This is a genomic window from Tolypothrix tenuis PCC 7101, assembly GCF_963874875.1.
Classification (GTDB): domain Bacteria; phylum Cyanobacteriota; class Cyanobacteriia; order Cyanobacteriales; family Nostocaceae; genus Aulosira; species Aulosira tenue.
In genome coordinates, this window is record NZ_CAWNJS010000001.1 from 955,820 (window position 1) to 1,013,490 (window position 57,671).

General features: G+C 41.7%; 47 protein-coding genes and 1 pseudogene (2 of these 48 running past the window's edge). 25 read left to right on the plus strand and 23 right to left on the minus strand.

Annotation, left to right across the window (positions count from 1 at the left end; all coding sequences use genetic code 11):
• Positions 1-1,600, plus strand: partial view of a magnesium-protoporphyrin IX monomethyl ester anaerobic oxidative cyclase gene (bchE, locus tag AACU25_RS03855; RefSeq protein ID WP_096573986.1) — the 3' portion only. The gene continues 47 nt to the left of window position 1, outside the view; 1,600 of the gene's 1,647 nt are visible here — the last part of the coding sequence; the start codon falls outside the window, past its left edge; its stop codon occupies positions 1,598-1,600.
• A 289-nt stretch (positions 1,601-1,889) separates the two neighbouring features.
• Here bchE and AACU25_RS03860 read toward each other — a convergent pair whose 3' ends face one another.
• Positions 1,890-2,150: a hypothetical protein gene (locus AACU25_RS03860; protein WP_096573987.1), complete on the minus strand. Its 261-nt coding sequence runs from the start codon at positions 2,148-2,150 to the stop codon at positions 1,890-1,892.
• 408 nt (positions 2,151-2,558) lie between these two features.
• Between AACU25_RS03860 and AACU25_RS03865 the strand changes: the two genes are divergently transcribed.
• Positions 2,559-2,912 carry a hypothetical protein gene (locus tag AACU25_RS03865; RefSeq protein ID WP_096573989.1) on the plus strand — a complete coding sequence of 118 codons (354 nt, stop codon included), beginning with the start codon at positions 2,559-2,561 and terminating at the stop codon, positions 2,910-2,912.
• A gap of 479 nt (positions 2,913-3,391) precedes the next feature.
• Here AACU25_RS03865 and AACU25_RS03870 read toward each other — a convergent pair whose 3' ends face one another.
• The 3 genes from AACU25_RS03870 to AACU25_RS03880 all read right to left on the minus strand — a co-directional run bounded on the left by AACU25_RS03870 (position 3,392) and on the right by AACU25_RS03880 (position 5,237).
• Positions 3,392-3,628, minus strand: coding sequence for a DUF4327 family protein (locus AACU25_RS03870; RefSeq protein WP_045872662.1), 237 nt, complete (start codon positions 3,626-3,628; stop codon positions 3,392-3,394).
• Between the two features lie 849 nt (positions 3,629-4,477).
• Positions 4,478-4,900, minus strand: coding sequence for a 30S ribosome-binding factor RbfA (rbfA, locus tag AACU25_RS03875; RefSeq protein ID WP_096573990.1), 423 nt, complete (start codon positions 4,898-4,900; stop codon positions 4,478-4,480).
• 130 nt (positions 4,901-5,030) lie between these two features.
• Positions 5,031-5,237 carry a DUF751 family protein gene (locus AACU25_RS03880; RefSeq protein WP_096573991.1) on the minus strand — a complete coding sequence of 69 codons (207 nt, stop codon included), beginning with the start codon at positions 5,235-5,237 and terminating at the stop codon, positions 5,031-5,033.
• A 152-nt stretch (positions 5,238-5,389) separates the two neighbouring features.
• Here AACU25_RS03880 and AACU25_RS03885 point away from each other — a divergent pair, with 152 nt between their 5' ends.
• The gene (locus tag AACU25_RS03885) at positions 5,390-6,223 is read left to right on the plus strand and encodes a DNA adenine methylase (RefSeq protein ID WP_096573992.1); all 834 of its coding nucleotides are present in this window, start codon (positions 5,390-5,392) and stop codon (positions 6,221-6,223) included.
• 73 nt (positions 6,224-6,296) lie between these two features.
• Here the strand turns inward: AACU25_RS03885 and AACU25_RS03890 are convergent, their stop codons facing one another.
• Together AACU25_RS03890 and AACU25_RS03895 are read right to left on the minus strand one after the other, a co-directional pair.
• Entirely contained in the window at positions 6,297-6,773 is a 477-nt protein-coding gene (locus AACU25_RS03890; RefSeq protein WP_096573993.1) for a PD-(D/E)XK nuclease superfamily protein, read from the minus strand.
• Between the two features lie 377 nt (positions 6,774-7,150).
• Positions 7,151-8,488 (minus strand): RNA-guided endonuclease InsQ/TnpB family protein, encoded by a 1,338-nt coding sequence (locus tag AACU25_RS03895; RefSeq protein WP_096573611.1) that lies wholly within the window; start codon positions 8,486-8,488, stop codon positions 7,151-7,153.
• 79 nt (positions 8,489-8,567) lie between these two features.
• Between AACU25_RS03895 and tnpA the strand changes: the two genes are divergently transcribed.
• Positions 8,568-8,975 (plus strand): IS200/IS605 family transposase, encoded by a 408-nt coding sequence (tnpA, locus tag AACU25_RS03900; RefSeq protein WP_096573610.1) that lies wholly within the window; start codon positions 8,568-8,570, stop codon positions 8,973-8,975.
• Positions 8,976-9,129: 154 nt separating this feature from the next.
• Here tnpA and AACU25_RS03905 read toward each other — a convergent pair whose 3' ends face one another.
• Complete coding sequence (locus AACU25_RS03905; RefSeq protein ID WP_096573994.1) at positions 9,130-10,584, minus strand: GTP-binding protein; 1,455 nt, start codon at positions 10,582-10,584, stop codon at positions 9,130-9,132.
• Between the two features lie 54 nt (positions 10,585-10,638).
• Positions 10,639-11,241, minus strand: coding sequence for a hypothetical protein (locus AACU25_RS03910; protein ID WP_096573995.1), 603 nt, complete (start codon positions 11,239-11,241; stop codon positions 10,639-10,641).
• A 212-nt stretch (positions 11,242-11,453) separates the two neighbouring features.
• Here AACU25_RS03910 and tpiA point away from each other — a divergent pair, with 212 nt between their 5' ends.
• Both tpiA and folP read left to right on the plus strand, forming a co-directional pair.
• Positions 11,454-12,179: a triose-phosphate isomerase gene (tpiA, locus tag AACU25_RS03915; protein ID WP_096573996.1), complete on the plus strand. Its 726-nt coding sequence runs from the start codon at positions 11,454-11,456 to the stop codon at positions 12,177-12,179.
• Between the two features lie 156 nt (positions 12,180-12,335).
• Entirely contained in the window at positions 12,336-13,190 is an 855-nt protein-coding gene (folP, locus tag AACU25_RS03920) for a dihydropteroate synthase (protein ID WP_096583469.1), read from the plus strand.
• A gap of 78 nt (positions 13,191-13,268) precedes the next feature.
• Here folP and AACU25_RS03925 read toward each other — a convergent pair whose 3' ends face one another.
• A complete protein-coding gene (locus AACU25_RS03925) occupies positions 13,269-14,111 on the minus strand; it encodes an SPFH domain-containing protein (protein WP_096573997.1) in 843 nt (280 codons plus the stop codon).
• Positions 14,112-14,478: 367 nt separating this feature from the next.
• Entirely contained in the window at positions 14,479-14,709 is a 231-nt protein-coding gene (locus tag AACU25_RS03930; protein ID WP_096573998.1) for a hypothetical protein, read from the minus strand.
• A gap of 182 nt (positions 14,710-14,891) precedes the next feature.
• Between AACU25_RS03930 and AACU25_RS03935 the strand changes: the two genes are divergently transcribed.
• From AACU25_RS03935 to AACU25_RS03950, 4 genes are all read left to right on the plus strand, one after another.
• Entirely contained in the window at positions 14,892-16,466 is a 1,575-nt protein-coding gene (locus AACU25_RS03935; RefSeq protein WP_096573999.1) for a CPBP family glutamic-type intramembrane protease, read from the plus strand.
• Between the two features lie 1,219 nt (positions 16,467-17,685).
• On the plus strand, positions 17,686-17,961 hold the full coding sequence (locus tag AACU25_RS03940; protein WP_096574000.1) for a TM2 domain-containing protein: 276 nt from the start codon (positions 17,686-17,688) through the stop codon (positions 17,959-17,961).
• A gap of 742 nt (positions 17,962-18,703) precedes the next feature.
• Positions 18,704-21,169, plus strand: a complete 2,466-nt coding sequence (locus AACU25_RS03945; protein ID WP_096574001.1) for a heavy metal translocating P-type ATPase — start codon at positions 18,704-18,706, stop codon at positions 21,167-21,169.
• 212 nt (positions 21,170-21,381) lie between these two features.
• Complete coding sequence (locus AACU25_RS03950) at positions 21,382-21,885, plus strand: FHA domain-containing protein (RefSeq protein WP_096574002.1); 504 nt, start codon at positions 21,382-21,384, stop codon at positions 21,883-21,885.
• A 285-nt stretch (positions 21,886-22,170) separates the two neighbouring features.
• On the opposite strand, the gene AACU25_RS03955 is transcribed toward AACU25_RS03950, so the two are convergent.
• Positions 22,171-22,518, minus strand: a complete 348-nt coding sequence (locus tag AACU25_RS03955) for a hypothetical protein (protein ID WP_096574003.1) — start codon at positions 22,516-22,518, stop codon at positions 22,171-22,173.
• 192 nt (positions 22,519-22,710) lie between these two features.
• Here AACU25_RS03955 and thyD point away from each other — a divergent pair, with 192 nt between their 5' ends.
• A complete protein-coding gene (thyD, locus tag AACU25_RS03960) occupies positions 22,711-23,631 on the plus strand; it encodes a thylakoid membrane protein ThyD (RefSeq protein WP_096574004.1) in 921 nt (306 codons plus the stop codon).
• 20 nt (positions 23,632-23,651) lie between these two features.
• Here thyD and AACU25_RS03965 read toward each other — a convergent pair whose 3' ends face one another.
• The 3 genes from AACU25_RS03965 to AACU25_RS03975 form a co-directional block, all read right to left on the minus strand.
• Positions 23,652-23,894, minus strand: a complete 243-nt coding sequence (locus AACU25_RS03965) for a hypothetical protein (protein ID WP_096574005.1) — start codon at positions 23,892-23,894, stop codon at positions 23,652-23,654.
• Positions 23,895-24,008: 114 nt separating this feature from the next.
• Positions 24,009-24,431: a tetratricopeptide repeat protein gene (locus AACU25_RS03970; protein WP_096574006.1), complete on the minus strand. Its 423-nt coding sequence runs from the start codon at positions 24,429-24,431 to the stop codon at positions 24,009-24,011.
• A gap of 94 nt (positions 24,432-24,525) precedes the next feature.
• The gene (locus tag AACU25_RS03975; protein WP_096574007.1) at positions 24,526-24,882 is read right to left on the minus strand and encodes an iron-sulfur cluster assembly accessory protein; all 357 of its coding nucleotides are present in this window, start codon (positions 24,880-24,882) and stop codon (positions 24,526-24,528) included.
• A gap of 308 nt (positions 24,883-25,190) precedes the next feature.
• Here AACU25_RS03975 and AACU25_RS03980 point away from each other — a divergent pair, with 308 nt between their 5' ends.
• The 5 genes from AACU25_RS03980 to AACU25_RS04000 all read left to right on the plus strand — a co-directional run bounded on the left by AACU25_RS03980 (position 25,191) and on the right by AACU25_RS04000 (position 31,796).
• Complete coding sequence (locus AACU25_RS03980; RefSeq protein WP_096574008.1) at positions 25,191-26,819, plus strand: DUF6930 domain-containing protein; 1,629 nt, start codon at positions 25,191-25,193, stop codon at positions 26,817-26,819.
• Positions 26,820-28,843: 2,024 nt separating this feature from the next.
• Complete coding sequence (locus tag AACU25_RS03985) at positions 28,844-29,020, plus strand: ribbon-helix-helix domain-containing protein (RefSeq protein ID WP_190445986.1); 177 nt, start codon at positions 28,844-28,846, stop codon at positions 29,018-29,020.
• Between the two features lie 691 nt (positions 29,021-29,711).
• Complete coding sequence (gene zds / locus AACU25_RS03990) at positions 29,712-31,151, plus strand: 9,9'-di-cis-zeta-carotene desaturase (RefSeq protein WP_096574010.1); 1,440 nt, start codon at positions 29,712-29,714, stop codon at positions 31,149-31,151.
• A 37-nt stretch (positions 31,152-31,188) separates the two neighbouring features.
• Entirely contained in the window at positions 31,189-31,632 is a 444-nt protein-coding gene (locus AACU25_RS03995; RefSeq protein WP_096574011.1) for an SRPBCC family protein, read from the plus strand.
• Positions 31,633-31,664: 32 nt separating this feature from the next.
• A complete protein-coding gene (locus AACU25_RS04000) occupies positions 31,665-31,796 on the plus strand; it encodes a hypothetical protein (protein WP_321206856.1) in 132 nt (43 codons plus the stop codon).
• Between the two features lie 206 nt (positions 31,797-32,002).
• On the opposite strand, the gene AACU25_RS04005 is transcribed toward AACU25_RS04000, so the two are convergent.
• From AACU25_RS04005 to AACU25_RS04015, 3 genes are all read right to left on the minus strand, one after another.
• Positions 32,003-32,242 (minus strand): 2Fe-2S iron-sulfur cluster-binding protein, encoded by a 240-nt coding sequence (locus AACU25_RS04005; protein WP_045870038.1) that lies wholly within the window; start codon positions 32,240-32,242, stop codon positions 32,003-32,005.
• Positions 32,243-32,257: 15 nt separating this feature from the next.
• A complete protein-coding gene (gene cobQ, locus AACU25_RS04010; RefSeq protein ID WP_096574012.1) occupies positions 32,258-33,733 on the minus strand; it encodes a cobyric acid synthase CobQ in 1,476 nt (491 codons plus the stop codon).
• Between the two features lie 264 nt (positions 33,734-33,997).
• Positions 33,998-34,402, minus strand: coding sequence for an Npun_F0494 family protein (locus tag AACU25_RS04015; RefSeq protein WP_096574013.1), 405 nt, complete (start codon positions 34,400-34,402; stop codon positions 33,998-34,000).
• A 235-nt stretch (positions 34,403-34,637) separates the two neighbouring features.
• On the opposite strand from AACU25_RS04015, the gene AACU25_RS04020 reads away from it, so the two are divergent.
• Positions 34,638-35,075: a peroxiredoxin gene (locus AACU25_RS04020; RefSeq protein ID WP_096574014.1), complete on the plus strand. Its 438-nt coding sequence runs from the start codon at positions 34,638-34,640 to the stop codon at positions 35,073-35,075.
• Positions 35,076-35,171: 96 nt separating this feature from the next.
• Here AACU25_RS04020 and AACU25_RS04025 read toward each other — a convergent pair whose 3' ends face one another.
• The 3 genes from AACU25_RS04025 to AACU25_RS04035 all read right to left on the minus strand — a co-directional run bounded on the left by AACU25_RS04025 (position 35,172) and on the right by AACU25_RS04035 (position 37,723).
• Positions 35,172-35,570: a hypothetical protein gene (locus tag AACU25_RS04025; protein ID WP_096574015.1), complete on the minus strand. Its 399-nt coding sequence runs from the start codon at positions 35,568-35,570 to the stop codon at positions 35,172-35,174.
• A gap of 43 nt (positions 35,571-35,613) precedes the next feature.
• On the minus strand, positions 35,614-36,501 hold the full coding sequence (locus AACU25_RS04030; protein ID WP_096574016.1) for an ABC transporter permease: 888 nt from the start codon (positions 36,499-36,501) through the stop codon (positions 35,614-35,616).
• Positions 36,502-36,703: 202 nt separating this feature from the next.
• Entirely contained in the window at positions 36,704-37,723 is a 1,020-nt protein-coding gene (locus AACU25_RS04035; RefSeq protein ID WP_096574017.1) for an ABC transporter ATP-binding protein, read from the minus strand.
• Positions 37,724-38,156: 433 nt separating this feature from the next.
• On the opposite strand from AACU25_RS04035, the gene AACU25_RS04040 reads away from it, so the two are divergent.
• Positions 38,157-38,900 carry a 3-oxoacyl-ACP reductase family protein gene (locus tag AACU25_RS04040; protein WP_096574018.1) on the plus strand — a complete coding sequence of 248 codons (744 nt, stop codon included), beginning with the start codon at positions 38,157-38,159 and terminating at the stop codon, positions 38,898-38,900.
• A 319-nt stretch (positions 38,901-39,219) separates the two neighbouring features.
• Here the strand turns inward: AACU25_RS04040 and AACU25_RS04045 are convergent, their stop codons facing one another.
• Both AACU25_RS04045 and AACU25_RS04050 read right to left on the minus strand, forming a co-directional pair.
• The gene (locus tag AACU25_RS04045) at positions 39,220-40,947 is read right to left on the minus strand and encodes a S8 family peptidase (protein ID WP_096574019.1); all 1,728 of its coding nucleotides are present in this window, start codon (positions 40,945-40,947) and stop codon (positions 39,220-39,222) included.
• A gap of 286 nt (positions 40,948-41,233) precedes the next feature.
• Positions 41,234-41,530, minus strand: coding sequence for a DUF3288 family protein (locus AACU25_RS04050; RefSeq protein ID WP_096574020.1), 297 nt, complete (start codon positions 41,528-41,530; stop codon positions 41,234-41,236).
• Between the two features lie 290 nt (positions 41,531-41,820).
• Here AACU25_RS04050 and AACU25_RS04055 point away from each other — a divergent pair, with 290 nt between their 5' ends.
• The 6 genes and pseudogenes from AACU25_RS04055 to AACU25_RS04080 all read left to right on the plus strand — a co-directional run bounded on the left by AACU25_RS04055 (position 41,821) and on the right by AACU25_RS04080 (position 51,344).
• Complete coding sequence (locus AACU25_RS04055; RefSeq protein ID WP_096574021.1) at positions 41,821-44,274, plus strand: ATP-dependent Clp protease ATP-binding subunit; 2,454 nt, start codon at positions 41,821-41,823, stop codon at positions 44,272-44,274.
• Positions 44,275-44,798: 524 nt separating this feature from the next.
• Positions 44,799-46,610: a serine/threonine protein kinase gene (locus AACU25_RS04060; RefSeq protein ID WP_096574022.1), complete on the plus strand. Its 1,812-nt coding sequence runs from the start codon at positions 44,799-44,801 to the stop codon at positions 46,608-46,610.
• Positions 46,611-46,920: 310 nt separating this feature from the next.
• On the plus strand, positions 46,921-47,328 hold the full coding sequence (locus AACU25_RS04065) for a hypothetical protein (protein ID WP_096574023.1): 408 nt from the start codon (positions 46,921-46,923) through the stop codon (positions 47,326-47,328).
• Between the two features lie 71 nt (positions 47,329-47,399).
• A complete protein-coding gene (locus AACU25_RS04070) occupies positions 47,400-49,766 on the plus strand; it encodes a tetratricopeptide repeat protein (RefSeq protein ID WP_321206857.1) in 2,367 nt (788 codons plus the stop codon).
• Positions 49,767-49,811: 45 nt separating this feature from the next.
• Complete coding sequence (locus AACU25_RS04075) at positions 49,812-50,090, plus strand: hypothetical protein (RefSeq protein WP_096574025.1); 279 nt, start codon at positions 49,812-49,814, stop codon at positions 50,088-50,090.
• A 186-nt stretch (positions 50,091-50,276) separates the two neighbouring features.
• Positions 50,277-51,344 (plus strand): annotated as a pseudogene (locus AACU25_RS04080) (ISAs1 family transposase).
• A 444-nt stretch (positions 51,345-51,788) separates the two neighbouring features.
• On the opposite strand, the gene AACU25_RS04085 reads toward AACU25_RS04080, so the two are convergent.
• On the minus strand, positions 51,789-52,151 hold the full coding sequence (locus AACU25_RS04085) for a hypothetical protein (RefSeq protein ID WP_096574027.1): 363 nt from the start codon (positions 52,149-52,151) through the stop codon (positions 51,789-51,791).
• Between the two features lie 1,110 nt (positions 52,152-53,261).
• On the opposite strand from AACU25_RS04085, the gene AACU25_RS04090 reads away from it, so the two are divergent.
• Positions 53,262-57,671: the 5' portion of a translocation/assembly module TamB domain-containing protein gene (locus tag AACU25_RS04090; RefSeq protein ID WP_096574028.1), read on the plus strand. It continues 831 nt past the right edge of the window; only the first 4,410 of its 5,241 coding nucleotides appear in the window; its start codon is at positions 53,262-53,264; its stop codon lies off the right edge, out of view.

Below are 57,671 nucleotides of genomic sequence, written 5' to 3' on the forward strand. Positions count from 1 at the left end.
AATTGCTGGTAATTGGCCACCGAGTTGGGTTCCCTATGTTGGTGGAGCATTAAAACAAGCTGGCTTTACCGATATCCGCTTTGTTGATGCGATGACAGACTATATTCCGGATGATGTTTTAGCAGAAATTATCGCTAAATATCAACCGGATGTGGTACTAGCAACGGCAATTACGCCGATGATTTACCAATCGCAAATCACCCTAAAAATTGTTAAAGAAGTTTGCCCTAATGCAAAAACAATTATGGGCGGGGTTCACCCTACCTATATGTATACTGAAGTTCTCGGTGAAGCACCTTGGGTAGATTATATTATCCGTGGTGAAGGTGAAGAGATTACAGTTAATTTACTGCGTGCGATCGCCAATGGTACAGATGTGAGCGATCGCCGTAATATTTTAGGTATCGCCTTTTTAGAAGATGGTCAAGTAGTTGCGACACCAGCGCATCCGCCAATTGCTGATTTAGATACTCTAACTCCCGATTGGGATCTTTTAGATTGGGAGAAATATATTTACACTCCTCTGAACGTGCGGGTAGCTGTACCCAACTATGCGAGAGGATGTCCATTTACCTGTCGTTTTTGCTCTCAGTGGAAATTCTGGCGCAAATACCGTTCCGGTTCTCCCAAGCGCTTTGTTGATGAAATTGAAATCTTGGTGAAAAAGCACAAGGTAGGCTTTTTCATTTTGGCGGACGAAGAACCGACAATCAACAAACCCAAATTTATTGCGTTATGTAACGAGTTAATCGAGCGTAATTTGGGCGTGTATTGGGGAATTAATACCCGAGTCACAGATATTTTGCGCGATGAAAATGAATTACCTTTATATCGCAAAGCTGGACTAGTTCACGTTTCTTTAGGAACAGAAGCAGCCGCTCAATTAAAGTTGAATTTGTTCCGCAAAGAAACGACAATTGAACAAAATAAGCGGGCAATCCAACTGTTAAAACAAAATGGTATGGTTGCCGAAGCGCAATTCATTATGGGTTTAGAGAACGAAACCCCAGACACAATCGAACAAACCTATCACATGGCGCTGGATTGGAAACCAGACATGGTGAACTGGAATATGTTTACCCCTTGGCCATTTTCCGAATTATTCCAAGAATTAGGCGATCGCGTCGAAGTGCGAGATTATTCGCAATATAACTTTGTTACGCCGATCATGAAGCCAAACGCAATGGAACGGGAAGAGGTTCTCAAAGGCGTGTTGCGGAACTATGCGCGGTTCTATATGCGTAAAACTCTAGAGTATTGGTTTGTTAAAGATCCCTTTAAGCGGAAATATCTCTTAGGCTGCTTAAAGGCTTTTGCTCAAACTACTCTCAACAAACGCTTCTACAACCTGAAGCGGGTGAAATATAAAGGACTACATACAGAAATCGAGTTAGGTTTTGACGAGTCCAAAATTCTCACTCCCGAACAAATTGCTGAACGCAAGCAACAACATCCTGAATTAAAAGCAGATGTCGATTTTACCGGCAATATTTCTGCTTGTGGCGCACCTAACGACATTGAGGTTTCCGCTTGTGGCGCACCGAATGATCTTCCGGAATATCAAGGTGAAGAACAAGATGTGCCCAGCATGAAAATTTAAAACCTTCAGGCGATCGCTCAACAGCTTACTTAGCTAATCACAACAAGAGCGATCGTCTACTCTTTTGTCCATAGATAAAATATTTGTACAGCGTAGCAGAAGCCTGTGTTTAAGTAGAGCAGTGCAATTAAATATAATTGGTCTACCCCTTTGGTTAAGCTAGCTAATCGTAGTGTTTTCGACAAGAGAACGCTATCATTTGCCATTGGGAAGGGTTTCAAGATTATTTATATTTCGTAACATAGTCTGCTGCAATTACTAATTTACTTACGTTAAAAATTGCCAGCTTTTATAGTTCTGATAAAACTACATTTGACCCTAAAGGCATAATCGCGGTAGCAAAATGAGTTCTTTGTGTCTCCGAGTTATACCATTCTTTTATCAGTACAAACTCAGTCTCTGGGTCATAAAATAACACCGCCAAGGATATCTGTCCTTCCCAGCAATAACGCACATTGCCATCCTTAGAGAAGTACACAGCACCTCTACCATGTGCAGAAAAACCATTTACAGCCGCTCTGGTTAAAGTATTCCAAGACACATATTTCATAATACAACCTCCGGGAGTTAGATTTTATTCCTTCCATCCCAGATATACGTGCCAAAACATCACCCATCAGTATAAAAACTGATAATTTTTCCAATTTTTTATTGCCAATCAGAGATTGAAGTCATAGCCATTACAGCTTGTATCTCATCCTTGTCCCATAGAATCAATTTTTGGGTGAATCATTTAGATACATTAAATTGGTGTTTGGTAATGGGTAATGGGTCATTGGTAATTGGTCATTGGTCATTGGTAATTGATAATTTCCCCTTGTCCCCTCTACTTCCTCATCCCCAATCCCCAATCCCCAGTCCCCAATCCCCAGTTCCCAATCCCCAATCCCCAACCCCCAGTCCCCAACCCCTCTTCCTGTACCATGAGTAAATATCAATAACCTTTAATAAACAGCCTATGTCTTCGGCTCCGCTCACATTAAACTTGGTTGAAGGTTCTGTTTCTTTCAGCTTTTCCGCCCAAGCAGCACGGGAATTAAAAGCCGCTTTGGATGAATTAATGGTTCGCCTCAAAAATGTCGCTGCTAAAGCCACTCCAGGGGGCGGTAAAGTCACTCCCCAGCCTCCTGTCGAGTATCGCTACACTGGCGAAGTGTTCTTAGAAATTTTTTGTAACCCTAATATTTGGCCTACACCCTTCGCTGCTAAAGTCTTACTCACAGTCCGCGATGTCACTATTCGTTTAACAACAGAAGCAGAACTGACTCGTGTGATTGAAGATGTTAATCAGTACTTGGAACAAGTTGGATGAGAGTGCTGAGTTAAAAGACCCCACACAAGAGAAGAGACTAGCATCAAGGGAGTTTACCCATAAACAACCGTCGTGTGGGGCATTTACCAAGTGCGAGCATTACTGAGTACTATTGTTGCTACTCAACACTCAGTAATGAGTAGAGTAACACTCTGTCAGCTAAGGTTTATTAATCTCTATCTTTCCTGAAAAATTACCGGAGCAGTTCAATGGGATAACTGCCCCGGTTAGGGAATGCACACACTATATTCAGGGCGACATCGGATGTAAACAAGGATAGATTCCCGATGCGATCGCTACTGGTAAAGTTGTATAAATTAGACTCTAATGCTTCGTCTTAATCAGAAATTAAAGATTCTGGATGGGAAATTTTCATTAAAAACAGAGATGATCCCAAAAATTTTTCACTTGAATTATTTGTTGTCAGGCTCAATATGCAACACCAAGTCCCCTATCCAAAATCTGGAACTAAGGTTTGATTAGTCGTTGTCCCATTCTTCGCGACCAATCAAATCGCCAATGCGATCGCGTAACAAAAAGTCACATTTTTCTAATTCACATTCAACGCAAACCCACTCTCTCGCAGGGATGTATTGACAGAGTGTATATATTGGCTGTTGTCGGCTGACCATTCCCTTTTGCACCAGTCGGCGTGCTTCATCTTGAATTACATCTAAAGAATAGTAACTGATAGAGGGCACCGTATTCACACTCATGATTTTTACTCACAAATTACACGTAGATAGTGTTCCCGATATTTACTTGGAACAAACATTACAAGGATTAGGCTTGTGGCTAAGGTTTTGTAGTTTGCTATACGGAACTAATTCCATTTTGACGCTACATACCCTCAAATTATCTAAAGAAATGTAAACAAAGTCAACATTTTCTGACATTTATGTTGAATGGGCTTCATATAAGAATATCAGGGTAGTCAACATCACCTGTTCAAGAAATTTTAGGTTTGCGATTTAAAAGGGTAAAGGCTTGCTGTTAAAGGTTTAAAGCTTAATTGGGTCATTAGGAATAGTACAGAAGAAGGATTTCTGCACCATAAAACCTTATCTAGCTTTGCGGCTATTTGTATATAAATAATAGCTAGGAATCTCTAGCAGCAGAGATTAGGGTATAAAGTGTTGCCTAATATAAGCGTCTACCCTACACCAGAAAAGCTTGTAGCATCTCATCTGTTAATGATTTCTTAAAGAATTTCTCACTTACTGTGTTAACTGCGGCACAAAAGATAACAGCAAAATTTGTCATTTAGTTGTGATGTTTGGTGTTGGTTATTTTCCCCTAGCTTGAAAGTGCTGAGTGCTGAGTTCTGAGTAAAAGTCCATTGAGACTTTCATGGAAAGCTTTTGAAATTTTTTTCATTGGGACTACTTCTTCATCCCCCATTACCCATTACCCATTACCCATTACCCATTACCCATTACCCATTACCCATTACCCATTACCCATTACCCACATTAAAACAGACGCTATTTAGTTACGTCTGTAAACAGTTTGGCGAATTTCCTGGGATGAGATTGTTTGCGAAGTTACTTTGTTGTTTAAATTACTTATTCCGCAAAATCATCATCATAGTCGTCCGAATTGTTGTCATTCTCTCCTGACAATTCTTCGGATGGGCGGTCAGATTTGAGTTGGTTCAATAACGTCAGTACTCTTGTACCGCGTTCTAGAGAACGGTCTTCGATAAATATTACTTCTGGTGTGCGACGCAGCCTTACCCTAGCACCCAGTTCGCTGCGGACGTAACCTGTTGCTGACTTTAAGCCAGCCATTGTTTCTGCTTTAGCTTCTTCTGTGCCATAGATACTGACGTAAATTTTGGCGTGTTGTAAATCGCCAGAGACATCAACATCGGTAACACTTACCATTCCTGTACCCACACGGTCATCCTTAATCCCGTTAAGTAGCATTTGGCTAACTTCCCGTTTGATCAATTCAGCAACGCGGGAAACGCGGCGATTTGTAGCCATAAAAATTACGCCTCCTCACAGAGGTTGAACAACATCAATAAAAATATAAATGCAATTTTGGGAGGACAGTGCTTGACATTGACAATGCTGCAAGCAATTTTCTGTAGGGTAACCTCCCTAGAACCCTTGTTTAAATTGTACTTAAGCCCAGCATTGCACGCAGGGTGAAAGTAATAAAGGCTAGCCCACCAATAAAGAAACCTAAAAGAGCAATCAAAGTAACTGGACGTTTTAACAATGGAAACAAAGGCTCAAACGTGTTCAAAAAAATACCTAAGATGAGCGAAATTAAGTAGCGGGGGTAGCGCAGGACGTTCTCCCAAAATCCATCAAACATTTATTTAGACTGCCTTGTTATCGACTATAAGTTTGTTTTCATCTGCTTGTTTAACTTAATTGTAATCGATACCGTATGAAAATTAATAAATTCCGATAAAATATGATTCTCAGTTATATTAGTTAGATTTAGTAAATTTAAGTTCTAATGAAATGGTAAGTCAAATTCCCCAAGAAATTTGCCCGCGTCCGTTTTTGAAGTGGGCAGGTGGTAAAAGTCGGTTAATTCAGCAATATATCCCTTATTTACCAAAAAAATATAAGACTTACTATGAGCCATTTATTGGTGGGGGTGCAGTTTTTTTCTACCTAAAACCTCAGACAGCAGTTTTAACTGATATTAACGCAGAATTAATTACTACTTATCGTTGTGTTCGCGACAGAGTTGAGGAATTAATCTCCCTTTTAAAAGAGCATAAAAATCAACATAGTAGAGAATATTACTATACTGTAAGAAGTAATCCTCAAGGTACAGATTTAGAAAAAGCTGCTCGTTTGATTTATCTTAATAAAACTTGTTTTAACGGACTATATCGAGTTAACTCCAAAGGTCAGTTTAATGTACCTATAGGCAGATACAAAAATCCTAATATCTGTGATGAAGGTTTACTGAGAACAGCTTCAGCAGCCTTGGCACACACTAAAATTAAACAAGCAGATTTCTTGGAAGTCTTAAATTACGAGACCAACAGCGATGATTTTGTTTTTTGCGATCCGCCTTATTACCCAATAAGTAGCACCAGCTATTTTACAAGTTACAGCCAAAGCTCTTTTGATAAAGAAGACCAAGAAAGGTTAAGAGATACTTGTGCTAAATTAGCCGATCGCGGCGTTAAAGTTATGATTTGTAATTCCGATTGTGATTTTATCAGGAAACTCTATAAAGAAATTAATTTTAACATTTACCCTATAGAAGCATCTCGTTCTATTAATTCTAATACAAAAAAAAGAGGAATGATTTACGAAGTATTAATTACCTCATATTAATTAAGTAGATTGAAATTCGCAGCCAAAAAATAAATTTACAATTTACTAGTAAGTTTATTGAGTAGCTAATTAATTAGCAATATTTATTTGACCATGCGATAAATCTATCTAATGTATAAACTGCTAATAAATTACGATTATATGTAACTTGTTGTCTCAACCAATTAATTGCACCTTCCCTCATCCCTTCTCCACCAATCACTACTATAGTTGGTGCAGTATAAGACTCTTTAATATTCAAATTTAAATAAGGAAACTTTTCATCAACAGAACCACCACTTTCTTGCCATTTACACTCAATAATTAATCCTGATGGACTGGTTGACGCGCCTACAACAAAAAAGTCAACCTTTAAAGCAGTTTGATAAATTCCTGCGCCGATATAAACCTGCTTCGCATAACGCTTGGGTAATAAAGTGGCTGTGAGAAGAAACTCTGTGGACACATGATTTCCTACTTGGAAATAATTATGTCCATTCAAAATTGCTTCTACATTTCCTTCGAGGATATTGCCAGATTTATTTGCCCGTGCGCCTTGAGTCATAGCCATACCGAATTACTCTGCCAAAGTTTCCTAAATTCTAGGATTTCATGGAAGTAGCCACTATTGGTATGTTACTTCATATGTATTTTCAATTTTTATATAGCAATCAGGTTATGAGCAATTTAATCTGACTAGAAAGCACGCTAGGCGTAGCATTTGGTAGTAAACAGTAGGTTAAGCAGTAGCTATCATCAGGGTTTGAACAAAAGATATAGTATCGCTTACCCAACAAAATACTTGTGTTCGATAAAGGAATCAGTGTTCTAAATTGATAACCGGATTAATCGAGAAAAACTCAATTTTTTAGTACCTTTGTACCAAGATGTTTTATTAATTGATGGTAAATGCAATAGAAGCAGCGACAATGATTAATTCCTAATGAACTACCCACAGTTGGCTCCGCCTGAACTGTGGGTTTCTACATCCCTCAGTTCGTTATTAGCGGAGACTTCCACAGATTTTTGACGCTTCTTCGCCCCTAGTTGCTTCATACTTCCAGCTTGCTGACGCGCCTTGGTGCATGAAGTAGAGCCAGACGACTCTGCGTCTACGAGGCTAGTTCCTAACCCCGGTAGAGTGCCTTTTGCCCAGTAAAGCATTACTTCAGCAGCAGCAATATCACGGTCTTGTTGATATCCGCAAACAGCACAATTATGGACTCTAATATCAAGAGTCTTTTTGTGCTGATGACCGCATTTTGGGCAAGTTTGACTAGGTTTTACTTTCTTGGTAGGAACTTCTACAAACACACCACCAATTTGCTCAACTTTATACTTGATGGTACTCCGAAGCATTCCAAAACCAACGTCAAGTATTGACTTATTCAAACCAGCTTTTTGCTTTTTGCGCTTGCCTTTCTTTGCTTTACTAGCCATGTTCTTGACTTCTAGTTTTTCAGTTGCAACGAAGCTATTACTGCTGACTATTTCTGATGCAACCTGATGTACCCAATTTTGACGCTGGTTAGCAACTTTACGAGTTATCTTGCTAACCTTAGATTGGGCTTTTTTCCATCTTCTAGAAGCTTTGATTTTTTTATTTCTATTTGGCGCTTGCTTCCGTCTTTTACTCTTAGAAGCTTTTTTGATTAGGTGTTCAGCGTTCCTCAAGAATAATGGTGCTTCAATTTGTTGATGATTTTCACCATCGGTAATTGATAATGCTGAATTACAACCTAAGTCTATACCAATTGCGCCAACTGGTAAAATATTTGGTTTTAGAACTTGGTCTAGCAAATCAACGGTAATAGATGCGTACCATTTACCATTTCTGTGAACAATGGTGCAAGTAGTAGGAGTTCCCCAAAACTTAGCCTGACCTCGCATCTGAATACGTCCAATCATAGAGAGATTGAGGTATCCATTCTCCCCATTAGATTCAACAGAGTACCCGCTTTTGGCTGGATATGTCCAACCAGAATAATGACGAATAGACTTAAATCTAGGGCGCTTACCTAAACTTTTAAACCATCTTTCAAAAGCAAAATCAACTCGTTTTAGAGTTGCTTGTAAAGCTTGAGAGTTAATTTCCTTGTACTCTGTCCAAACATCTTTAAATGCAGGTAAACAATTCTGTTGCTCGAAATAGCTAACAGAATGATTGAATTTTTGATATTGAGTAAATCTGTTATAAACAGCAGCGTTGTACAAGTCTTTGTGTAACTTTCGGTGATACCTCAAAGACTGTTCTATTTGCTTGTTTGGGTATAACCGAAAAGTCATTCGCCTTGTAGCCACTGATTTATTTGCCTCCTTTTTTGATTTGTTTTATGATATTACGGTTGACGTATAGGCTTGTCAAGTGGTTCCTAGAAAAGGTTCTCATTCAGTTTTTTCTATTCACCTACATCTTGTATTTGTGACCAAGTACAGACGCAAAACAATAACCGCGCCAATTTTGGAACGGTTGCATGAAATATTTGCTAATGTCTGTATCAAAACCAAGTGCAGACTAATCGAGTTTTCTGGTGAAATAGACCATGTTCATTTACTAATAGACTTTCATCCTGATAACAATCTATCTGCTCTTGTGGGTAGTTTAAAATCAGCGTCTAGTAGAGTTATCCAAAAAGAATTTTCAGAACATTTATCTACTTTTTATAGAAAACCTGTATTTTGGTCTGGTTCATATTATGTTGCTTCTACTGGTGGCGCACCAATCGAGAGAATCAAGCAATATATACAATCTCAAGAAACACCAGAAGATTGATCGGTTACTCCTCATACATACCATTCCCTTATCAACCTTGCGGTTGATTTTGGTCAGGTATGCAATCGTCGTAACCCGCTATTCATCCCTACCTTGCTTCGCTGAAGGTAGGGACTTTCGCGTTAAGTTAAAAATGAGGCGTACTTTCAGTAGTCTAATTCCTCAACTTGACTTTTGTGAGTAATTCTTCTTTAATGCGGTTGAGAATAGAAGCCTCATCCAAAGTTGCCAAAATTTTACTAATTACTGCTTTTGGCCCATCAGGCCCCCATGTTGCGCCATTTGCTAAATAAGCTTTAGTAACTTGACCAATTCCGTAAGAAGAAACACCCGCTACCCCGGCTTGAGTTACTGCTACTGAAATATAAGGGCCAATAGCAGCACCAGCTGTCGCTGACGCAGAGATCCCCAGTAAGGTTTTTAATCCACTCAAACCTAAATTTGCCAATAGTTCGCTAGCGCCAATACCGCCCATACTCAGAGCAATTTTTTGCAGCAATTGCACAGCACCAGCTTCCGTCATGGGAATACCGTAGAGTTTCGATAAGCCCACAATCAGCGAAATATCAATGACAATACTGCTGAGTATATCTACTACAGTAACTGGATTGAGAGCGATCGCTAATGCTTTAGTCATGACAGCTTTCCAAATTAGCGCATTGGCGTTCTGTTCTCGAATCATCAGTTTACGCTGTACTAGTTGCTCGTTGACAACATCTGCATACAGCATCGTATTTAAAGCCACTAAAGCTTTACCTTCACGCTGCAAAATCTCTAAGATTTTTAACTTCAATTCGTCAACTTGAGCATTACCTGTACGCAACTGCACACCTCTGCTACCATCAGGACGACGAACTGCTGTTTTGACTAATGGTGATGCTGCAGCCATGACAATTTCTAGAGGCGAGAGTAACTCTTTAACTCGCTCATCGCGAATTTTATGATAAATTGCCATCCGGTCTGCTTCCGGATACTGGTCTACTTTGTTAAACACCAGAATTATCGGTTTACCAGCTTCTCGCAGCTGCGAAAGGGCCTGGTGTTCTAACTTGGTCATGTCGCCAGCAATAACAAACAAAATTAAATCTGCTTGTTTTGCTATTTGTTCGGCTAATACAGCGCGAGTTTCACCATCAATCTCATCTAATCCAGGCGTATCAATTAATTCCACCTGAGATTTGCCCACGGCTGGTAAAGTGACTCTTAAAGCACGTTCAGTTTCTCCGATTGCTTCCTCGTTGATACTCCAATTTACACGCTGTGCATCACGAGTCACGCCATGTAGGGGCCCTGTTTCAAATACACTTTGCCCAACTAAAGCATTGAGTAAAGAAGATTTACCACGCCCCACCATACCAAAAGCAGCAATCTGTACCACCATGCGTTCTAACTTCCCCAGCATGGTATCTAAATCATTAATTTCCGCCTCTAAGCCCTGTTTTTCTTGGGGAGACAGGTCAAGATTAGCTACCAAATTTTGTAACGCCGTTTGTGCCCTTTTATAGTTGAGTTCCGTTTGAATATCTTCAAAACTAAAAATGGCACTATCTAGTTCTTCCTCCCAGTTGGGTGAGTCGCTGTGATGAGGTTCGGGCAATATCGAAGTCATGTGAATTTTAGATGTGAGATTTGGGATTTACCTCAGATCTGATCCTAGTTATTTTTAACCGTCTTTCACCATCCACAGGAGAAAACTCAAAATAGTTTCAATCGGTGGTAGGGGATAATCTGTGAAATCAATTGTCACCGTTTGCCCTTCCAGTTTGAGAAATCGCCATTGCGTACCACTGCTGACAGTACCGTAAACTGCGGTGATAGATTGTCCTTTGGCTTCATTGAATTTTTGGGCAGCTACCATTTCTGCAATACATTGTCCCAGTCCGGATTTTAAATCTGATTTTTTCGCTTCAACAATGACAATTGCAGGTGCTTCCACTGTTAATTGTTCTGGAGAACGGCTGATTAAAAAATCACAAATGCCATTGAGTCCAATACTGGGATCAACGTTAAATTCTTCCCCAGAAAAGACGCTAATTGAGGAATTGAGGATGCGGCGTATTTCCAACAGTACCGGATTAATAATTACTTCGGAACGGGCTTTTTCTGTATCGACAGCGATCGCCCAAGGTAAATCCTCTAAAATAGCTTGCAGTCTAGGGGAAGGATGTACAAGTTCAATCGATTCGGGAAAAAAGCGCACTCCCTCTACAGTGTTTAGGTGAAAATCTTGTTTCACTTTTTCAATGGTAAATTGACTGTAGGGCATAAATACTCATTTTCTCAATTTACTGGATAGCCTGAGTTTATCTTCATTATTAGGCGATGAGGGCTGGCGGATGGAAAATAAAATTTTTGTGATAAATACCCTGGTTTAGCCCTTCTTGTGCCCAATACTGCACTCCTACAGAAAGGAGTGTCCGAAAAAGTAGTAAATTGAAAAATGCATCTAGTAGCGTTAGGAACTTGACTAAATCACCTGTGCGGAAAATAGTTATTGCCGGTAACTGGAAAATGTTCAAAACTCAGGCAGAGTCCGAAGAGTTTTTACGCGGATTTCTGCCTCACTTAGAGGAAACACCCGAAGAACGTGAAGTACTACTATGTCCTCCTTTCACTGACTTAAGTGTTTTGTCTAAGTATTTACATGGTAGCCGTATCCAATTAGGCGCGCAAAATGTCCACTGGGAAGAAAATGGAGCCTACACTGGCGAAATTTCCGGCCCCATGTTGACAGAAATTGGTGTGCGCTTTGTAATTGTCGGTCATAGCGAAAGAAGACAATATTTTGGCGAAACAGACGAAACTGTTAATTTGCGGCTGAAAGCTGCTCAAAAGAGCGGTCTTACCCCCATTCTCTGTGTAGGCGAAACTAAAGAACAACGAGATGCTGGTCAAACAGAATCGTTGATTATCGGTCAGCTAGAGAAGGGCTTGGTCAATGTCGATCAAGATAATTTGGTGATAGCTTATGAACCAATTTGGGCAATTGGTACAGGCGACACTTGTGAAGTCACAGAAGCAAATCGGGTAATTGGCTTAATTCGTAGCCAGTTGACTAATGCGAATGTTTCGATTCAATATGGTGGCTCAGTTAAGCCCAATAATATTGATGAGATTATGGCTCAACCTGAAATCGATGGTGTTCTGGTAGGAGGCGCAAGCTTAGAAGCTGAAAGTTTCGCCAGAATTGTCAACTACAAGTAGTTTCCATTTTGCGGTTGTCAAGAGCCGCAGAGACGCGATTAATCGCGTCTGTACTCAAAAGTCAAATAGAATTTGAATTTTGAATTATTTGTCTCTCTAGTCCCCAGTCCCCAATCCCCAGCCCCCAATCCCTATTTCCTCACCCCTAATTTGTCTATGTCAACTAACTTAATGATTCGGGGACGCTGTTTCCAATGGGGACAGCAGACTTATCTCATGGGTGTCTTAAATGTAACGCCTGATAGCTTTAGTGATGGTGGTGAATTTCACTCTACTGCTGCAGCTGTAGCACAAGCCCAAGCACTAGTAGCTGCTGGCGCTGATATTATTGATGTCGGTGGTCAGTCTACCAGACCAGGAGCAGAGCAAATAACTGTTGTAGAAGAATTGGAGCGAGTGGTACCAGTTGTCAAAGCCCTGCGTTCCGGAATTAATATCCCGATTTCTGTAGATACAACTAGGGCAGATGTAGCTAGAGCATCTGTAGCTGCTGGCGCTGACATCATTAATGATATTTCTGGCGGCACTTTTGACTCAGAAATGTTGTCAACGGTAGCTAGTTTAGGCGTGCCTATTGTGTTGATGCACATCCGGGGAAACCCGCAGACGATGCAACAACAGACTGATTATAAAGATTTAATGGCAGACATTTATAATTTTCTTGCAAAACAAATAGCTGCTGCAATAGCTGTAGGCATTGACCAGCAGAAAATAATTATTGATCCTGGTATTGGTTTTGCGAAAAACTATGAGCAAAATTTAGAAATTTTTCGCCGCTTGCGGTCATTGAGAGCGCTTAATTGCCCTATTTTAGTAGGGCCTTCTCGTAAAAGTTTCATCGGTCGGATTCTCAATCAAGCAGATCCCAAAGCACGAGTCTGGGGAACAGCTGCGGCTTGTTGTGCAGCTATCTTTAATGGTGCTGATATCCTCCGAGTTCACGATGTGCAAGAAATGCGAGATGTTTCACTTGTAGCCGATGCTTTGTTTCGGCAAACAACACAAGATTAGTGAATATGTTGTAAATAAATATACCGATTGACTAGAAACCTAGCGATCGCAAAACCACCTAAATTCTACGCCACATATCTAGGTATTCCCATTACCATTGGGTGTGCCATTACCTTCTATATTTGTACTCTCAGCAATCATCTCTTTCATCAAATCACCTGATTTGCCAGGATCTACAAAGACAACTTTAGCGTTTTGGCTTTCACCTAGCCTGTAACTAGCATTGATGTAATCTTGAGCCACCAGATAACGCAAAATTTCCTTACTTTCAGGATTTGTGCGTAAAGCTTCAGCAATTATTTGCATAGAAGTCATAGTTCCTTCTGCTTTCTTAATCGCGGCTTGACGTTCTCCTTCAGCCTCGGAAATTAGCGCCCGTTTTTTGATTTCGGCGGCTCTTTCCTCTTCCATTGACTTCCGCACGCTTTCAGGTGGCGTAATGCGTTGAATATCTAAGCGGATAATCTCAACACCCCAACCAGATGTTGTATCATTCAACTGGTCTAAAATGGCTCTGTCCATCTCTGAGCGAGAGACATTGGTTTCTTCTACCGTATTCTGAGCGATAATTTCCCGGAGAGTGGTGTGAGCTAGCTGTACCAGTGCGCCTTGGAGATCATCAATAGCGTAAAAGCTCTTTTCTATATCTTTGATGCGCCAGTAAAGAATAGCATCAACTTCTAGGTAGATATTATCTCTGGTGATGACATTCTGGGGCTTAATGTCTATATACTGCTCCCGTGTAGTATCTTCCATGACGATCTGATCCACCAAGGGAACAATAAAGTTCAGCCCTGGACTTAATTTACGATGATATCGCCCCAATCGCTCTACTAAAGCGACATTCCCTTGATTAATCAGTTTCGCAGATCCTAAGGCATAACCTATAAGCGCTAAGACTATAGCAATAATTGGCTCCATATCTGCTCCTAATTTAGCTTTTGGAGAAATTTTAGTTTAAAGGACATGGTACTATCTTGTCCTAAATCTCAGTCTAATGTTTTAAGTTTGTAATTTTCCGAACACGAGCCGTAACATTGCGATCGCAAGTCTCAACTCGTCTTGTGCAGATAGGGCATTTTGCCTCAATGCAATCGCTATTAAAGCACCTTGATTACATACTGGCAAGGTCTAGGCCTCTCATAACAACGGTTTTCAACTCCACCATTGTATTGTTTGCTGAGTGTGGTTGCGATCGCATATTGACCAAGCCACGAAAGGCTTGACTCTTTAAGTTGACGCACAAGCAGTCATCAAAACCAGAATAACGTTGATTGATAAGTTTTACTTAAGCTGTGGTGACGACAACATAAGCATTGGTCACCAACATGACGACATTGGTCACCAACATGACGACATTGGTCACCAACATGACGACATTGGTCACCAACATGACGACATTGGTCACCAACATGGCGACATTGGTCACCAACATGACGACATTGGTCACCAACATGGCGACATTGGTCACCAACATCACGACATTAGTCACCAACATCACGACATTGGTCACCAACATCACGACACGTCAGTACCCCTACTACTCAGAAAAAAACAATTACCCAATCCCCAATCCCCAATCCCCAATCCCCAATCCCCAATCCCCATTCCCCAATCCCCAATCCCCATTCCCCAATCCCCCTTTTTCTTGCGATAATTCCAAGGGGTACGCGCTTTAAACAGGTTAGTCAAGGGGAGATCATGACTATCAAACGGTTGGGTTTAATTGGATTAACGCTGATTTCCTTGGTGTTGTCTGGCTTGTCTTTATTTGGCAGTTGGCAGGAACCTCAGTTTCAAAGCCGCTTGGAGTTGTACCAAACAAATTTGGCGCTGCAAGCACAAGCTTGGCAACCAGAAGAAAGCAGCAAAGAAAATTTACAAGTGGTTCGCGAAACCATACTGGGTGAGGAACCTCTGGAAAATGCTGCCAAGCAATATCAAGATGCGCGGAAATCGGTACAAACCAATTTGGAGAAGGCTAAAACTCAACTGGAAAAATTGCGTTCTCCTGCAGTTGACACTCCCGCACCGTCTAAACCTTTACCAGAAACTCGTCCCGGAGAAAATCCGGCTAATCCACAAGAGCAACAGTTGCAGCAGTCTATCAAGCAACTGCAAAAGTTATCGGCGGAATTAGATTTACGTCTGGGAATTTTACAAGCACAGCAGGGAAAAACTGAGACAGCAATTAAGACTTGGGATGATCTCCAGCAACGCTCAGATATTAATCCAGAATTTCCCGAAACCTCTGCTGTGTTAACCGGGCTGTGGAGTAATCCTCCCCGTTTGCTCCCCAATGCTCAACAGTTGATTCAAAAAAATTTAGATGGTTGGTTTCGTGCTACTGCGTTAGTGCAACTATACCAACTTCAGCAACGTCCTGATGCACTGGCGACAGTTAAAGCAGCACAACAAGAAGCTGCTACTCAAGCTGTAGTGAAATTAGCGGTGATTGGGATCATCCCCACCTTGGCAGCTGTAATTGGGATAGTACTGCTAATTGCAGTATTAGTGCAATATTTGGTGAAGGGAAAAGCCGCTTTACTAGCTCAAAATGCTGATGTAGCTTGGTCAACTCCTTGGGGTGGTGAAACGATTCTCCAAGTTTTTGTCATCGGCTTTTTCTTGATGGGGCAAGTTTTTGTGCCATTGATATTATCCCTGCTCCCCTTCTCTTTGAGTGGTGGTGATGTGCGCTTTCAGGCTTTCTCGGTTTTGCTGCGTTATATTATCGTCGCATCAGGCGCGCTAGCAGTACTATATTTATCGATTAAGCGCTTTTTCCCACTACCAGAATACTGGTTTCGCTTCAATCTTCGCAGTAATTGGTTTTTGTGGGGGCTGGGTGGCTATTGCGCCGCTTTACCGATAGTAGTGGTTGTGTCTTTGATTAATCAACAGTTATGGCAAGGACAAGGTGGTAGTAATCCCTTGTTACAACTAGCATTAGAAAGTCAAGATACTGTCGCACTAGGAATATTTTTTATCACAGCTGCGATCGCAGCTCCTGTTTTTGAAGAAATTCTGTTTCGCGGCTTCTTGTTACCTTCCCTGACTCGTTACCTTCCCGTGTGGGGATCAATTCTGCTCAGTAGCTTGCTATTTGCTGCTGCTCACCTCAGCTTATCGGAAATTCTCCCTCTCACTGCCTTGGGGATCGTCTTAGGTGTAGTCTACACGCGATCGCGTAATCTCCTCGCACCGATGCTTCTTCACAGTCTTTGGAATAGTGGCACTCTACTCAGTTTGTTTATTCTAGGTAGCGGTAATTAATTATACGTAAATTTACGGTTGCCGAAGCAGAAAAATATTTGCTTTCATCTCCATATATGGCAATAATATATGACAATCATTGCGGCTATAAAGCCAGCTACAGACTAGTACCGCAAGGCGGAAGTCAAAAGTCAAAAGTCAAAAGTCAAAAGTCAAAAGGTTTATATATCTGGGCTTTTGACTGTTTGAAACGGTAGCTTTATTTACGCCGTGTTGTACTAGATGTTAGAGACTATGTACTAGTATTTTTTAATCATTACTTAGTACTCAGCATTTTTTCCAGTCAGTACTTACCATCAATAAATGCTATTTTTAGGGTCAATATTGCTGATGGTAAGCTAAACCACATTTAGTTTGCATAATCTAAAATTGTATATTTATTGTGGGGTGGGCATCTTGCCCGCCCAATATATGCAAGTTAAATATGGAACAGCTTATAAACCACTTCAGCAATACCAAAAAATACATAGTAGATTTCTAGAGTGACATTGAGTTACCTCTAAGCCATATCAGCCCTTGTAGAGATGGGGATTAGCTTACCAAGAATTCTGTTTCAGAATGTTTGGCAAAGTAGCTAGCAATGATTGATGAGTTTTTGCACAATCTACTTCCATATATTTTGGTAGCGGAAAAATTGTTTCTTTTATGTGGAAAGATGCCTATACTGGTACTTTCCATAAAGTTTCCGTTAAATATATCCTCATCATTGCAGCCATATCCAAAAAATTCCGGACATAAAACTGATGAACTTGTAAATAGGGGTATTCCAACATAGGGGTATTTGCTGATAATTGAAAGTGAATTCTCCTCAAGAGAAAAATTCACCTAAGATTTGGCAAAACTCATCTGTTGAAATTTGTTACCTAAAGATACAAAAGTCAATCAGGTATCGAAGCACGATATAGTTCCAGACAATATCAAATAACCTCTGTTTCAAAAGTACCCGATTCAACATTTTGAACAGAAAGTTTAATTTGGGTAAAAAATTTAAGGGTGATAGTTAAAGGTTTTACTTTTCCTTTTTATCCTTATCTTTAACCCTTAACCATTATGCTGACGATTCCTCAGGTATCGTAACAATTTGGTTATGCTTATTTATCTAAATTAGAGCTTTTTCGTTAGGGAAAGTAAAAATATATTTCCTCAGTGAATATATTTACTACTTTTCTGAAAGAATCATTTAAAATTACCCCCTATTTCTCCAGGAGCAGCAGTCAATATGGCAAATCTCAACTCCAGCCAAGCGAACAAACAACTGATCGCTGGTTACTGTGGCATTATTTTCGGTGGTTTTGGAGTACATAAGTTTATTCTCGGTTATGCTCCAGAAGGCTTTATTATGCTAGTTATCACAGTAATTGGCGGTACTTTTACCTACGGCTTTACTTTGTTAATTATGCAACTTATAGGTTTGATTGAAGGCATGATTTACTTAAACAAGTCTCAAGAAGAATTTGTAGATACTTATTTTGTAAATAAGCAGGGCTGGTTTTAGATTTATAGCTCACAATCTCACTGATATTTCAGGCTATGTAAGCTAAATGCATATACAAATCCTAAATCATGCATAAATATTGAGATAACCGACTTTTATAAAAAGTCGGTTATCTGCAAACAATCGATATCATTAATAAAATAAATTTTCTGCAAACAACTCTATATATAGGAATCCGATTTGATTTCTGAAAAAATCTAAGTATATGTAGGGTGCGTTATCACGAAGTGTAACGCACCGTGTTCTAGGCTTTGGTGCGTTGCGCTGCGCGACAACACACCCTACGTATTTGTTCAAAAATCAAATATGAATCCTATATTTACATTTTATATCTACTACTATGCTCAACATCAAACATCAAAAACTTTCCTTAGCCTTTTTCTTGCTAGTTGGTGCGGCGTATTTCATCACTATGTCGAATCTAGAAATCAACTATTTTTTAAAAAGCCTAATTGCTTTTCTGCCTATCCAAATTGCAGCATTAGTCTATGTATCTTATAAGAATTGGTAATTGGTAATTGGTAATTGGTAATTTATAAATTCATTTATTATCCCCCTCATCTCCCCAGTCCCTAATCCCCGATCCCCAATCCCCAGTCCCCAGTCCCTAATCCCTAATCCCCAATCCCTTGTTTAAATTTATCTGCGACAAGCAGTCTTAGTTCCAGATTTCGCCTACCCTCAAATTAGGACGCTCATTACAAGCGTCCTAATTTGCAGCGAATTTAACTAAACTCTTGCCATGCAACTTGTTCCCAAAACGAATCTCACCCCAGAAATGATGCCCATTACAGAGAAAATAATTCTGGATGTTGGGGGCATGAAGTGTGCTGGGTGTGTGAAAGCAGTAGAAAGGCAGCTAACTCAACATCCAGGAGTCAAGAGTGCCTGTGTAAACCTGGCGACTGAGGTCGCAGTTGTAGAGTCAGAAGTGGGTGTAGTGGATGCTGAACAATTGGCAAAGCATTTGAGTGCCAATGGCTTCCCTACCCAGCCTCGAACAGCCGCCAGCGCATCAAATAGAGAAGATCCAGAAGCACGTCAGCGCCGAGAAATGCACTCTGCACTCAAGCAATTAGTGGTTGCTGGCTTGCTATTAGTTTTTTCAGGAATTGGGCATTTTAGTACGATTAGCGGCTCAAATCTGCCAATTTTAAATAACATCTGGTTCCATTGTGGACTGGCAACAGTGGCGATACTATTTCCTGGTCGCCCAATTTTAGTTGATGGCTGGCTAGGCTGGCGGCGAAATGCGCCCAACATGAATACTTTGATCGGCTTGGGAACCTTAACAGCCTATACAGCTAGTTTGGTGGCGTTACTCTTCCCACAAATGGGTTGGGAGTGCTTCTTTGATGAACCAGTGATGATGTTAGGCTTCATTCTTTTGGGGCGGACATTAGAACAACAAGCCAGAGGTCGTGCTGCGGCAGCATTTCGGCAATTGCTAGCATTACAGCCACAAGTAGCGCGGTTAATTGCTAACCCGGAGAAAATTGGGCAAGATGGTGCAGGTCGAGATGCCGTTATCGGTTCTGCTAGCATCGAGATTCCTGCCGAACAGGTACGGGTAGGGGAATGGTTACAGATATTGCCTGGTGATAAAATCCCCGTTGACGGTGAGGTGCGGTGGGGACAAACCACAGTGGATGAATCCATGCTGACAGGGGAAGCTGTACCAGTAATTAAGCAACCTGGAGATTTTGTTACAGCAGGTACGATTAACCAATCAGGCGCGATCGCAATTCAAGCCACCCGTACAGGTAGCGATACCACATTAGCCCACATTGTCGCCTTGGTGGAAGATGCCCAAACTCGGAAAGCACCTGTTCAGAAATTAGCTGATACGGTAGCTGGTTACTTTACCTACGGTGTATTAGCAGCCGCTTCATTAACCTTTGTCTTTTGGTACTTCTTAGGTGTTCACATCTGGCCAGATATTGCCATGTCCACCAGCATGGAAATGGCCCACCACTCCCCACTCCCCACTCAGCACTCAGCACTCAGCACTCATTATTCTCCACTCCTGATCAGCTTAAAATTAGCGATCGCAGTTATGGTGGTGGCTTGTCCTTGTGCTTTGGGTTTGGCTACACCTACAGCCATTTTGGTTGGGACTGGCTTAGGTGCAGAACGTGGTTTGTTAATTAAAGGTGGTGACGTTTTGGAACGCGTTCACCAGCTAGATACAGTAGTCTTTGATAAAACAGGCACGTTGACTACAGGTAATCCCACTGTTACAGATTGTCTGCTAATTGAAGAATTAGCCTCTGAGGGCGAATCTTCCTTAGTAACTGATCCCCAATCCCTCCTGCAATTTGCTGCAGCTGTAGAAAGCGGCACATACCATCCTCTTGCTAAAGCCATTCAGCAGGAAGCACAGCAACAAGAATTAACTATCCCTGAGGCTGTAGATTTTCACACAGAACCAGGACTAGGTGTATCGGCTGTAGTCCAAGGTAAAAATGTCTTATTGGGAAATTGGGAATGGTTGAGTTGGCACGGAATTGCCATTAGTGAGACTGCACAACAGTTAAGCCAAAAATTAGCCGCAGAGGGTAAAACAGTTGTTTGTGTGGCAGTTGGCGGGATTTTAACCGGAATTATTGGCGTTGCTGATACCCTGAGACCAGATGCGAAAGCTACAGTCGATAAATTACGCCAGATGGGTTTACGGGTGATGTTACTCAGTGGCGATCGCCAAGAAGCGGCGAGTGCGATCGGTAAACAACTGGGACTAAGTAGCGATGATGTGATTGCTGGTGTTCCCCCCAGCAAAAAAGCCGCTGCAATCCAATCCCTGCAGACTGGCGAGATGACGCACAACTCCAAACCAAAATCTATTGTGGCAATGGTGGGAGACGGAATTAATGATGCACCTGCTTTATCACAAGCAGATGTGGGAATTGCTTTATATTCAGGTTCCGATGTGGCGATGGAAACTGCTGCTATTGTATTAATGCGCGATCGCCTCAGCGATGTTGTGGAATCAATTCACCTCAGCCGTGCCACATTCAACAAAATCCGTCAGAATTTATTCTGGGCTTTTGCATATAATACAATTGGTATTCCCTTAGCAGCAGGTGTTTTGTTACCAAGCTTGGGTTTTCTCCTTAGCCCATCTGGTGCCGCCGCATTAATGGCATTCAGCTCAGTTAGTGTTGTTAGTAACTCAGTTTTATTACGGCGTTTGGCTCATCGACCGTAAATTTCTTTTAGGAGATAATACTCTCAACTCAATCGTAATTCTGCCTTTCCCGACAGATTGAAACAATTATCAGGATTGATGCATCTACCACATCTGTTGAGAATCTTCCTAAAATGAAAGTAACAGGAGTAGAAGAGTAATATTCTACTCTATCGAGTCAAAATGCACTTAAATGCTTATTAAAGCAGTACCACAGACTGTAATGCGTAATAATGGCAGGAAACTATATTAAACACATCTTCAGCAATCAAATTTCAAGCGATTTTAGCAACGACGCATCAATGGCCGCAGAAACCAACGAAAGCCATCTTCTGATTCTGGAGGACGATCAAGGTCGTAAGGAATTTTCGCTAGAAAATCCCATCTACTCTATTGGTAGAGACCGTGATTGCAATATCCGGTTAGTGTCGCAGTTTGTCTCTCGCCGCCATGCCACATTGGTCAGATTACCGCGTGAACAAAATGGCCAAAGCTATTATTACCGAATTGTTGATGGCGATGCTAAAGGCAAACTCAGTTCTAACGGTCTCATGATTAATGGACGAAAGACACCATCCCACGATCTACGAAATGAAGACGAGATTGTTTTTGGCCCGCAAGTACGTGCCATTTATTACTTGTTAAGAAATACTCATCGCTCAGGTATGACGGATGCTAGTGAGTATGATATTACACTAATCAATCCGGGTATGACTGATGATTTAGAGGAAATCTAAAACCCATAAAATTATCAAATTAGAGGCGCTTGCTCAAAGAATTTCAAGCAGCCAATGTCTTCATAGGCTGCTTACAGATACAGAAGCTGTAAGCTACCGTTTGTCATGATGAGTTGGACATGACAACATCTATTAAACAGAGTTGACTCGAAAAGCCTAGAGTCAGTACTTTTGAGCTAAATTCACCATTTAAAATTGGTATGAGTATAATTTTTGGCGCGTTGCTTGAGCTAGCTTTGCCTGAAGCTAGCCGCAGCCGATGCCTAAAATGAGATGTAGCAAAAATTACCCTGCTAAACTTTCAATCAAATGCCAATGGCGACTGTGTTCAATCGCCTGCTTGAGAAATTCAAACATTTGTCGGCAGTGATTATCTAGTTGGAGTGGCAGTTCCTCATTTTTAACCACAATACTCATGCGGGTTTCTGTTTCGGTGGCTGTCGATTTATCAATCAGTACTTCCACTTTAACCATTTTAGAAAATGAAACAGTCCCAGGTATCTCTCGAGCCATAATGTAATCGCCTGTGTAGTATTGAATATCCAATTCACAGTCTTGTAGCAAATCTACAAGCAACGGCTGGAGATGCTCAACAGGAACAGAAACAATAAATGAACAGGTATAGCGAGCCATAATAGCCCCACGCCTTGCAACACTCCGTCCATCCTATAATATCGAAGCATGTAAACAGCAAGTGATTACAGATTCATTAAAGAAATCTCATCCAAAATCTCAAACCAAGTCTTTTTACCCAAAAAGAAGAGAACTGGAAGCTGAAAATTTGATAAAAAACTTTAAAATAGGTTTTGGCGGAGGTAGAGGATTATGAAAATAGCAATTGCGGGAGCATCAGGATTTATCGGTAGTCGTTTGGTAGAACGACTCCATCAAGAAGGTAATAGGGTGTTAGTGTTAACTCGTAATACAACCTTTGCCAGAAAAGTTTTTCCTTCTCAAGCGTTCCCTAATGTAGAGATTATTGCTTATACACCCACTGTATCTGGCTCTTGGCAGGATGCGATCGCAGGTTGTGATGCTGTGGTGAACTTAGCCGGGGAACCCATCGCTGAAGAACGCTGGACACCAGAACACAAAAAAGAAATTCTGAATAGCCGTCAGCTAGGAACACAAAAAATTGTGGAAGCAATAGCTAAAGCTAACCCTAAACCACAGGTGTTAGTCAACGCCTCAGCTATTGGGTTCTACGGTACTAGCGAAACTTCTACCTTTGAAGAAACCAGCCAATCTGGAAATGATTTCCTCTCGGAAGTCTGTCTCGCCTGGGAAGCAGAAGCAAACAAGGCAAAAGATGCTAGCGTACGCTTAGTCATTCTCCGGTTTGGTATTGTCCTAGGAATGGGTGGCGCTTTGGGTAAAATGATTACTCCCTTCAAACTTTTTGCCGGTGGCCCTATTGGTAGTGGTAGGCAATGGTTTTCTTGGATTCATCTAGACGACGCAGTTAATCTGATTCTCCAAGCGATCGCTAAACCAGAAATGGAAGGCGTATATAATGCTACTGCTCCTAACCCTGTTCGCATGACAGAGTTAAGCCAAACTCTAGGACAAGTAATGCATCGTCCTTCTTGGTTACCTGTACCAGCTTTGGCCTTAGAAGCGCTTTTAGGAGATGGTGCAAAAGTTGTTTTGGAAGGTCAACAAGTGCTACCTAAGCGCACTATGGCATCAGGTTTCCAGTATCAGTATCCTGAATTACCACCAGCGCTTAGACAAATTTTGCAGTAAGTCAACAATCAACAATTAAACTAATCAGCCTGGAATTTGCGCGAAACCCAATTGATTAAACCACTCAGAAGTGCGCCTCCCATGAGAATCCCAATCGCGGGGTTAAATAAAGGTTGCCAGAGTTGATGCCACAAATCTAGCCCTAAATTGATACCAGAAGCGTCTCCAATAACTGCGATCGCAAACCAGGCAAAGCCAAACAAAACCAGAAATACATCTGCGACTAAAACAAAGTTTAGCCAGCTTAACAATTTATCTTTCATACAGGACTAGTGATTGAGGGTTAGGGACTAGGAGCTAAGGATGAAAAACTCAGCTTGATTTTGATAGTCTCAATCATTTTACTATCTAGACCTTAGCCCCTAGCCTCAGCACCTCTAATTATCAAACAGCCAGCCTTTGACTTTTGCCAAACTCTGCCAATCTGGTTTTCTAGTTAAACCATCTTCAATGCTGTTTCTGACTTCCTGTTCCCACTCTTGATTTACAAAAATTAACTGTTGGGCGAAATCAATATGTTGCCGCAAACCTTTTTGACCGGTTTCTAACATAGCTACGGCGAGATTAATTCTGGCTTGTGGGTCTTGGGGATTGAGCTTAACTGCCTTGAGTGCAGCTTTGTAAGCTAAGTTGGCTTTGTTGTCCAGCATATATAACCAAGCCAAACAAGTCCAAGCAGAACTACTTTTAGGAGAGCGATCGCAAACTTCTTTAAAAACAGGAATTAAAGAAGCAGCGCTTTCTCCTGCTTTATAGCGTTCTAAACCTGTATCAAACAGGGATTCAACAGTATTAGTCATTGGTCAGTTGTCAAGGGTCAAGGGTCAATAGTAAAGGATCATATAGTGAAGGATCAATAATTAAGACTGTTGACTGTTGACTGTTGACTGTGAACTACACACCAAATGACTTACCGCAACCACAAGTTTGGTTGGCATTGGGGTTAGTAAATTGGAAGCCGCCACCAATCATGGCATCGCTGTAATCCAGCATTAAGCCATAGAGGTATAATAAGCTTTTGCGATCGCAAACAATTTTGAAGCCATCATAGTCAAAAATCTCATCCTGGGGGGTAATCTTGCTGGCATCTTCAAAGTCCATCATGTAGGACATCCCAGAACAGCCGCCTTGTCTCACACCTACCCGTAAGCATAAATCTTGACCTTGCTTGTCACGGAGAGATTTTACTTGACGTAATGCGGTTTCGCTTAACTGAATTCCACGTTGTTGTGGCTGAGTGGCTTGTGTCATATGCTGTTGTAACTCCTAAATTGCTGTCACCAGTATGCTGGGGTTGTAGTTAGTGTTTTTGTATCCATTCTAGCGACATTGATGTCCCTGATTGGTAAATTGTAAAGACTGCGTCAAAAGCTGCTAAATATTTTTATTCTAGAATTGAGAGATTCGGTGCGTTTTAAGATTCGCTATTTTTGGAGATTTAGCCTTGTGGTAGCCTAAATTGCCAGTAAATATTCAGGTAAAGGCTAGGAAAATTGTATCTGAGGCTAACCACTCACAAAAATTGACGGATAAATTGCTTCTTTTAATTAACTTACTCTATGACAAGTTTTAATCGCTCTACCAGTCGTCGGTTGAAGAAATTAACCCAAATTCCTTCTGTATGGGAGGGCGATCGCCGTCCGTTGTCATCTTCCCAAACCCAACCCAGAGATCCAGAAGGAAAGGGCGATTGTATTCTTTGGGTGGACGGTTCCCAAGGTATTGTCAGAGGAATGGATGTAGTTGCTACAGAAACAGGGCCGGAGGCGGTTGTTCGGACTTTAATGCGGGCGATGGAACATCCCCATAGTCCAGCAAAACCAGCTCGTCCCCAAAGAATTGTCGTGCGCGATCGCGAAATCCAATTTTATCTGCGTGGAGTATTACAAGATTTAGACATCGCCATTGACTACGCACCAGAATTGCCTTTAATTGATGAACTATTTCGCTCTTTTGGGGAAATTCTTGATAGTCAAATCCCTGATTTACCTCCTCAGTATGCCCAAGCTTTGCAAGAAAAGGCTTTCGCGATTTGGCAAGCATCTCCTTGGCAATTCTTGGAAGAACAGCAAATTTTATCCATAGAAATCAATAGATGGGATGTAGGTAAACTCTATGCCTCTGTAATGGGGATGCTGGGGATGGAATATGGCATTTTGTTCTACCGTTCCGAAGATTCCCTCAAGCAATTTCGTGCCGCTGTTTTACAAGATGAAGAATCACAAGGACGTTTGGAAGAAGCTTTTCTCAAGCAAGATTGCCTGTTTCTTACCTTTGAACGTAATGATGAAGATGAAGAAGATGATGGCGATTTAGGAGATCTACCGTTATCAGAAGTTGACCCTACCTTCGGTAATATCCACCCTTTAGAAGGATTGCGGTCTGTTTTGTATGACGAAGAAGCATTAGTTGTCTTTGTCGCTTTAGAAAGCCTTAACCGCTTTATCCGCGATCACCGTCGCCAACTATACGCAGATTCCTTCCCCAGCCTCAGCCATCGCTATCGGATTACACTTCCTCATGCCGATGAAGCAACGAAAACTGTATCTGTGACTGTCTCTACCATGCCAGAATTGACGGCGGAATTGGAGGAAATGGCAGGCTTAGATATTGATGATGAAATGGCAGACTCCTCCATGATGTTTCATTCATTACGAGATGATTTGATCCCCGAAGACTCGTTCTTAAGTTTAGGAGTAGTCTCTTGGGAAATGCTGGAGTATTTGCGCCAAGGCGTTACCTATCATCCTGTGGGTGAAATTGCCAAGGTAGGTGATGGTTTGCCGGTAATTTTAATTCAAACTTCTCGCCCCAGAGCAAAGACGGTAATTGAAAATCTAGAAGCCGCTGGGGGATTAAAAGCTATTTGCTTTAATCCTGGCGCAGATCCCTTTGATGGCAATCAATACGACTTAGGTTTATTACAAACCCAAAATGATGAATTATTTCTCTTCGGGGAATTTTTAGATGACGATCCCATCCACGTAGAAGCTCGCAGAAAATGGAATCAGCGCTGTAAAAATACTAAAGGCTACTGTGGTTTAATTATTGCCAAAGGATTGACAGGAGCGGCTCGTGGCAACCCGCAATTACGAGATATGATGGCTTTGTTTGAAGCGCGATCGCTTTCACCAAAAGATTTAGGTATTGGTACTTTGCAACTCGTACCTGAACTTCAATTTGAATAGTTTTTACTAGAAGGAGGATACATACCTCCTTATTAAAGGATTGTTAGATTTCATTGGGGATAGATATATTTATTCGCTCCCCTTATTTCTTAATGTTTGTTTTCAAAGCATCTATTCACAGCATCAATCCACAAGCAAGTATAAAAATCGTTCTTCTCTAGCTCCTAATCTCTATTGTTAAGTTAGTCAATCACGCCAAATTTTGGCACAACCAAGCATGAAAATCTTTCTCTCCTAGGCCTATGTCTCATGCCCCATGCCCTTTTTCAAGTTAGTACCTAGTACAGCACGGCGTAAATAGCGCAAAGTTGAGCCAGTTTGTTGGACGGGTTCCCCGGCTTAACAACGCAGCGATTATGATTTTGAACAAAGGACTAAAAAGTACTGTGGGGCGCACAGAATCTAAAGCTTCTGGACAGAACGACCTCTATCTAGGTGGGGAAACTCCTCTAGACAAGTTGGCTGGTTGAAAGAAGAATCCTACGGCTTCAAGCCGTGGGAGCGTAAATTCTAACTGAAGCAATATCTTACTGCCGTATTTCAAAAGTTGTGCTTTTCTGCGATGGAACTTGCCGCCAACCCAAAATTCCATGATGACATCAGTATTTTGACTCAGTATAGGCTGATGATTTACTTGCTCAAAACTTTATGAAGTAACTATAGTTTGCTGTTATATCCTTACTTATTCTGATATTTATAGATGTATTAATTAGCACTCTATCGACTGGGTTTGCTGCTTATTTGAGGCTTTTAAAATTATCAAACTTGAGCAGACATTTGTCTAGGTTTTAAATTACATATTAGGATTTTGTTATTTATGAATCTTATTCACTGAAACTTTAGGCAGTTCTATTTTCTTATGTAATTATTTTACAAAGTAAATAATTACTATGATTTAAGTCTTGGATAAAGATTGCTTAAAGTTTATACAGAATCGCTCTAATAAATGCACCCAAAAAATATTGAAGTGTACAATATTTTTTATACAGTAACCTGATGTTACAAAATAATGATTGAAGGCAAATAATGTCTTGTGGCAATCCCTTGCATATTCATCACTAGCTAGACAAGCTATTCAGGACTTATCTTGATAGTTATTATTCTAATTAGATGAATACTTAAAAAATGCCAACCATTTATAGTTGTCAACTAATTTAGCAACTATCTCAGAGCCGAAAAATTCATTGCTTTAAGAAAAAATAGTGGTAAATTGCCAGAAATATGAATAACAAAAATTACCAAAAATACAAATGTAAAGCTGTTAATTTGGTAGCAATTTTCTCTTAATTGATAGAAGTGAATAACACCATCATTTGCTATTGCCTATAGGAACAAGAATTGATAAAAGCAATCTACCTAATTAGGAGTTCATGACAATCTACTAAATTTTTACATCAAACTGTGCAGATGAGGTGTACACAGAAATTACCTCAACCTTCACTCTAATGGCATCTTCATCTATGAGTATGACGTTTTATGTCAGCAGCTAGATGCTATGAATGGTAAACACTTCAGAGCGGAGAAGGTTAGTTAATCTGAACTGAACACTGATTAATAGCCAACTAGATAGATTGCTAAAACACCTTTCCCAGAAAGCGTTTAACAATGTTAATGTTCTAAAACTTGATTGTTAGATCTTATGATATTATGTTTTTTCCAGAATTTTTTAACCAATTTAGTCTTGAGCGTAAAACAAATGCTTTTGCTAAAGAAAAAAATCAACTATCTTGATTTACTTAACAGTATGGCCAACCCTTGATTTATAAAACTTCATTGTTTTGCTTCTACCAAGATACTCGTACCGATGCAAGACCTTTCAAAGGCAAGTGTGCGGTATTTTTCCTGTCACAACAGTATTAAAGCAAATATACCTTTTATATTTTATTGGAAAATGAACAATCTTTGAGAAAACTAGCATTTTTAGTGTTAATGGCATTGCTTGTTTACTGACACTAATTCTAAGAATTTTATCCTTTTCATCTTTAATTAGCTGTCTTTGATGATGTTAATATATAGCAACTAACATGATAATGACAAATAAGAAGTGGGCTGTAAAACGTATAACTGTCAATCTCGCTGCACAGGAAGCTGAAAAACTCGAACAATACTGTCAGCAAACTGGTAGACCAGCAACGGATGTAATTCGCGAATTGATTAGAGGCTTATCCATTGCTGATGATACTAAAGAAGTAAGCAGGTAGACAGGTATTTGTCAACAATACTTTAAATACTTGTTTTTATTTCATTGCCCTCCAAATAGGCAATAAATCAAAGAGGAATCACTTTGGTCTTCTTCCAAAAGTAGAAGACTAAAGTTGAAAAAGCAGTGGGTCGTAGAGTTTACCACATAAGGTAGTGTTGCAGACTTAAAATATGTGTATTTTAGAGTTGGCTCAATGTAGCAACTGATGCCAAGTAGCATGATCAAATATGTGGGAATATGAAGCTCAACTAAAATTTCTTAACTTTCAATTTGAGGAATTCCAAAAATTCAATTATCCAAATTTCCCAGCATAGGCGATGAAGGAATTCTTCCTATATACATCCGTTGGTGATATAGCCTACCCCGTTGGGGAAGAAAACACGGTTATTGTCCTGCTGGAAGTCCCTTATTACCTATCCTCTAGTCTCTTGTTCATGAGACTCTGTTGACGCAGAGTCTCATGTTTTCATATCTGGTAATCAGCTGTACATCAAAAACTCTATCCACAAGGTGGGCATGGGGCATAGGGCATGGGAAAGGTTGCCTTGTCCCAGCATAACCCCAAAGCGCCGGCGCAACTATCCTTCTGCGCCCACAAGGGGATGGGGTTTGTCGTCGCTTTCAATAAATAGCAAATTACGACACCAAGACAGTTACAATCTGTAAAGAAACTGAAAAGGAACGACGGAATGCGCGTTGCAATCGTAGGTGCGGGACTGGCAGGACTAGCCACTGCCGTAGATTTAGCTGATGCTGGCTGTGAAATCCAAATTTTTGAATCCCGTCCATTTGTTGGCGGTAAAGTTGGCAGTTGGGTAGATGGCGATGGCAACCATATTGAAATGGGGTTGCACGTGTTTTTCGGCTGCTACTATCAGCTTTTTGACTTGATGAAAAAGGTAGGGGCGATAGACAATTTACGCCTGAAAGAACATACCCATACTTTTATCAACAAAGGTGGGCGTACTGGTGCTTTAGATTTTCGATTCTTTACAGGTGCGCCTTTTAATGGTTTAAAAGCATTTTTCACCACCTCTCAACTATCATTACAAGATAAATTGCAAAATGCGATCGCTCTAGGCACTAGCCCCATAGTTCGGGGTTTAGTGGACTTTGACGGAGCAATGCAAACTATCCGCGATTTGGATAAAATCAGCTTTGCTGACTGGTTTCGCAGTCATGGTGGTAGCCAAGGTAGCATTAAGCGGATGTGGAACCCCATCGCTTACGCCTTAGGATTTATTGATTGCGAAAACATTTCCGCCCGCTGTATGCTGACAATCTTTCAGTTTTTCGCGGTGAGAACAGAGGCTTCTATATTGCGGATGCTGGAAGGTTCGCCTCATGAATATTTGCACAAACCAATTTTGGAATATTTGGCAGCTAGAGGTACGCAAGTCCATACCCGTCGTCAAGTACGGGAAATTCAGTTTGCAGAATCAGACAAAGAAACCCGTGTGACTGGGATAGTGGTTGCCCAAGGTGATACAGAGGAAGTAATTACTGCTGATGCCTATGTCTTCGCCTGTGATGTGCCAGGGATTCAGCGGATATTACCGCAGCAGTGGCGCAAGTGGTCAGAATTTGACAATATCTACAAACTAGATGCTGTGCCTGTCGCAACAGTACAGTTGAGATTTGATGGCTGGGTAACAGAACTGCAAGACGAGGAAAAACGCAAACAGCTAAACCATGCAGCTGGCATCGACAATTTGCTTTACACGGCGGATGCTGACTTTTCTTGCTTTTCTGATTTAGCACTGAGCAGCCCTGCGGATTATTATCGCCCAGGACAGGGTTCATTATTGCAATTAGTACTGACACCAGGAGATCCATTTATTAAACAAAGCAACGAAGCGATCGCCCAGCACGTCCTTGGGCAAGTGCATGAACTCTTCCCCTCATCGCGGGAGTTAAATATGACTTGGTATAACGTAGTCAAACTAGCCCAGTCTCTCTACCGCGAAGCACCAGGTATGGATGTCTATCGTCCTAACCAAAAGACACCTGTGCCGAATTTCTTCTTGGCAGGTAGTTACACTCAGCAAGATTATATCGATAGTATGGAAGGAGCCACAATTTCCGGAAGGCGGGCAGCAAAAGTAATTTTAGAAAATGTGAAGCAATAAAGAACCGCACTCAGCAACAAAAGGCGCAGAGGAAAAAATGTCAGACTGGCTAGAGCATAGTGTACAGGTAGAAGTAGAGGCTCCTATAGATTTTGTCTGGAGTCTCTGGTCTGATTTAGAACAAATGCCCAAATGGATGAAGTGGATTGATTCGGTGACAGTTCCACCCGATAATCCAGAGATATCTATTTGGAAACTAAGTACTGGCGGTCTGGATTTTACTTGGAAATCTCAGATTCTCAAAGTTATACCCAATCAGATTATTCAATGGAAATCGATTGATGGCTTGCCAAATCAAGGGGCGATTCGTTTTTACGATCGCCACGATAGCAGTATTGTGAAACTCACTGTTTCCTATGCCATTCCCGGAATCATTGGCAAAATCATGGATAACCTATTTTTAGGACGGGCGGTGGAGTCTACAATTCAAGCGGATTTGGAACGGTTTAGAGAATATGCTTTGAATGCGAAAGCTGGGTAAACAATTATTTGTATTTTCGAGGATTACCCAGAATGAAGTCATTAGCTACTGAAATTCCAGTAAATACAATCATTCCTGTATTTACTGCTATAGGCGATCGTCAGTGGCAGAAATTTAAAGATTTAGAAGCAGATTTTATTAGCCAGCATGGGGTGGAAGGTTGACAAGAAGTATTCAACTTTCGAGTCTTACCAGCATTGGATAAAGATTCTAATCGATGGCTACTGATTCACTGGTGTAATGAGGGGATTATTTGGGAAAAAAATGTAGTGTAGCATTAGCTATCCATTGACTTGTTCCACCGCAAAATACCGCCCTCATCAAAATATTTGAAAGCAATCATATTATCAGCTTAGTGATAGCTGTCTGATCACCAAGTTGGATCACTAAAGAGATTAATGGTTAATTGTTCGCGTCCTGGGGGTACGGCTGTGATACAAGCGCGGATGGTTTCGCCATCTTCTAATTCCACAGTGCAAGCGTGACAAGTCCCCATGAGACAGCCAGTAGGGATAAATATCCCCGCCCGTTCTGCTACATCTAACAGGGGTTCTCCCACTTCAGCTTCTACTGTGACATCATCTGGTAAAAAGTGGACGCGAACATTCATCAAATACCAACCTCTCTAAGACAAAAACGGCGTTAAGTCTAAATGGTTTTCAATTTCAGTGGCTAGGGAGTCTAAAGTTTGCTCTCGCTGTTCTCGGTAGTTAGAAACACCAGTAGGCAGAGATTTGAGACCCCGTTGTTGACGGAGGCGGTTTAACCAAGCTCTTCTCCAAGGGCCGTTGTCAAAGATACCATGAAGATATGTACCCCAAACTGATTGACAACTATCTACTAAGCCTAAATTAATATCATCAAATAGAGGCTGGTAGGCTTGGCTATCTGGTTGCTGTTCAATACGCGATCGCCCTTGATGAATTTCAAACCCATAAACTGGTAAGCCCATTTGCGGGAAATTAGAGCTGACTTGGCGCTGGCGGGCAATTTTCTGTCCGGTAATTACAGTTCTGATGGGTAGTAAATTCAACCCTTGATATCTGCCAGCTTGTCCTTCTATACCCTCTGGATCAGCGATGATTTGACCCAGCATTTGATAGCCGCCGCAAATCCCTAAAACTGTACCACCAGAAGCCGCATAATGTTGTATGGCTTCTGCCATGCCGCTTTTTTGTAACAGTAGTAAGTCAGGAATTGTAGTTTTGGTACCTGGTAGAATTACTGCATCTGGATGACCCAATTCTTGCTTGGGATTGAGATATCTTACTGATACTGTTGGTTCTGATTCTAAAGGATCGAAGTCGGTAAAGTTAGAAATTCTGGGTAAACGCAGAACAGCAATATCTAAGTCAGCTTGGGATTTATGGGCTTTCCTCTCCAATAAATCTAGGGAGTCTTCTGCTGGGAACATATGTTCCAAGTAGGGGATAACACCAATCACAGGGATACCAGTCCGCGCTTCTAACCATTTTATACCTGGTTCTAAGATGGAGCGCTGTCCACGGAACTTGTTAATTACGATACCCTTGATTAAATCGCGTTCGTCTTGGTCTAATAACTCTAAAGTGCCTATAACATGGGCAAATGCACCACCTCTATCTATATCTACTACCAATATGGTTGGTGCATTTAAATACTTAGCAACTCGCATATTTGTCAAGTCGCGATGCTTGAGGTTAATCTCCGCAGGACTACCAGCGCCTTCACAAACCAACAAGTCAAATTCTGTACCTAAATGTTGTAGGGATTCTTCAATTGTCCGCCAACCCAGTTCAAAATATTGCTCGTAGTAATCTACCGCACTCACCTTACCTACAGGCCTACCTTTAAGAATGACTTGCGAAGTCATATCTCCTTGGGGCTTCAGTAAAATGGGGTTCATTTCTACCCAAGGTACAACTCCCGCCGCCCAAGCTTGCACTGCTTGAGCGTAGCCAATTTCTCCCCCGCTAGAGGTTACATACGAATTTAAAGCCATATTTTGACCTTTAAAGGGAGCCACTCGCCAGCCACGGCGCGATAAAATGCGACAAATAGCTGTAGTTATTAGTGATTTCCCCGCGTGGGATGTTGTCCCCACCACCATAATTGATTTCATAATGACTATCGGTTGTTCGACATAAGGGGCGGAATTTTAGGGTTGAACGGTAAGCTGGTAATCCGCTCGTCAACAGGTAACAAGCTAGGAAGTAGTTAGAGGAATGATTGTGCCTCTAGATTTCCCACATTTTTGTTGTAGTTTCTACCATCACCGCACAAACTCAGTCTCATGCTGATGATAAAGATTTTATAAATGGGGTCGATGCTTGCGTATATATTGTTCCCTTTTTCTCCCTCATCCTAACCTTATTAGTTTCAAATTCTAAAAAGGTAGTCGAAACCAACGAGTCACAGCGTTTTGAATGCGATCGCTCCATGAAGGCTGAGGCCAATTTTTATTTTGGTATTGTTCTGCTAATTTTTGACCTAGGGGTGTGAGGCGGAAACTATCGGTAATTCCTTGGCCATCAACTTCGCGCCGCAATACACCAACTTGAATTAGCCAGTCTAAAGCTTGATCGCAAGCTAACTCTGATAACGGCTGTTTGGTGTAGCCATACTTGATACCGTTGTCTTGTGCGATCGCACTCACTGAGACACTCCGCTGACGCATAGCCTCTAATAAAGCAGGGCTGAAGGGAGAACAAATTAGCGATCGCTCCGCACGTTCTATAGTGCTTTGAGAATAGGAAAAAGCTTTGGGGTTTGAAGAATTAACAGCAGTCATACAATTTTAGATTTTGGATTTTGGATTTTGGATTGATTACACAGCATAGCGAACGGGGGTTTGAGGATTTTGGATTTTGGATTGATTACACAGCGAAGCGGGGGGCTTGTACCATCAATGAACTATTGGTCATTTGAATCTGGGGAATTTTATTCCTTGAGGTAATTAATTTAATTATTGTAAATTATTGTAAAATTTCAAATGCCCCAACAATCTGAAATAAGAAGGGTTCATTATGGCTCTAGCAGTCGGTACCGATGCGCCTAAATTTACTGCCAAAGATACTAACGGCAACACTGTGTCTTTATCTGATTTTGCAGGTAAGACAGTAGTTTTATATTTTTACCCCAAAGATGACACCCCAGGTTGCACAAAACAAGCTTGTAGCTTCCGGGATGCTCAATCCAATTATCAAGGTAAAGATATTGTCGTACTGGGTGTGAGTGCAGATGATGAAGCTTCCCATCAGGCATTCACAGCAAAATATAATCTGAATTTTCCTTTATTGGCTGACACCGATCACAGCCTAATCAAAGCATACGATGTTGATGGTGGTGGCTACGCTAAACGTGTTACCTACGTCATCGACCCCAGTGGCAAAATTACCCATGTTGATGCCACAGTGAATACAGCTACTCACGCCAGTGATGTTTTAGCTGCTCTAGGGCTATAGAATTTCCCATTTAAAATCAACTAAATTATAGGGGCACAACGAAGTTTTTCTACGCTGTGCCCCTAATTATATAGATAATCGATTTTTGGTAATCCTTTAGTTTTTTGCTGGTGCTGTCTGCCCTGGAGCAGGATTTTGTGGGAGTATAATCAGCGGTGAACTTTGGGGAGCAGTTCCTAGTTGACCCTGATTTTGAATGGCTTGTTGTTGTCTTTTTTTAAACTCCAGGGTAGCTTCGTCTAGTTGCTGATTTTGCTGATCTGCATTCCAGTTAAGAGCGCCAAAATTTGCCTGGTGAATCAGGTTGAACATATTAAAATCTGAACTACCAGCACCAGGGAAGGGATTGGCATTATTTTGATTGAGATCACCACTATTACCAGAATCAACTGTACCTAATTGAGCCAAGCTAGGTTGAGCCAGTAAAGAGGCAAAGCTAATTCCTGCTACGGTAATCGCAGCGAGTTTAGTCAGGGGTAGGAATATTTTTTTCATAGGAATCTTACCCTAAATTTTGCAATGAAATTATGCTTATATCTTAAGCAAGAGTTCGTCGAAGTTGGGGTTGAATACTTAATAAAGCTACAACAGCAAAGCCCAGTAATATTAATAAGGCTTCGCCAAAGGTAACAGCACCCCAAGGAGCCTGCATTACAACACTACCTAATCCCCAATTGCTGTGGAGATAGAGATAGCGGATTGGTTCAATGGCGTAGCTGAGGGGGTTCAGGGTAGCCACCACCTGTAACCACTGGGGCATAAAAGATAAAGGTGCTAAAGCTGTACTGGCAAACAATAGCGGTAGGTTAGTGACGAAAATTACGGCAATGAGTTCAATGTGTCCAGGGAGAGCAAAAGCCAAACCCAGAGAAATGGCTGTGACACCCAAAGCCAAAAGGAAGACAATTAAAGCGATCGCACCTAGCCCAGCTATATCTGGTAACCCTGCGCCTAAAAATGCTGCTGCTCCCACAATTACCGCCGCTTGCAGTAAACTTTGGCTGATAATAAAAATTGCCGAAGCAAAGACAATCGAGAACCGTGAAGCTAAAGGCGCTACCAGTAAGCGATTTAAAAAACCAAACTCGCGGTCAAACATCACAGGCAAACCAGCATTTAAAGCTCCAGCAAATGCTGTAAAAACAATTACGCCAGCAGCCAAGAATTGACCGTAATTTGTCGTACTACCAAAAAGTCCTTTAGGAGCATTTTGGAACAAAGCACCAAACAGCACCAGCCACATTACAGGCTGAATAATTCCCGCCACCAAAGTTGAAGGACGGCGTTGCAACTGAATAAACAAGCGACGAGTTAAAGCTAAAGTCTCCTGTACTAATTCACCAAAAAAATTAGGAGTAGCATCAACATATCCTTGCGGCGATGTTGCTGGTTGCCAATTGATATCAGATTTTGGAGTAACACTCATAACAATTTTGGATTTTGGATTTTAGATTTTAGATTTGGGTATGGGGCATTGGGCATTGGGCATTGGGCATCGGTAATGGGTAATTGGTAATTGGTAATTGGGGGTTTGATGTTTGTCATTAATTATTTCTCCCCTGCCTCCTCTGCCTCCTCTGCTTCCTCTGCTCCCTTATCCCCAGTCCCCAGTCCCTAGTCCCCAGTCCCTACCTCATATTCTGCTTCTTCTCGGCTTTCGGATCGCGATTGGCTGAGGCTGCGAGTTCTGCATCCATGAGGGTGCGTCCGGTGGCGGCGAGGTAAACGTCATCTAGGCTGGGGCGAGATTGGGCGATGCCGAAAATGGGTAAGCCAGCTGTATTTAAGGCTTGTTGAATGGTAATCAGCGCGTCATTTTGGGGTGTGACTACCAAATTAAGAGAATTACCTTGGGCGCTGTTGATAATTACTTCCTGCACCAAGGGCAAAGCTTGCAGGAGGTGTTTAGCTTTTTCGGCTTCTTCAATGGGGGAGAATTCGCGAATTCGCAAAGTAATGCGATCGCCTCCTACTTGGTCTTTTAATTGTGAAGGTGTGCCAGATGCAATGACAACGCCGCGATCAATAATCGCCACGCGATCGGCTAGCGCGTCAATTTCTTCTAAATAATGGCTGGTAATTACTACAGTGGTTCCAGAGGCGCGTAACTTCCGCAAGAATTCCCAAACAATAAAGCGGCTTTCGATATCAAGTCCCACCGTTGGTTCATCCAACACCAAAACATCTGGTGCATGGAGTAATCCAGCCGCTAAATCCAGGCGCTTGCGTAAACCGCCTGAATAAGTTCCGGTTTTTTTATCAGCGTATTCTTGCAAATTGAGTAAATCTAATACTGTCTCAATTCGCTGTTTCCCTACCGCGCTAGGGAGGTGATAAAGCGCCGCTTGCAGTTGCAGCAGTTCTTTACCAGTTAGTACCTTATCTAAAGCGACTTCTTGAGCCACATAACCTAACTTTTGTCTGGCTACTCTGGGGTTACCCAACACCGAAACTCCAGATACTTCGATTTTGCCAGCATCCGGCGTAGTGAGGGTACACAAAGCACGCAGAGTAGTTGTTTTACCAGCGCCATTGGGGCCGAGTAAGCCAAAGATTTCTCCAGGTTCTACCTGAAAAGAGACATCTTTGACGGCTTCCACCGTGCCATAGCGCTTTTGCAGATTTTGAATTAAAACAGCGGGAGCCATGACAGCTAATCCCCAACGATACAAATCTCAACAAAGTCTATCTATATTGTAGTGGAGTAGTGGGAGGTGAAGCGATCGCGTTGATACAGCTCCCTCATTTTAGGGACTTCTAACTAAAAAAATATTCTATCGCTAGGGATAGGAGAGGGAGCAGTCTCAATGGGATTATTAATTTTGTACAGACGCTATTAATAGCGTCTCTCCAACTCAGAACTCAGCACTTTCCAGTCAGCCTGTCAGTAAAAAAAATACTTTTTGGATGTCACTGGTTTTCAAGAACATTCAGGAACCAGAAAAGGTTATATGAATTGTTTCGAGTATTTTAACCACCATCATCCGTTATTTTTTACTTGCTTGCCTCTAATTTAGAGCAGTTTTCTTTCATTAAAAATACACACTGAATTATCTAATTTCTCATTGCACGGTATCTAATATGAACCACATACTCAAGAATAAGCGCGCACTCATTACTGGAGGCAGTCGCGGCATTGGGGCAGCGATCGTCAAGCGTTTAGCAAGTGAAGGTGCTGATGTTGCTTTCACTTATACCAGTTCACCCGACCGGGCTAACGAAATCGTCCAGGCAGTGCAAGCATTAGGTGTCCAGGCTCTTGCCATCCACGCCGACAGTGCCGATGCCAGGGAGGTAGTCGCAGCTGTTGAAGACACTGTGAACAAATTGGGCAGCATTGATATTCTTGTCAATAATGCAGGCGTACTGGCGATCGGCCCAATCGACGATTTCACGCTTGCGGACTTTGATCGAACCTTTGCCATTAACGTGCGTGCCGTGTTTGTGGCGACGCAAGCCGCAGTCAAGCACATGAAAGAGGGCGGACGCATCATCAACATCGGCAGCACCAACGCCGAACGTATGCCATTTGCTGGTGGCGGTGTTTATGCCATGAGTAAATCTGCTCTGCAAGGGCTTGTGCAAGGACTGTCTCGTGACCTTGGCCCCCGCGGAATTACGATCAACAATGTGCAGCCGGGGCCGATCGCTACGGATATGAATCCCTCGGAGGGTGAGTTTGCCGAGATACTCAAAAAGCAGATAGCGGTAGCCCGCTACGGCACGGTTGACGAGGTTGCAGGGCTGGTTGCTTATCTGGCAGGCCCTGAGTCCGGTTACATCACCGGCGCAAACCTGATGATTGATGGAGGGTTTAGCGCATAACTGCCGTAGGTGGATGCCTAATACCAATTCACGCCTAATGTGAATTAGAAACGCCTCTTATGCCATAAGGGTTTCAACATTTAATTCTCATTAAACGTAATTCGTAATTTGTAATTCAGCAAGCTGGATATATCCTGGGCTTATCTCTGTTGCTTGATTTTAGAAAATTAGCTAGAACGGCAAAATAAACTAGAGTAAGTTTGTAATGGTTGAAATAGGCGTAAATAAGTAAACCAAAATTTTCAACAATAACGAATTTACTAGGTTTGAGTTTTTGCTCTAGCTAACTTTGCCACTCTAGAAAAAAAGAATGATTCAACTATAAATTTGCGGCATTAATTACACCAAAACCCCATTTACTATCAAATGTTCCTGGGGGTTTACCAGGGATAGAACTATTTTTACGTAGTAAATCTTTTACTGTTACTGGGTCAAGTTTAGGGTCACGTTGTAAGAGTAAGGCGACTAAGCCAGTGACAAATGGTGTTGCCATACTGGTACCAGCCATCACCACAAATTTAGAATTGAGCATCATAGAGCGATCAAGACTAGCATTTGCAGACAGGGTGGAAACAATCATTGCTCCTGGTGCCGCTATATCCGGCTTCTGAGCATCATTCCGTAATGGCCCTTCACTGCTGAACTCAGACATGGTATCTAATTCTAAGCCCATGTCTCGCAGCTGATTGTCAATATCTGTGTACTGCACTTTTGTAGTATAGGCAGCAACTGTAATCGCACTGCTAGCTGCTCCTGGAGAGCCTATTTTTACAGCATCTTTAACACTTTTACCTGTAAAAAATACTGAGGAATGATCGTCAACAGCCCACACATCAAGACGAGTGTCGCTATCAGTGGTGTTACGTAACCGCAACTGCCAAATACCACCCATGACTGCAGAAGGGCCATTACCGCGAATTTGCACAAAGAAGTTATGGTCACCATTGCCTTTATCTGGGGCTGGGGTGACGATTTGCACCCGCGAATCTGGTAATTGATAATCTTGGGTGGGATTACCGTCTTTAATGATTTTTTGGTACGGGGTAACGAAACCGTTAGGACTTCGTAAAGATATCTCTAACTCTGTGTCGCCATCATACCAACCGTTTAACCAGACTATGCCTACTTGATTTAAAGGCACATTAAAGCGCATACTGGCTGACTTCTTAGCACCTATCTTGGTTTGACCGTGAATGTTGTCGTTTCCTTCATTACCCGCCGCACAACAAACAATTTTGCCAGGGCCAGTTTCAGCATCGATGATGCGAGATAGGGAATCACTACCATCATGGGAATCAGCGTGTCCACCTAAGCTGAGATTTAACACTACTGGGCGTTTCAAATCACTGGCTACACGGAAAACGTAGCGAACAGCATCGGCAATATGGGCATCTTGTAAGTCTGATTTCACAATGACTAATTCTGCTTCTGGTGCGACACCTGAAAAATTTTCATCTGCACCAGCCGCAATGCCAGCAACATGGGTACCATGACCATCAGTATCTTGAGAAACGGTGATTTGTTCGCCTGTAAATTCAGCCCCATAGTCACCTTCTTTAACTCCTGGCCCTGGGAGTGTTTGATCCCAAATGCGTAAAATCCGCCCAGCAAAGGCAGGATGTTTGGGATCAATGCCACTATCGACAATCCCAATCAATACCCCCTTGCCAGTCAATCCCGTTTTGTTTTTAAACTCTGGCAATTTTACCTTCCCTGCTGCCACATCCATCCGCAGATGTAGTTTGCGTGAAGGTTTGATGCGCTGAATGACTTCCTCCTCTGATAAAGGATCTAAAGCCTGTAGAGGTAAAAACGCCGTTCGCACACTGCCAGAACTCTGATTAACACGAATGCCATATTGTTCTAAATGGCTCAAGTCTGCATCAGGTTCGCAGTAGAGAAAAACGATACTCTTAGTAGGCTTAACAGAACTTTTATGAGCAATGATACCAAGCGATCGCTTGTGTGTAGTTAAAGCTTGCTCTCCTTCATTTTCATAATCTTGATAAGCCAACAGTAGCCCCGGAGAGAGTTTTTCGTGTCTCATTTTTTTCTCCACGTCTATGTGTTTTCCTAAAATTCATGTATTGGTTTTAGTAGTCTCAGTTGTTTTAGCACATACTGTTGGGACTGGGGATTGGGGACTGGGGATTGGGGACTGGGGACTGGGAAAAGCAACGGGGCAGGGGGCAAGGAGCAGAGGAGGAGAAATAATTAATGACAAACACTAATTACCAATTACCAATTACCAATTACCAATTACCAATTACCAATTACCAATTACCAATTACCAATTACCAATTACCGATGCCCAATGCCCAATGCCCCATTCCCTAATTCCAATCTTGCTCTTCTTTCTTACCGCGACTTTTATAAATTCCGCCGACATCATGAAGTTGGCGAGTCTTAGCAAATAATTCAGCTTCGGTCAAACCCCAGCGCTGTAAGACTTTATTTAAGCCTTGCTGAATGTCTCTAGCACCGGGAAAGCCTTGATACCGTATCCACAATCGAGCCAGTTCTGCTAAATTATAGTCTGTCGCCTCTTGAGCAAGTAAAATATCAATAGTGGGGCGATCGCGGTTTTGTAGGGGATGCTGTTGGTCTTTACCGCTAGATGCTTCAGTCATGGTAAATCCTATGTTCTGATTCCTGCGTTTTAAGTCTATCTAAGAGCAAAGGTACATCAAAGACCACTGAAAAATCAGCAAACTATGTCAAATTTGTTACTAATACTGGAAAGCTGACGAAACTCACTATTCTTACTGACGGCTACCACACCTGAACTCTTACGGCTCTCACTACTGTCATTCAAGTTTAAATAAAGATACATTGTCATTAAGAAAATACATGAAACTTTAGATGAGGGTGATATATTATTTCACCCAAAGTCCAAGCAGCAAGGGAGCAATAACCCGCTATGTTTGAACACTTCACTTCCGAAGCAATTAAAGTAATTATGCTAGCTCAGGAGGAGGCACGTCGCCTGGGACACAACTTTGTAGGAACAGAGCAAATTCTCCTCGGGCTGATGGGAGAAGGAACTGGGGTTGCTGCTAAAGTGCTGACCGAATTGGGCGTTACTCTTAAAGAAGCACGTCGAGAGGTTGAAAAAATTATTGGTAGGGGTTCTGGGTTTGTACCACCAGAAATTCCTTTTACTCCTAAAGTAAAAAGCCTCTTTGAGCAATCATTTAAAGAAGCCCATAGTTTGGGGCACAACTACATTAATACAGAACACTTACTTTTAGGTTTAACCGAGGCTGGTGAAGGTGTAGCCGCCAAAGTCCTGCAAAATCTGGGGGTTGACCTCAAAAGCGTCCGCGCTGCTGTAGTTCGCCACTTAGGTGACAACACCACAGTTTTCGCCGCAGGTAATAGTGGTCAAAAGCGCACCCAAACTCTCAGCCTGGAAGAATTTGGTAGAAATCTCACCAAACTAGCACAAGAAGGCAGACTCGACCCAATTGTCGGCCGCGATAAAGAAATTGAACGTGCTATTCAAATTCTCGGACGTAGAACTAAAAGCAATCCTGTCTTAATTGGGGAACCTGGCGTTGGTAAAACTGCGATCGCCGAAGGTCTAGCTCAACGCATTATCAATCAAGATGTGCCGGAAGTTCTGCAAGACAAGCAAGTTATCAGCTTGGATATGGGCTTGCTGGTGGCAGGAACTCGCTTCCGTGGCGACTTTGAAGAACGCATCAAGAAAATTGTCGATGAAATTCGCTCTGTCGGCAATATCATCCTGGTGATAGATGAAATTCACACCTTAGTTGGTGCTGGGGGTACAGAAGGCGGCTTAGATGCAGCCAATATCCTCAAACCTGCTTTAGCTAGAGGCGAACTGCAATGTGTGGGCGCAACCACCTTGGATGAATATCGTCAGCACATTGAGCGGGATGCAGCCCTAGAACGGCGTTTCCAACCGATTATGGTTGGCGAACCCACTGTAGAAGAAACTATCCAAATTCTCTACGGCTTGCGGGGTGCCTACGAGCAACACCATAAAGTGACAATTTCCGACACAGCTGTAGTAGCCGCAGCCGAATTGTCAGACCGCTATATTAGCGATCGCTTCTTACCTGATAAAGCCATAGACTTGATCGATGAAGCAGGTTCTCGCGTCCGCTTGAGGAACTCTCAGCTATCTTCTAACAAAGAACTGAAGCGTGAACTTGCTGGCGTGACCAAAGCTAAAGAAGAAGCTGTCAGAGTCCAAGATTTTGACAAAGCAGGTCAGCTACGCGATCAAGAGTTGGAACTACAAAACAAACTCTACGCTGAGTCAGAAGCAGGAACACCAGGAAAAAGTCCTGTTGTCGATGAAGAAGACATTGCCCAAATCGTCGCTTCCTGGACTGGTGTACCAGTCAACAAGCTCACAGAATCAGAATCCGAGCTACTGTTGCATTTAGAAGATACACTGCATCAACGCCTCATCGGTCAAGAACAAGCAGTTACTGCCGTATCTCGCGCCATCCGTCGCGCCAGAGTTGGCTTAAAGAACCCCAATCGCCCCATCGCTAGTTTTATCTTTTCCGGCCCCACAGGTGTTGGTAAGACAGAATTGGCTAAAGCCTTAGCAGCTTACTTCTTCGGCTCCGAAGAAGCTATGATTCGCCTAGATATGTCCGAATACATGGAAAGCCATACAGTATCTAAGCTGATTGGTTCACCTCCAGGTTATGTAGGCTACGACGAAGGCGGACAGCTAACAGAAGCCGTGCGGCGCAAACCATACACAGTGCTGCTATTCGACGAAATCGAAAAAGCGCACCCCGATGTATTCAATATGCTGCTGCAACTGTTGGATGACGGACACCTTACCGATGCTAAAGGTCGGAAAGTGGACTTCAAGAATACCTTAATTATCTTGACCTCTAATATCGGTTCCAAGGTAATTGAAAAAGGTGGCGGTGGATTAGGCTTTGACTTCGACAGTGCAGCCGATGCTAGTTACAACCGCATCCGTAGCTTGGTTAACGAAGAACTCAAAGCATACTTCCGTCCAGAGTTCCTCAACCGTCTTGATGAGATCATCGTCTTCACTCAGCTTTCTAAGGGTGAAGTTACACAAATTGCCGATATCTTATTACGCGAAGTTGCAGGCCGCTTGACAGAAAAAGGCATTACCTTAGAAGTGAGCGATCGCTTCAAAGAACGAGTAGTACAAGAAGGCTACAACCCCAGCTACGGTGCAAGACCCTTACGTCGAGCCATTATGCGCCTGTTGGAAGATTCTCTCGCAGAAGCGCTACTGTCTGGTCAAATCACCAATGGCGACACAGCAATTGTGGATGTTGACGACGACGGTCAAGTGCAAGTCCGTAAATCTGAACAACGCGAATTACTCTTGGCAAATGTTGGCTAATATTTATACCATGTCACTTTTGCGGTAAGATAGGAGAACTATTGCAATCCTGCCTGCCGCAGAGAAAGCAAGAGAGGAGTATTCTTGACAAAAATGTAGTGAAATGGTAATAGCTCTTTAAAACTCTGGTAGTAATACCAGGGTTTTTTTTGCGGCAAAAAGCTGAACAAGAAAGGGAACAAGCGCAACAGCAACTTGCAGAAATGGAAGCTATGCTGGCTCGTTATCGAGAAAGGTTTGGTGAGTTACCTGAGTAATATTATTCTGTATCCTACGCCTCACAGGGGGAACTAATTGATACTCACACCAGTCATGGTTGTAAGGTTTTATTAAGCATTTTGCGAAAACCACTCTCAGAGCTTGAAGTTATGATTATGTTAAGCTGAACGTAAATCAGTAGATACACATTAGTAATAAAACATACTCGTATCTGATGATTCTTAGGTAAAGAAATTTGCCATAAGAGAAAGGTTTATTTTGGTTGCCAACTAAAACATTAAAGTAAGTAGGATGGGTTCCATCAGATGACATCCCTACCATCATCAAACTCCTGGCATGGGCGCTTTATAGGTGATAACCAACGATACCGTTTAGACAAACGGTTAGCTGGTGGTGGCATGGGAGAAGTATTCCTAGCAACAGATACGCGTGTCGGTCAGCAGGTAGCTTTGAAGTTACTCAAAGATACGCTAGTAGCTTCAACCGAAATGAGAAAGCGCTTTGAGCGAGAAATATCTGTTTGTGCAGCGCTGCAAAGTGACCACATTGTCAAAATCAGTGATTGTGGAGTCACAGAAGAAGGCTATCCATTCTATGTTATGGAGTATCTGCGCGGGCAAACCTTACGCCACGTGTTACTCAAAGAAAAGCGGTTATCTGTTGAGCGAACTGTGAGTATTATGGCTCAAGTTTGTCAGGGCTTACAGCTAGCTCATGCAGGAGTGACTTTACAACGAGAAGGTGGCAAAACTTCCGAACATATTCAAGTTATCCATCGGGACTTAAAACCCGACAACATCTTTCTCGTACCCACAGACTTGGGAGAGTGGGTGAAGATTTTAGATTTTGGGGTGGCAAAAATTCGCCATGAATCTTCAGAACAAACCAATATCACCAATACATTTATTGGCACATTCCGCTACGCCGCGCCAGAACAAATCCAAAGCGATGAAAACCTAGATGCGCGGGCAGATATTTACAGCTTGGGACTGATTCTCTATGAAATGTTGAGTGGTGCAGATCCCTTTGGTTTAAGCGAGAATGCCAATAATATTAGCGAAGCCTCTTGGGTATTAGCTCATGCTTATGAGCCACCAAAACCATTGCGATCGCAACCTGGTTGTGAGTATTTTTCTATACAGCTAGAGGCTGTGATCCTCAAGTGTTTGCACAAGAATCCTGATAACCGCTTTAATACTGTTGAAGAACTCAGTCAGGCTTTACAAACAGTTGCTAAATCAGTAGTAGGGTATGTTAGTGCCGAGTATCAAGAAGAGATTGGGCTACATCCTACTGTACCGAAATCAGTTGTAAAGCACAAAACATTTGAGCGATCGCACCAGCCTACAGAACCAACTCGACTTGAAGATACTTTACCTCCTACTGTGCCTTTGTCTGGACAAGACCAAGAAGAAACCATTCTCCGCTTTCAACCAGTGCAACATCCAGGTGTAGAGGAACCGACAATCCTGCGTCCCTTGCAACCAACAGAAACAAACTGGGGGCAAGAAGAAACGATTCTGCGATCGCAACCCGTGCAACATCCGGGTGGAGAAGAACCGACAATTCTGCGTCCTTTACAGCCAACAGAACCAATTTGGGGACAAGAAGAAACCATTTTGCGATCGCAACCCGTACAGCATCCCGGTGCAGATCAACCAACAATTCTGCGTCCCTTACAGCCAACTGAACCAAGCTGGGGACAAGAAGAAACCATTCTGCGTCCGCAACCTGTGCAGCATCCCGGTGAAGCAGAGTCAAATACGCCGCCACAAACTGCGATCGCACCAAATCAACAAGAAGGTACAATTTTTCAAACAAGGCCTGTAACCCCGCCTACACCAGAGGGGACGATGTTTCAACGCCGTCCTGTACCCCAGCCTGAACCAGAAGGGACAATTCAATCCCGTCCTCTATCCTCGCCTAATGGTCAGCCAGTGCTACATGGCAGTACAATTTTTCAACGCCGCACCACTAATTCATCCCCACAGAAACCTTCTCGCAATTTTTGGTTAATTTTAGGAGTAGCTTTTGCTGTTGGGTTTGCTTTAGTGGCTGCTATCTATATATATCCGCAATTAAAATCTCCTCAAACTAACGAGCAGAAGGCTAATTAGTAAGGGCATGGGGCATAGGGCATAGGGCATTGGTAGGAACGCAACCAATGACTTCAATTAATTTTGCGTGGTTAATTTAGCTCTTTTTTGAGACAAGTTCTTGACTTGCCTTTAAGGGTTTCTGGTTTGACTTGCCTTTAACTGTATAGTCCATCGTTTTGATTGCCAGTTGGTGGTGCCACTTTTCGTAGCGCTTTCTAACATTGCTGTAACCAATTACCAATTACCCATTACCTATTACCTATTACCTATTTTCGCAATGCGCTAACATACCATTGTATAAATAACAGTGGTTAAACCGCGTAAATGTATGGATATTGCTTTAATTGTTAAATTTCTCGCGCCTTGTCTGCCATTTCTGTTGAATGTGGGTAATAAAGCCATAGAAGGCGCATCGCAGAAAGTTGGTGAGGATGGGTGGAATAAAGCGAAGGCTATTTGGGCTAAGTTACTACCCAAAGTAGAGGCGAAAGAAGCAGCGAAAGAAGCGGCGGCGGATGTAGCGCAAAATCCAGATGATGAATATTTACAAGCCAGCTTGCGAGTGCAAATCAAGAAGATTTTAGATTCAGATACTGCACTTGCAGAGGAAATAGCCAAGATTTTGCAAGCATCTGCTGATAAACCTGGTGACAATATTCAAGTGAATGCTAATGCTTACAACGACAGCACAGTCAAGCAAGTTGGGAAAATCGACGCAAACCAAGTGAGTTTTTAACTCAGCTATAGCAGTTCTCATTTATATACAGCAAAATATTATATCGCCAAGTGTAGGGGCACGGCACTGCCGTGCCCTTACCGCCCAGCCTACAAATTTGCTTCTGCGATCGCAGCCACAACATCCAGCACAATTTTTACCTGCTAAAAATAATGGCAGAAGAACCCAACCCCACTAACTCGAACAATATTGAAATGAATGTCACTGCTTCCGGTGACAGCAAGGTGACTCAAGTAGGGCAGATAAATGCTGCAGAAGTAAAGATTGTTGTTGAGCGCATAGAACCAATACTAGAGCGATTACAACAAATACCTAAAGCAGAATCACCTGGGGTTCTCAAAGCATGGAAAACACAGAAAAGTTTGGCTTATTGGCAAGGACGCAAAGCAGAAATTGCCCAAATACAGCGATGGTTAACTGATAACAATACCTTTTTAATTGGCATAGAAGGCATCGGTGGTGCAGGTAAATCGATGCTGGCGGCGAAAATTTATGAAGAAATTGCAGGTTTCCCCAAGCGATTTTGGGGTGATGTGAGTAATGGCGCAAGTTTTAGCGATTTAGCGCGTCAAGTACTGCGTGAATTTGGCTTTCCGGTTCCAGAAGAAGAAGCAAAGTTAGTAGAAGCGCTGGTGAGGTGTTTACGCAGTGGTGAATTTTTACTAATTATTGACAACCTGGAGAGTTTATTACAACCTAATAGACAATGGGGAAGTTTATTCTACGGCGAATTTTTCACCGCTTGGGTGGAATTTGGCGGTAATAGTAAGGTAATTGTTACCACTAGAGAAAGACCAGAATTAAAAGGCTTTGAGTGGCTACCTTTGAAAGGTTTGCAAGTAGATGAAGGGGTAGGACTGTTAACAGCATTAGGGATTCGGGGAGATTTAGCAGAGTTTGTTGAATTAGTAGATGGACATCCCCTGCTGTTGCGATTGGTAGGTGATTTATTAAAAGAAGAATATCCTCAAGACCCAGATTTAAGACGATTAGCAGATTTAGGTTTAGGCAATTTGCGGCAGTTGTTGACAGATCCTCAAGTAGTAGGTGTACATCGCCGGGAAAATGTGGGGATGGTGTTGGTTTTGGATGCTAGTTTTGAGCGATTGAGTGAATTGCAAAAGGCTTTATTGCTGAATATTAGTGTTTATCGTGGTGCAGTTGATAGTGCAGCAGCAATGGCAATGTTGCCGGGAAGTTCAGCAGTAGAGATTGAGGGAGAACTAAGGAATATTGTTAAGCGTTCTTTGTTGGTAGAAAAGCTGAATGGTAAGCGGCGGTTTGAGTTTCAGCCAGTGGTGTTGGAGTATGTGCGGTATAAAGCTGGCGATCAGACACAAGCGCATCAAAGAGCAATTTATTACTATCTTTTGAATGTTAAACAAAAACCCTGGCAGACTAAAGAAGATATTAAAGAACATCTAGAAATTTTTTATCACTGGTATCAACTAGAAAAGTATAATTGGGCATTTGATACATTACGTGTTTGCAATGATTTATTGATATTGCGTGGCTATTACACTACTCAAATTGACTTATATAGTCAGTTAATAGAAGCCTGGGAAAAAATTGGAGAGAAAAAGAATTTGAATCATGCTGCTGCTTTTACTTCTTTAGGTAATGCTTGCCACTCCTTAGGACAGTACCAGCAGGCAATGACCTGGCACGAGGAGTCTTTACACATTAAAAAGGAAATAGGCGATTATAGAGGGCAAGGTACTTCCCTAGGCAATTTAGGTAATGCTTACGATTCTCTAGGACAGTACCCGCTAGCGATTGAGTACTACCACAAGTCTTTGGAGATATTTCAAAAAATAGGCGATCGCTATGGAGAAGGTACTTCCTTAAACAATTTAGGTATTGCTTCCCGAGGCTTGAAGCAGTATCCTCAAGCAATTAGCTTTTTCCAGAAGTCTTTGAAGATATTTGAGGAAATAGGTGAACGCAGAGGTAAAGGTAATTCTTTAACAGGTTTGGGCAATATTTACTACCTGTTGGGACAAGATCAGCAGTCAATAGAGTATTACCAGCAGTCAGTGGAGATATTTAAGGAAATAGGCGATCTATCTGGTGAAAGCAATTCATTAGGAAATTTGGGCAATGTTTACCGATCCTTGGAAAATTATGAGCGAGCGATTAATTACTACCAGCAGTCTTTGCAAATACAAAGGAAGATAGGTAATCTTAGAGGACAAGCAAACGCCTGGTTTAATTTAGGGCTGACATTAGAAAAAGTTTATCAGGAATCAGACGCGTTAGGTGCTTATCGCAATGCCCATGAACGGTTTGAGGAAATGGGACTCAATGCCGAATTAGCACTTTGCAAAAATGCAATTGAGCGTCTTTCGCAACCAAAAGCGCCTGTAGTGTCTCAGCGTGGGTTTTGGGGGTGGTTACGTCGGTTGTGGCGTTGGGTTCGTGCTTGGTTTCGGCGGTGAAAAAGATATACGCTATAATCACTCTCAAGATTTCATAGAATTACTATGACAACTCCATTGCGGCCAACGCTTCATAATTTACCTGCTACCTTAGTTTTAGAGGGTGCAATCAGCATTGAGTTGCAAGAGGGAATACCTATATTTAGAGCATCTAGTATTATCCAAAATCGCATTGCAGCTTTACTAGCCAAACAACAAATTTCTCTACTCAATTCACAAGAAGAAAAAGAATTAGATGGCTACGAAGAAATTGATGATTATTTGAGTTTTTTCAATCGTGTAGCTAGAAATCTTGTGCAAAATACTGATAATCAAACTGTGTAAAGGTGGCTAGTCGTAAAATTCCCGATTCAATTCAACACAAATATCTGATCCCCCTAAATCCCCCTTAAAAAGGGGGACTTTAAGAACTTTTCTCCCCTTTTTAAGGGCAGGGCTGTTTCATTCCCTAAAACACGTAAAATAGCAAGTGTTGAGGGGAAAAAATATGGGTGCAGATCTGATTGAACAATTAAAGCAAGTGGAAGATTTTAGAACGACTGATGGACGAAGACATCCACTGTGGCTGGTGTTGCTATTTGTCATAATGGGAACAATGAATGGATACGTGGGATATCGGGGATGGGGGGATTTCGTCAAAAGGCATAGTCGAGTATTAATAAATAAATTTGGCATTCAAAAACATGGGGTTCCCTCATATTCAACAATCCGACGTATAGTCATGGGAGTGGATTTCGATAAACTGGCTCATAAATTTAATGAATGGGCAAAAAATTATGTGGATTTAGAGGTATCACAATGGTGTGCTATAGACGGCAAAAGTATTAAGGGTACAGTACAAAACTATAGTTCATCTCATCAGAATTTTGTGAGCATAGTATCAGTATTTGCTGGAAAAAAAGGGCTGGTTATCGGGATGGAGAAATTTGAGAACCAGCATAAAAGCGAAATTCAAGTTGTACAAGAGTTAGTCACAGCATTGGGTCTAGAAGGTGTGGTCTTGAGCTTTGATTCCTTACATTGTCAAAAAAAACTTGTCAAATAATTATCGAGGGCGGTAATGATTATGTCATTGCTGTTAAAGATAATCAGCCCAAACTACATAGTCATATTCAACGTATTGCTGCTACAAAAAAACCTACTTCTCGTATAGTTGAGACCGAAAAAACTAGAGATAGATGTACAACACGTACTGTAGAAGTCTTTCATGATATCAATGGAATTGACCCGTTATGGACTGGAATAAAATCTTTAGTCAGGGTCGAAAGAATTGGTACGAGAAAGGGTAAGAAATATCATGAAATTGTTTGTTATATTAGCAGTCTGATCGCCAGCGCCAAGGAATTTGCTCTCGGTATTCGTGGTCATTGGGGTATCGAAAACTGCCTTCACTGGGTGAAAGACGTTGTTTTCAAAGAGGATTGTTCTACAATCCGTCTTGGCAACGCTCCTGCTAATCTTTCCATTATCAGAGCGATCGCACTCAATATTCTTCGTCGCAATGGTTATCATTCCATCACAATTGCTCACAGATTTCTCTCTCATGATATTGACAAACTCCTTCATCTTGTGGAATGAAACAGCCCTGCCATTAATAAGGGGGGACAAGAAAATATCTTCAAAGTCCCCCTTTTTAAGGGCAGGGCTGTTTCATTCCCTAAAAGCCTTGAAAAATCAAGGGTTCAGGAGATGAAAAATCAGCAAGGTATTCAATTGGCATTCAATCTTAGGCATCAATATGGTCAATAATTCATGACTTTTGCCCGAATATTTATCGCCAATCATATTGACAAAATACATACCTTATCGAATGAATCAGCCCTGCTTTTTAAGGGGGATTTAGGGGGATCTACAAGCCTGAAAGACAACACCAAAATGTTTTCAGAAATCCACTCACAGGAAAACCACAAAATATCTATCAAAGTCCTTTTAGATAAATTATTCTTAAGGGTACAATAATTTTGTACCCCTACCTATTTATGGCTTTTCACCTATTTATATCGAGGCTTACGTAATTACGAATTACGCAGTAGGCACAGCTGCATTTTGACGCACAACACGTTTGCGATCGCTTTTCCTCGTACCCCCAGCCATCTGATATTCATGGCTATTACTGCCAAATTTATAGGCAATACCACGCAAAATGTTCTCAGAATAATCGGCTAAATCTTTTTCATTCTCTACAATTTGAGTTAATAAGTTATCTATTGTAGAGAGAGTACGATTATATTCTTTTATAGATTGGCGCAGGTTTTGGATTTTTTCCGTATAACCTTGGACTGTTAATCCTTCTCCTACATCTAAGCTGGAATTAATAGATTCAATACTAGCTAAACGTTGTTCAGCGTGGCTCAGAATACGTGAAGTGCGTTTTCTCCTCACCATAATTTGCACCCTATTGCAAAATTTTTCATAAATCTATAGTGGACAATTCTTGAAAAATTTGTCCTACGTAAAATTGTTGATTTTTCGTGAAAAACTCCAAATTTCAGTAATTTATCTGAATTTATAATTACAAAAGTCTCAAATCAGGTAATTTCTACTATTTAAATTTGTTGGTAAATTTCCGAGTAGAAATCTGTTTATCCTCATGTTAAAGCTGAAGCTTCTACAACTTGCGCGTAACACGGAAACGTTAAAGCTGAAGCTTCTACAGCTTGCGCGTAATACGGAAATGTTAAAGCTGAAGCTTCTACAAGGAAAGCGGAAGTTGCTACAGCTTGAGCCTAACCTATTTATGAAGTAGGGTGTGTTACGGCTATGAAAGGATGTGGAACTTAGCGACAATGAAATTTAGCCGTAACGCACCGCCGCATAGATGGTGTGCTAGTCGCTAGATAGTTCTTTCGTGAGCAATCATATCGGAAATCAGCGCCTAACACACCCTTGTATATTGAAAGAAGTAGTAAAAAATCAGTAGTAAATTATACTATAAAAATAAATAAAAATACTACTTTAAATAATCACCGAGTCCAACTAGCAGCCAAGGATAAAATACAAAATCCCTCCTCTGCTACCATTACAATCTATCGCAGAGATGATTTTCGCATCCGCATTTTAAGGCAGTCTAATTAAAGCAGTAATTTATAGCTCTTTCTACCTAAGTACAACACAGCCTGAGAAGCACAATATGTTGTTAGACTACTCGGTTAAGCGTTTTGAACCCAAAATTGGCTTTGGGGAAAAGGTTAAGGGTTAAAGGTTTTTTCTTTCCCTTTCCCCCTTCCCCCTTAACCTTTTCCCTACTTCTGCAAGAAGTCTATTGTGTTTCGACAATCACCTGTGTTCACGACGTGGGAAAATACTTAAAAGTAAGGGCATTTCTAAATTTGAGTAGGAATTGAGATGATTTACTCAAGCCAAAGGTAAATTATTTGCGCCTTGGCGGGGAATAAAATTCATCTGCTTACTCAGCAATGCCAAGTAGCTAATACTGAAAAAACCGTAGGATGGTTGATTTATTTACCAAGCCTACAAAGGATCAGAGGATGAGAGATGACACGCTCTCCTAATTCTAATCGGCGTTTGTGGTTGCTGTTACTCAGTCGTGGCAGCATAGCTTTGGGAGTAGTTTTACTCGCAGGGATTATTGGGGGTATTTGGTGGGCTAATAACTTTATTCATCAAAAATTAGTACCATTAATTGAAAGCAATCTTTTAGAGTTGCTGGGAAGACCTGTAAATTTAGGTGCGGTTCAAAGCTTTTCACCAAATAGCCTGCGTTTTGGTAACACATCAATTCCTGCAACTACAACAGATCCCGATAGACTGGTAGCACAAGCAGTAGATGTGGGTTTTGACCCTTGGCTATTAGTTTTTAATCGGACTTTGAAGCTCAATGTGACTTTAATTCAGCCTGCTGTTTATATTGAACAGGATCAGCAAGGGCGTTGGGTTTCTACGAGAATTAATACTGCGACTCAGGAAAAGAAGGGTTTTATTACCACTGAACTGGAGACAATTCGCTTGCAAAATGGCGGTTTAGTATTGTCTCCCTATACCCCAGCCAATAAACCGAGGGTGAACGTTGGGTTTAATCAACTGAATGGTGTAGCGCGGTTATTAGAGCAAAATCAACGGATTAATTTTGATGCTACTACTCAACCTGTGAATGGTGGTAGTTTGCAAATTTCGGGAGACACTCTGACCAAAACTACCGAAACGACGCTGCAAATCAATACTAGCAATTTGGCAGCAGCGACGCTGACGCAATTAGTACAGTCACCTGTGACTTTACCATCGGGGACTGTGGATGGTAATTTAACAGTTAAATTTCAACCGAAGCAACCAAAAACAACGGTTTTTGGCATAGTTAACGTTAATCAAGTTACGGCGCAAGTTAATAATTTTCCTAATAAATTAACTAACATCAACGGGAAATTACAATTCCAGGGTACGCAGGTGGCGCTGGAAAATATATCTACCAGCTTGGGTAATATCCCGGCGCAAATTAATGGCTCAGTCAATACGCAAACTGGTTATAATGTCACCGCGAATATCAAAGCTGTTAGCGCGCAAAATCTCTTACAAACCTTTAACATTAAACTCCCCGTCACCACTGCTGGAGATTTCACCGCCAATTTTAAGTTACAAGGTGCAATTCCCAAGCCTGTAGTTACAGGTGCGGTGAGTACAATTAAACCTGCGGTGATTGACCGCGTAAATTTTGAGAAAATTAGCACCCAATTTCGGGGAACACCGCAGGAAATTGTGATTTCTCAGATTCAAGCTACCCCAACGGTAGGGGGAGAAATTACAGGTAGCGGTCGAGTTGGGTTAGGTAAGCAGGGTGACGTTGCGATCAATTTACAGGCCCAAAGGTTACCTGGAGATGCATTAGCTCAAACTTATAATGCTAGTACTGCCAATATTCGCATTGGTACAATCTCTGCAAATACCAGAGTTTCGGGAACCCTAGCGAATTTGCGAACTCTGGTGCAAGTCCAAGCACCAATGGCTACTTATCCGGGGAAAGTTGAATTAGCAATTAACAAAAAACTGATTCAGTTCCAGAATACAGTTTTTCAAGTAGCGGGGGGGACAGTTGCAGCGCGAGGACAACTGGTAGGCGATCGCTGGCAAGCTTTTGTTGATGCCAATCAAGTTCCTCTGCAGAGTTTGGCTCAAGCTACTAGCAATCCAAATAATGCCAATGCGGCTTTACCAAAGCAATTTCAAGGTAATTTAAACGGGGAATTTAATTTATCTGGAACTACAAAATCTTTCCAATTAGCTAACATTCAAGCTTCTGGACAAGCAAATTTAAATGTCGCTGGCGGGAGAGTTAATCTCAATAATATTCGCTTGAATAATGGTCTGTGGCAAGCTGTAGCTAATGCTTCTGGCATTCAAATCAATCAATTTGCCCCAAATGTTCAAGGACAAATTGCTAATAGTAATATACAGGTTTCTGGTAATACTAATTCTTTTGCTTTAGCTAATATTCAAGCTGCGGGACAAGCGCGGTTGAGTTTAGCTAGGGGAAGCGTTAATGTCAGAAATATCAATTTGAGTAATGGCAACTGGCAAGCTATAGCCACTATTTCCCAAATTCAATTAAACAATTTATCACAAAATTTGCGCGGGCGGTTAAATGGTGATGTGCAAGTTGCGGGAACCACAGCTTCCTTCCAACCGCAAGACATTGTAGCGGCAGGTAATGTCAGGTTTTCCCAAGGTTTAGCGGCACTCACACAACCATTAACTGCCCAGTTTCAATGGAATGGGCAACGTTTACAAATTGCCCAAGCGACTGCACCCGGTTTGCGGGCATCTGGTGATATTGCTGTGGCATTGCAACCCACTCCCCAAATTACTGGCTTAAATCTGAATATCCAGGCAGATAATTACAATCTGCAAAGTCTGCCAATTCAGCTTCCTGGTAACATTGCTGTGGCGGGGAGAGTAGATTTTAACGGACAAGTTGCTGGTACACCAACTACCCCAATTGCTAACGGTAATATTCGCTTAGAAAATTTTGCCATTAATGGTTTAGCATTTGACCCTGTCTTAACTGGAAATGTTAGTTATCAAGGCGGACAGGGAACGCAATTTCAAGTTACTGGTAGACAAGACCAAATTGCCTTTTCTTTAGGTGCAAATAATCGCCCAACTGCATTTAATATTAGGCGCGATGGTACGGTTGCTACTGGCAATACTGTCGGAGATAATTTAGCAGTTAATGTCCAAGATTTTCCTATATCTTTAGCGAAAGGCTTCCTGCCTGCGAATGCAAACTTAGGCAGCATCAACGGGCAATTATCAGGAAATTTAACAGTTAATTTAACAGATTATAGTTTAGTCGGTAATGTCGCCGTAGCTCAACCGCGAATTGGCAGAATCCAAGCAGATGAATTTCGCGGCAATATTAGTTATGGGAATGGCAACTTTAATTTAACTAATGGGGAACTCATTCAAGGACAAAATCGCTATTTACTTAGTGGAATTTTACCGACTTCACTCAATAATCCCTTACAATTTACAGTTAGTTTTGACCAAACCAGAATTGAAAATTTACTCTCCACACTGAATATCTACAATTATCAAGACTTACAAACTGGTTTACAGCCTCCAAAACTAGCTGGTGCGGAAGCTTTACAAACTGAACCTGTGAGTTTACCCAACACCAATTTATTAGCGCAAATAGATTATCTCTCCAAAATTCAAAGCCAAGTCACTCAAGCAAGAACCCAAGAACAACGAACTGAACGCGTACCTAGTTTAGAAGAATTGCAAGGATTAATTAGCGGTAATATTGGCGTAACAGGTTCTTTACGCTCCGGCTTAAATATCGGCTTTAATATTACAGGTAATAATTGGGTATGGGGTAAATATAATATTAATCAACTTGTCGCTAGCGGCAATTTTGAAAATGGCAATTTAACCCTACAACCTCTGCAAGTTAATTTCAATAATTCCCTCCTCGCTTTTACCGGACAATTAAGCCAGCAAGCATTATCTGGACAAGCACAAGTCCAGAATTTAGCATTAGCAGATATTAAACCTTTCTTCCCCCAATTACCTGTAGATGTGGAAGGGAATATCAATGCCAATGCGACATTATCAGGAAGTTTAAATAATCCCCAAGCTGTAGGAGAATTAGCTTTAGTAGATGGTAGCTTAAATAATCAATCTGTACAGTCTGCCCAAGTTAGCTTTAACTATAACGATGCACGGTTAAATTTTGGCAGTAATGTTTTAGTGACTGGCACACAACCAATTCAAATTAATGGTAGTATTCCTGCCAAATTACCTTTTACATCCGTCGAGCCAGATCCCAGTATTAGCATTCAAGCTAACGTGCAAAATGAAGGCTTGGCATTATTAAATCTGGTGAATAATCAAGTCAAATGGGTAGATGGTCAAGGACAAGTCAACGTCCAAGTTCAAGGAACATTAGATAGACCAGAAACCACCGGCATTGCCACAATTAATAATGCCACAATCAATGTCCAAAGCCTCACAGAACCATTAACCAATGTTACAGGTACAGCACAGTTTGCAGGCGATCGCTTAATTGTCGATAATCTACAAGCACAATACAGTCGCGGACAATTAACAGCCGCAGGTATTCTCCCCATTTTCGCCAGTCAAAATGCCCAACAGCAAGCCGCTAGCAATCCCCTAACTGTTTCATTGCAAAACTTGCAGTTGAATTTCCAAGACTTATATCAAGGCGCAGTCAACGGTAATGCAGTAATTACCGGAACAGCATTTGCACCCCAACTCGGCGGGAGAATTCAACTCAATGATGGTGAAGTATTATTAGGAAACGCCGCATCTGTCAGCAAAACAACTTCCCAGCCAGCAAATTCCCAAGAATTTACAGTCACAACACCCGAAACCACGGCGAATAGTACCCCCACAGCACCCACAACCACAAATACAGCCAGAATCCCGATAGAA

Excerpts from the sequence above, each read along its gene's own strand:
- AACU25_RS04000 (WP_321206856.1), top strand. The coding sequence starts at position 31,665 with ATGAAGTCATTAGCTACTGAAATTCCAGTAAATACAATCATTCCTGTA.
- AACU25_RS04085 (WP_096574027.1), bottom strand. The coding sequence starts at position 52,151 with ATGGTGAGGAGAAAACGCACTTCACGTATTCTGAGCCACGCTGAACAA.
- AACU25_RS03895 (WP_096573611.1), bottom strand. The coding sequence starts at position 8,488 with ATGACTTTTCGGTTATACCCAAACAAGCAAATAGAACAGTCTTTGAGG.
- AACU25_RS04015 (WP_096574013.1), bottom strand. The coding sequence starts at position 34,402 with ATGACTGCTGTTAATTCTTCAAACCCCAAAGCTTTTTCCTATTCTCAA.
- AACU25_RS04075 (WP_096574025.1), top strand. The coding sequence starts at position 49,812 with ATGACAACTCCATTGCGGCCAACGCTTCATAATTTACCTGCTACCTTA.
- AACU25_RS03880 (WP_096573991.1), bottom strand. The coding sequence starts at position 5,237 with ATGTTTGATGGATTTTGGGAGAACGTCCTGCGCTACCCCCGCTACTTA.
- AACU25_RS04035 (WP_096574017.1), bottom strand. The coding sequence starts at position 37,723 with ATGGCTCCCGCTGTTTTAATTCAAAATCTGCAAAAGCGCTATGGCACG.
- AACU25_RS04030 (WP_096574016.1), bottom strand. The coding sequence starts at position 36,501 with ATGAGTGTTACTCCAAAATCTGATATCAATTGGCAACCAGCAACATCG.
- AACU25_RS03975 (WP_096574007.1), bottom strand. The coding sequence starts at position 24,882 with ATGACACAAGCCACTCAGCCACAACAACGTGGAATTCAGTTAAGCGAA.
- AACU25_RS04055 (WP_096574021.1), top strand. The coding sequence starts at position 41,821 with ATGTTTGAACACTTCACTTCCGAAGCAATTAAAGTAATTATGCTAGCT.
- AACU25_RS03970 (WP_096574006.1), bottom strand. The coding sequence starts at position 24,431 with ATGACTAATACTGTTGAATCCCTGTTTGATACAGGTTTAGAACGCTAT.
- AACU25_RS04040 (WP_096574018.1), top strand. The coding sequence starts at position 38,157 with ATGAACCACATACTCAAGAATAAGCGCGCACTCATTACTGGAGGCAGT.
- zds (WP_096574010.1), top strand. The coding sequence starts at position 29,712 with ATGCGCGTTGCAATCGTAGGTGCGGGACTGGCAGGACTAGCCACTGCC.
- AACU25_RS03995 (WP_096574011.1), top strand. The coding sequence starts at position 31,189 with ATGTCAGACTGGCTAGAGCATAGTGTACAGGTAGAAGTAGAGGCTCCT.
- AACU25_RS03980 (WP_096574008.1), top strand. The coding sequence starts at position 25,191 with ATGACAAGTTTTAATCGCTCTACCAGTCGTCGGTTGAAGAAATTAACC.
- AACU25_RS04005 (WP_045870038.1), bottom strand. The coding sequence starts at position 32,242 with ATGAATGTTCGCGTCCACTTTTTACCAGATGATGTCACAGTAGAAGCT.
- AACU25_RS03955 (WP_096574003.1), bottom strand. The coding sequence starts at position 22,518 with ATGGCTCGCTATACCTGTTCATTTATTGTTTCTGTTCCTGTTGAGCAT.
- AACU25_RS03930 (WP_096573998.1), bottom strand. The coding sequence starts at position 14,709 with ATGTTGGTGACCAATGTCGTGATGTTGGTGACTAATGTCGTGATGTTG.
- AACU25_RS04045 (WP_096574019.1), bottom strand. The coding sequence starts at position 40,947 with ATGAGACACGAAAAACTCTCTCCGGGGCTACTGTTGGCTTATCAAGAT.
- AACU25_RS03885 (WP_096573992.1), top strand. The coding sequence starts at position 5,390 with ATGGTAAGTCAAATTCCCCAAGAAATTTGCCCGCGTCCGTTTTTGAAG.
- AACU25_RS03865 (WP_096573989.1), top strand. The coding sequence starts at position 2,559 with ATGTCTTCGGCTCCGCTCACATTAAACTTGGTTGAAGGTTCTGTTTCT.
- AACU25_RS03925 (WP_096573997.1), bottom strand. The coding sequence starts at position 14,111 with ATGGAGCCAATTATTGCTATAGTCTTAGCGCTTATAGGTTATGCCTTA.
- cobQ (WP_096574012.1), bottom strand. The coding sequence starts at position 33,733 with ATGAAATCAATTATGGTGGTGGGGACAACATCCCACGCGGGGAAATCA.
- thyD (WP_096574004.1), top strand. The coding sequence starts at position 22,711 with ATGAAAATAGCAATTGCGGGAGCATCAGGATTTATCGGTAGTCGTTTG.
- AACU25_RS04065 (WP_096574023.1), top strand. The coding sequence starts at position 46,921 with ATGGATATTGCTTTAATTGTTAAATTTCTCGCGCCTTGTCTGCCATTT.
- AACU25_RS03985 (WP_190445986.1), top strand. The coding sequence starts at position 28,844 with ATGATAATGACAAATAAGAAGTGGGCTGTAAAACGTATAACTGTCAAT.
- AACU25_RS04060 (WP_096574022.1), top strand. The coding sequence starts at position 44,799 with ATGACATCCCTACCATCATCAAACTCCTGGCATGGGCGCTTTATAGGT.
- AACU25_RS03965 (WP_096574005.1), bottom strand. The coding sequence starts at position 23,894 with ATGAAAGATAAATTGTTAAGCTGGCTAAACTTTGTTTTAGTCGCAGAT.
- rbfA (WP_096573990.1), bottom strand. The coding sequence starts at position 4,900 with ATGGCTACAAATCGCCGCGTTTCCCGCGTTGCTGAATTGATCAAACGG.
- AACU25_RS03890 (WP_096573993.1), bottom strand. The coding sequence starts at position 6,773 with ATGGCTATGACTCAAGGCGCACGGGCAAATAAATCTGGCAATATCCTC.
- AACU25_RS03940 (WP_096574000.1), top strand. The coding sequence starts at position 17,686 with ATGGCAAATCTCAACTCCAGCCAAGCGAACAAACAACTGATCGCTGGT.
- AACU25_RS04020 (WP_096574014.1), top strand. The coding sequence starts at position 34,638 with ATGGCTCTAGCAGTCGGTACCGATGCGCCTAAATTTACTGCCAAAGAT.
- AACU25_RS04025 (WP_096574015.1), bottom strand. The coding sequence starts at position 35,570 with ATGAAAAAAATATTCCTACCCCTGACTAAACTCGCTGCGATTACCGTA.
- AACU25_RS03935 (WP_096573999.1), top strand. The coding sequence starts at position 14,892 with ATGACTATCAAACGGTTGGGTTTAATTGGATTAACGCTGATTTCCTTG.
- folP (WP_096583469.1), top strand. The coding sequence starts at position 12,336 with ATGTCAACTAACTTAATGATTCGGGGACGCTGTTTCCAATGGGGACAG.
- AACU25_RS04050 (WP_096574020.1), bottom strand. The coding sequence starts at position 41,530 with ATGACTGAAGCATCTAGCGGTAAAGACCAACAGCATCCCCTACAAAAC.
- AACU25_RS03910 (WP_096573995.1), bottom strand. The coding sequence starts at position 11,241 with ATGCCCTACAGTCAATTTACCATTGAAAAAGTGAAACAAGATTTTCAC.
- AACU25_RS03950 (WP_096574002.1), top strand. The coding sequence starts at position 21,382 with ATGGCAGGAAACTATATTAAACACATCTTCAGCAATCAAATTTCAAGC.
- AACU25_RS03870 (WP_045872662.1), bottom strand. The coding sequence starts at position 3,628 with ATGAGTGTGAATACGGTGCCCTCTATCAGTTACTATTCTTTAGATGTA.
- AACU25_RS03945 (WP_096574001.1), top strand. The coding sequence starts at position 18,704 with ATGCAACTTGTTCCCAAAACGAATCTCACCCCAGAAATGATGCCCATT.
- AACU25_RS03860 (WP_096573987.1), bottom strand. The coding sequence starts at position 2,150 with ATGAAATATGTGTCTTGGAATACTTTAACCAGAGCGGCTGTAAATGGT.
- AACU25_RS03905 (WP_096573994.1), bottom strand. The coding sequence starts at position 10,584 with ATGACTTCGATATTGCCCGAACCTCATCACAGCGACTCACCCAACTGG.